Annotated in this window: 44 protein-coding genes (1 of these 44 running past the window's edge); 28 read left to right on the forward strand and 16 right to left on the reverse strand. The window is 49.7% G+C overall.

What is annotated here, in order from left to right; genetic code table 11:
* From JMW05_RS10410 to JMW05_RS10425, 4 genes are all read right to left on the reverse strand, one after another.
* Nucleotides 1-1,625, reverse strand: the 5' portion of a protein-coding gene (locus tag JMW05_RS10410) for an esterase/lipase family protein (RefSeq protein WP_227691509.1). 820 nt of this gene lie to the left of the window's left edge; the window shows 1,625 of its 2,445 coding nt (coding positions 1-1,625); its start codon is at nucleotides 1,623-1,625; the stop codon falls past the left edge of the window.
* A gap of 214 nt (nucleotides 1,626-1,839) precedes the next feature.
* Nucleotides 1,840-2,979 carry a tetratricopeptide repeat protein gene (locus JMW05_RS10415; protein WP_201505187.1) on the reverse strand — a complete coding sequence of 380 codons (1,140 nt, stop codon included), beginning with the start codon at nucleotides 2,977-2,979 and terminating at the stop codon, nucleotides 1,840-1,842.
* A gap of 262 nt (nucleotides 2,980-3,241) precedes the next feature.
* Nucleotides 3,242-3,883: a 2-polyprenyl-3-methyl-6-methoxy-1,4-benzoquinone monooxygenase gene (coq7, locus tag JMW05_RS10420; RefSeq protein WP_201505188.1), complete on the reverse strand. Its 642-nt coding sequence runs from the start codon at nucleotides 3,881-3,883 to the stop codon at nucleotides 3,242-3,244.
* Nucleotides 3,884-3,998: 115 nt separating this feature from the next.
* Entirely contained in the window at nucleotides 3,999-5,333 is a 1,335-nt protein-coding gene (locus tag JMW05_RS10425; protein ID WP_201505189.1) for an MFS transporter, read from the reverse strand.
* Nucleotides 5,334-5,655: 322 nt separating this feature from the next.
* Between JMW05_RS10425 and JMW05_RS10430 the strand changes: the two genes are divergently transcribed.
* Nucleotides 5,656-8,763, forward strand: coding sequence for an autotransporter assembly complex protein TamA (locus tag JMW05_RS10430; RefSeq protein ID WP_201505190.1), 3,108 nt, complete (start codon nucleotides 5,656-5,658; stop codon nucleotides 8,761-8,763).
* A gap of 117 nt (nucleotides 8,764-8,880) precedes the next feature.
* Nucleotides 8,881-13,875: a translocation/assembly module TamB domain-containing protein gene (locus tag JMW05_RS10435; protein WP_201505191.1), complete on the forward strand. Its 4,995-nt coding sequence runs from the start codon at nucleotides 8,881-8,883 to the stop codon at nucleotides 13,873-13,875.
* A gap of 100 nt (nucleotides 13,876-13,975) precedes the next feature.
* On the opposite strand, the gene hemP is transcribed toward JMW05_RS10435, so the two are convergent.
* The gene (gene hemP / locus JMW05_RS10440) at nucleotides 13,976-14,134 is read right to left on the reverse strand and encodes a hemin uptake protein HemP (RefSeq protein ID WP_227672156.1); all 159 of its coding nucleotides are present in this window, start codon (nucleotides 14,132-14,134) and stop codon (nucleotides 13,976-13,978) included.
* A 326-nt stretch (nucleotides 14,135-14,460) separates the two neighbouring features.
* Here hemP and JMW05_RS10445 point away from each other — a divergent pair, with 326 nt between their 5' ends.
* The 19 genes from JMW05_RS10445 (at nucleotide 14,461) to JMW05_RS10535 (ending at nucleotide 36,879) form a co-directional block, all read left to right on the forward strand.
* Entirely contained in the window at nucleotides 14,461-15,501 is a 1,041-nt protein-coding gene (locus JMW05_RS10445; protein WP_201505192.1) for an NUDIX domain-containing protein, read from the forward strand.
* A gap of 671 nt (nucleotides 15,502-16,172) precedes the next feature.
* Complete coding sequence (locus JMW05_RS10450; protein ID WP_201505193.1) at nucleotides 16,173-17,285, forward strand: lipocalin family protein; 1,113 nt, start codon at nucleotides 16,173-16,175, stop codon at nucleotides 17,283-17,285.
* Between the two features lie 366 nt (nucleotides 17,286-17,651).
* On the forward strand, nucleotides 17,652-19,094 hold the full coding sequence (locus JMW05_RS10455) for a glyceraldehyde-3-phosphate dehydrogenase (protein WP_201505194.1): 1,443 nt from the start codon (nucleotides 17,652-17,654) through the stop codon (nucleotides 19,092-19,094).
* 148 nt (nucleotides 19,095-19,242) lie between these two features.
* Nucleotides 19,243-20,451, forward strand: coding sequence for an Obg family GTPase CgtA (gene cgtA, locus JMW05_RS10460; protein WP_201505195.1), 1,209 nt, complete (start codon nucleotides 19,243-19,245; stop codon nucleotides 20,449-20,451).
* A 183-nt stretch (nucleotides 20,452-20,634) separates the two neighbouring features.
* Nucleotides 20,635-21,819: a glutamate 5-kinase gene (gene proB / locus JMW05_RS10465; protein ID WP_201505196.1), complete on the forward strand. Its 1,185-nt coding sequence runs from the start codon at nucleotides 20,635-20,637 to the stop codon at nucleotides 21,817-21,819.
* A gap of 80 nt (nucleotides 21,820-21,899) precedes the next feature.
* Complete coding sequence (gene hemE, locus JMW05_RS10470) at nucleotides 21,900-23,036, forward strand: uroporphyrinogen decarboxylase (protein WP_201505197.1); 1,137 nt, start codon at nucleotides 21,900-21,902, stop codon at nucleotides 23,034-23,036.
* A gap of 53 nt (nucleotides 23,037-23,089) precedes the next feature.
* On the forward strand, nucleotides 23,090-24,157 hold the full coding sequence (argC, locus tag JMW05_RS10475; RefSeq protein ID WP_201505198.1) for an N-acetyl-gamma-glutamyl-phosphate reductase: 1,068 nt from the start codon (nucleotides 23,090-23,092) through the stop codon (nucleotides 24,155-24,157).
* A 139-nt stretch (nucleotides 24,158-24,296) separates the two neighbouring features.
* Entirely contained in the window at nucleotides 24,297-25,124 is an 828-nt protein-coding gene (locus tag JMW05_RS10480) for a hypothetical protein (protein WP_201505199.1), read from the forward strand.
* A gap of 128 nt (nucleotides 25,125-25,252) precedes the next feature.
* A complete protein-coding gene (locus JMW05_RS10485) occupies nucleotides 25,253-25,636 on the forward strand; it encodes an ATP-dependent Clp protease adaptor ClpS (RefSeq protein WP_227691510.1) in 384 nt (127 codons plus the stop codon).
* A gap of 434 nt (nucleotides 25,637-26,070) precedes the next feature.
* The gene (clpA, locus tag JMW05_RS10490; protein ID WP_201505201.1) at nucleotides 26,071-28,548 is read left to right on the forward strand and encodes an ATP-dependent Clp protease ATP-binding subunit ClpA; all 2,478 of its coding nucleotides are present in this window, start codon (nucleotides 26,071-26,073) and stop codon (nucleotides 28,546-28,548) included.
* A gap of 290 nt (nucleotides 28,549-28,838) precedes the next feature.
* Complete coding sequence (locus tag JMW05_RS10495; protein WP_201505202.1) at nucleotides 28,839-29,579, forward strand: uracil-DNA glycosylase; 741 nt, start codon at nucleotides 28,839-28,841, stop codon at nucleotides 29,577-29,579.
* 9 nt (nucleotides 29,580-29,588) lie between these two features.
* Entirely contained in the window at nucleotides 29,589-30,158 is a 570-nt protein-coding gene (gene tadA, locus JMW05_RS10500; RefSeq protein ID WP_201505203.1) for a tRNA adenosine(34) deaminase TadA, read from the forward strand.
* A 188-nt stretch (nucleotides 30,159-30,346) separates the two neighbouring features.
* On the forward strand, nucleotides 30,347-31,075 hold the full coding sequence (cmk, locus tag JMW05_RS10505; RefSeq protein ID WP_201505204.1) for a (d)CMP kinase: 729 nt from the start codon (nucleotides 30,347-30,349) through the stop codon (nucleotides 31,073-31,075).
* A 239-nt stretch (nucleotides 31,076-31,314) separates the two neighbouring features.
* Nucleotides 31,315-32,997 (forward strand): 30S ribosomal protein S1, encoded by a 1,683-nt coding sequence (rpsA, locus tag JMW05_RS10510; RefSeq protein ID WP_201505630.1) that lies wholly within the window; start codon nucleotides 31,315-31,317, stop codon nucleotides 32,995-32,997.
* Nucleotides 32,998-33,455: 458 nt separating this feature from the next.
* A complete protein-coding gene (locus JMW05_RS10515; protein ID WP_201505205.1) occupies nucleotides 33,456-33,764 on the forward strand; it encodes an integration host factor subunit beta in 309 nt (102 codons plus the stop codon).
* 58 nt (nucleotides 33,765-33,822) lie between these two features.
* Complete coding sequence (locus JMW05_RS10520; RefSeq protein ID WP_201505206.1) at nucleotides 33,823-34,194, forward strand: lipopolysaccharide assembly protein LapA domain-containing protein; 372 nt, start codon at nucleotides 33,823-33,825, stop codon at nucleotides 34,192-34,194.
* 50 nt (nucleotides 34,195-34,244) lie between these two features.
* Nucleotides 34,245-34,955 carry an orotidine-5'-phosphate decarboxylase gene (gene pyrF / locus JMW05_RS10525; RefSeq protein ID WP_201505207.1) on the forward strand — a complete coding sequence of 237 codons (711 nt, stop codon included), beginning with the start codon at nucleotides 34,245-34,247 and terminating at the stop codon, nucleotides 34,953-34,955.
* Between the two features lie 147 nt (nucleotides 34,956-35,102).
* Nucleotides 35,103-35,900: a metallophosphoesterase gene (locus JMW05_RS10530; RefSeq protein ID WP_320158761.1), complete on the forward strand. Its 798-nt coding sequence runs from the start codon at nucleotides 35,103-35,105 to the stop codon at nucleotides 35,898-35,900.
* 154 nt (nucleotides 35,901-36,054) lie between these two features.
* Nucleotides 36,055-36,879 carry a histidine phosphatase family protein gene (locus tag JMW05_RS10535; RefSeq protein ID WP_406947462.1) on the forward strand — a complete coding sequence of 275 codons (825 nt, stop codon included), beginning with the start codon at nucleotides 36,055-36,057 and terminating at the stop codon, nucleotides 36,877-36,879.
* A gap of 199 nt (nucleotides 36,880-37,078) precedes the next feature.
* On the opposite strand, the gene rpsT is transcribed toward JMW05_RS10535, so the two are convergent.
* A complete protein-coding gene (gene rpsT / locus JMW05_RS10540; RefSeq protein WP_201505208.1) occupies nucleotides 37,079-37,345 on the reverse strand; it encodes a 30S ribosomal protein S20 in 267 nt (88 codons plus the stop codon).
* 399 nt (nucleotides 37,346-37,744) lie between these two features.
* On the opposite strand from rpsT, the gene JMW05_RS10545 reads away from it, so the two are divergent.
* From JMW05_RS10545 to JMW05_RS10565, 5 genes are all read left to right on the forward strand, one after another.
* Nucleotides 37,745-38,446 (forward strand): NAD-dependent epimerase/dehydratase family protein, encoded by a 702-nt coding sequence (locus tag JMW05_RS10545; RefSeq protein WP_201505209.1) that lies wholly within the window; start codon nucleotides 37,745-37,747, stop codon nucleotides 38,444-38,446.
* Between the two features lie 72 nt (nucleotides 38,447-38,518).
* Nucleotides 38,519-39,052, forward strand: coding sequence for a ribonuclease E activity regulator RraA (gene rraA / locus JMW05_RS10550; protein WP_201505210.1), 534 nt, complete (start codon nucleotides 38,519-38,521; stop codon nucleotides 39,050-39,052).
* Between the two features lie 218 nt (nucleotides 39,053-39,270).
* Nucleotides 39,271-42,918: a transcription-repair coupling factor gene (mfd, locus tag JMW05_RS10555; RefSeq protein ID WP_201505211.1), complete on the forward strand. Its 3,648-nt coding sequence runs from the start codon at nucleotides 39,271-39,273 to the stop codon at nucleotides 42,916-42,918.
* A 123-nt stretch (nucleotides 42,919-43,041) separates the two neighbouring features.
* Nucleotides 43,042-43,473: an HIT domain-containing protein gene (locus tag JMW05_RS10560; protein WP_201505212.1), complete on the forward strand. Its 432-nt coding sequence runs from the start codon at nucleotides 43,042-43,044 to the stop codon at nucleotides 43,471-43,473.
* 310 nt (nucleotides 43,474-43,783) lie between these two features.
* Nucleotides 43,784-45,151: an adenylate/guanylate cyclase domain-containing protein gene (locus JMW05_RS10565; RefSeq protein WP_227691511.1), complete on the forward strand. Its 1,368-nt coding sequence runs from the start codon at nucleotides 43,784-43,786 to the stop codon at nucleotides 45,149-45,151.
* Nucleotides 45,152-45,267: 116 nt separating this feature from the next.
* On the opposite strand, the gene fdx is transcribed toward JMW05_RS10565, so the two are convergent.
* The 8 genes from fdx to JMW05_RS10605 form a co-directional block, all read right to left on the reverse strand.
* Complete coding sequence (gene fdx, locus JMW05_RS10570) at nucleotides 45,268-45,606, reverse strand: ISC system 2Fe-2S type ferredoxin (RefSeq protein ID WP_199507092.1); 339 nt, start codon at nucleotides 45,604-45,606, stop codon at nucleotides 45,268-45,270.
* Between the two features lie 60 nt (nucleotides 45,607-45,666).
* Entirely contained in the window at nucleotides 45,667-47,541 is a 1,875-nt protein-coding gene (hscA, locus tag JMW05_RS10575; RefSeq protein WP_201505214.1) for a Fe-S protein assembly chaperone HscA, read from the reverse strand.
* Between the two features lie 165 nt (nucleotides 47,542-47,706).
* Complete coding sequence (gene hscB, locus JMW05_RS10580; RefSeq protein WP_201505215.1) at nucleotides 47,707-48,279, reverse strand: Fe-S protein assembly co-chaperone HscB; 573 nt, start codon at nucleotides 48,277-48,279, stop codon at nucleotides 47,707-47,709.
* An 82-nt stretch (nucleotides 48,280-48,361) separates the two neighbouring features.
* On the reverse strand, nucleotides 48,362-48,682 hold the full coding sequence (gene iscA / locus JMW05_RS10585) for an iron-sulfur cluster assembly protein IscA (RefSeq protein ID WP_201505216.1): 321 nt from the start codon (nucleotides 48,680-48,682) through the stop codon (nucleotides 48,362-48,364).
* A gap of 224 nt (nucleotides 48,683-48,906) precedes the next feature.
* Entirely contained in the window at nucleotides 48,907-49,305 is a 399-nt protein-coding gene (iscU, locus tag JMW05_RS10590) for a Fe-S cluster assembly scaffold IscU (RefSeq protein ID WP_201505217.1), read from the reverse strand.
* Between the two features lie 119 nt (nucleotides 49,306-49,424).
* Nucleotides 49,425-50,651: an IscS subfamily cysteine desulfurase gene (locus JMW05_RS10595; protein ID WP_201505218.1), complete on the reverse strand. Its 1,227-nt coding sequence runs from the start codon at nucleotides 50,649-50,651 to the stop codon at nucleotides 49,425-49,427.
* Complete coding sequence (locus JMW05_RS10600; protein WP_201505219.1) at nucleotides 50,648-51,145, reverse strand: Rrf2 family transcriptional regulator; 498 nt, start codon at nucleotides 51,143-51,145, stop codon at nucleotides 50,648-50,650. The genes JMW05_RS10595 and JMW05_RS10600 overlap by 4 nt, the downstream gene beginning before the upstream one ends.
* Before the next feature lie 412 nt (nucleotides 51,146-51,557).
* Nucleotides 51,558-52,202 carry a hypothetical protein gene (locus tag JMW05_RS10605; RefSeq protein WP_201505220.1) on the reverse strand — a complete coding sequence of 215 codons (645 nt, stop codon included), beginning with the start codon at nucleotides 52,200-52,202 and terminating at the stop codon, nucleotides 51,558-51,560.
* Between the two features lie 519 nt (nucleotides 52,203-52,721).
* Between JMW05_RS10605 and JMW05_RS10610 the strand changes: the two genes are divergently transcribed.
* Nucleotides 52,722-52,994: an HU family DNA-binding protein gene (locus JMW05_RS10610; RefSeq protein WP_201505221.1), complete on the forward strand. Its 273-nt coding sequence runs from the start codon at nucleotides 52,722-52,724 to the stop codon at nucleotides 52,992-52,994.
* Between the two features lie 340 nt (nucleotides 52,995-53,334).
* On the forward strand, nucleotides 53,335-55,209 hold the full coding sequence (locus tag JMW05_RS10615; RefSeq protein ID WP_201505222.1) for a SurA N-terminal domain-containing protein: 1,875 nt from the start codon (nucleotides 53,335-53,337) through the stop codon (nucleotides 55,207-55,209).
* Nucleotides 55,210-55,408: 199 nt separating this feature from the next.
* Here JMW05_RS10615 and purH read toward each other — a convergent pair whose 3' ends face one another.
* Complete coding sequence (purH, locus tag JMW05_RS10620) at nucleotides 55,409-56,989, reverse strand: bifunctional phosphoribosylaminoimidazolecarboxamide formyltransferase/IMP cyclohydrolase (protein ID WP_201505223.1); 1,581 nt, start codon at nucleotides 56,987-56,989, stop codon at nucleotides 55,409-55,411.
* A gap of 161 nt (nucleotides 56,990-57,150) precedes the next feature.
* On the reverse strand, nucleotides 57,151-57,444 hold the full coding sequence (gene fis, locus JMW05_RS12070) for a DNA-binding transcriptional regulator Fis (protein WP_320158765.1): 294 nt from the start codon (nucleotides 57,442-57,444) through the stop codon (nucleotides 57,151-57,153).
* Between the last annotated feature and the right edge of the window lie 227 nt (nucleotides 57,445-57,671).

The raw sequence follows: 57,671 nt of genomic DNA on the forward strand, positions 1-57,671 counted from the left end.
TTGCGACTCGCACGGTGGCTGCCTGTGGGGTCGGTCTGCTGATAGGTGGCGGCCAGCAGCTTTTGGATTTGATAGCGGTTTTCTAAGATGGGTAAGTTGGTGGGATAAAACACCTGCCACACCTGATAGTTTTCGCGCAGCTTGTCATCATTAAAAATATCGTTGGTGAGATTGACCCACGTGGCAGGGCTGGATGCCAGTCCATGTATCATGATGATGACCCGCTTATCAGGGTCGTAAGGCTCTAGCATAAACAGCTTGGGCAAAGCGGCTTCTTTTTGATGGGCAAGCAAGTTTAAATAACCGACGCCGCTCAGCTGGTTTTCAGCCAGCCACAGACCGTACCCTGCCGAAAAGTTGGCGGCAAGTGGGTATTGATTGCCAAGGATATTGACCGTCTCGCTGCGATAGGGGTTGTATAAGTGAATGTCCAACTGCTCGCTGGCAAGCACGTCAAGCACGCTGTTGCCTTGCGGTCGAATCAGCCCCGTCATGAGCAGATGCCCTGTCGGATAGATGCGACTGGTGGGGTCGGTCTGGTCACTGCTGCTTTGTGACAGCCTGCCTGATAACGACGACATGAGCAGCGAGCGAATGGTGGTGGTATAGCGGTCATCTAAGGACGCAACAAAACTCACCCCAAGCCCTGGACGTTTACTGATAGAGTTCAGACCCGATAGGCGCAGCTCGTAGGTGGACATCAAATCGGCAAGGGCGCTGGTCTGATTGCGCGCGTTTTGCAGATAGCTGCTTTCATTGGGCAGATAGGTGTCGAGGCGGTAGTTGTCAATCTGGGTCTGCATGACGTGTACCTGCGCGGTGGCAGGTCCTTGGCGCGGGGTTTTATTGGCGATGACTTCACTGGTGTCATCGCTTAGGGTGTCTAGCGTAGGCGACAGATAGGTGGTTTGATTGTTTTGAATCACCCCTGTGCGCTTGATGCTCTCGGTATCGTACAGCTGAGTGATGATGTCACTGCTGGCGGCATTGTAGATATCTTGGGTTTGGATATCCATATCGGTTGGGATACGGGTCATCGGCTTATCAGGTACCGCCGCCGCGCCATCATAGTCGTGCTCTAGGCGGTCAAAAAACAAATAGGCGTAGCTGTATTTGAGCGCATCGAACAGGCGGTGCTGGTAATCGAGTAAGCAGGCGCGCGTCTCCGCTTCTTGCTGGCGTGCTTGCTCAGGCGGCGGTTCAGCATTGGCATAATAGGGGTCTAGCGGTGGACGTGCGAGCGCGTCGCGGCATGTTGAGGACGTGGCAAGGCTACGCGCCTTGGCATAATGCAGCTCAGAAAAAATCGCCAGTTCTGGACGGGCAGGCTGATTGAGTAAACTGTCGGTCAGCTGCGTCAAGCAAATATCAAACTGCTGCAAACAGGCCGTATCGTTTAAGCCTGCTGAGAGCAGGGCAGAAGCAGTGTCGGTGCTGAGGGTGTTTTCTGAGACGATGTTGCCGCGCTGGGCCGCGATGGTCTTGGATGAAGACTGCGTTTTGACCGAGACGACGCTACAAGCGGACAATACACTGGTCATCAAAATACCCAAACAAACAGGACGTAAGCGCAGGCGAAACTGTCGGTAAAAGGTGGTCGGTGCAGAGCGCGGGCGTGTACGCATAGATTTTCCTTATCATGGGTCGTGATTGTCAGCGTACCAGCCGCCGTAATGTGAGTGTAGCGCACCTTGCAAAAGCTGACCATAGTCATAAAGCTGTGATTTATTTAGGTACGTGACAAATAAGGGCTGCGCAATAAGCCCATAGCCAAAAAAAGTCCGTTGATAAAAAAAGACCGCTTATCATTAAGCGGTCTTTTTTTGGTATATCGAGCAATTAGGTCGTTGGTTTGACATTGACGTTTGGCGCTGGAATGTCCCAGATATAGTATTTGCCATCTTCAACGATTTGGATTTGTTTACGGATGATGTCGTTGTTCGGGTATTGTGCCTCTAGGCGGCGCAAACGCTCAAGCGCTTCGCTACGGCGGTCGCTTAATAAGTCAGACTGCGCAAGGCTTTGCTCAGCTTCGACATAGCCGAGTGACACTGCACGGTCGAGGTATTTTTTGCCTTCTTTAAAGCCGCCGCCTTCAGCGAGCATCATACCGTATAAGAAGTTCGCCTCGCCGCTGTCAGGTTTGAGTTTAATCGCGCGGTCGATGTAGTTGCCACCGCGAACAGCGTATTCCGAACCCAAATCAAGGTTACGACCCATACCGTTTAGCTTGGCGGCGCGCAGTAGCACGTCATACGAAGCATTTGGCGCACTGGCGTACTCATCAATCCATGTGGCCATGGCTTTGATTTTTTCGCGGGTATAGTGACGCTGTGAGCGGTTTGGGAAGTTGGGCGGATAGTGGCGAGCGTTTGGCGAGACGTCATTGATAAAGTCGTCCAGCAAGCTGACATCCAGCTTGTCGGTACCTAAGCCTTGTTTTTGCGCAATCATCACGGTCGGCACAAAGCTGACATCCGCGATGCTGATTTGCGGGGTAGGTACGTTTGCCAACTGAACGCTTGGTTGCGTGCTGGTACGTGGGGTGCTACGCGTCTGCACAGGCGGCGCACTCGGTCTTGGGGCGTCCATGTAGACACGACCTGGTACAGGGTTTGGCTCAGCGACGATGCCCCAAGGCGCAGTGCCATTGCTGGCTGCGGGCAGGACGTTTGCGCCAGCATCCATCGTGGCGCTGTCGTCAGTCATCATATCGGGTGCCGCGCTGGCGGTGGCTGTCGCTTCACTGGTCGCAGCAGGGGTTTGGCTGCTGTTACTTAGGCGAATGATACGGCGGCTTGAGTCAATGGCGCTTGGGGCACTCATTTCTTGCGCGCCAGAGGCGGTGCTTTGTGTAGGTGCGGCCAAGGCTGGCGCAGACAGCAATACAGTACAGGCAGCAGCCAGTGCAGTGAGCGTGGTGCGTTTGCGCAAAGGCGCTGCGGTGTTGCGAGCGTGTGACGGGGTCATGGCATTCATAAAACAAGTTACCTTAATTATCAATTATCTATCATCAATGATATCTCAATATACAGCAGCGAAGGCTTGATAATAAAATATACGAATATCGCGTTCGACGCCATAAGCTGCGCCTAAAAACTGTACAAATTTTTTATACCCTAGCAAACAATATCCAAAGCGCACAGTAGCAGGATTGTTACCAGCGCTTATTTTAATGGCGCAAACAGGCGGTTATTCACCACAACCAGCCATATGCGCCAGTACCTGCGTCATTAGCGTATTACAAATGATAGGCGGTGTCTTTCATGCGGTTGGCCAGCCAGCGCATGGTACGGCGGACGGTCGGCGACAGTGCCGCGCCGCCACTCGCCAAAGCCAACTCGCGGTGATGCAGCTCTTCAACGTCCATTTGTGCAAGGATTTCTTTTGAGCGCGTGTCTTGCTCAGGCAAGCGGGCGATATGCTCTTGCAGATGCTCGCTGACCTGCGCTTCGGTTTCGGCGACAAAGCCCAAGCTAAATTCGTTCGAAATCGCGCCTGCCACCGCGCCCAAGCCAAACGACAGCGCGTACCACAGCGGCGTAAAAATACTCGGATGGCTGCCAAGCTCATCCAGACGCGTCTCGCACCAGACCAGATGGTCAACCTCTTCATCCGCCGAGTGCTGCATCGACTGCCTGACCGCATCGTTTTTGGCACTGAACGCCTGCCCGTGATACAGCCCTTGAGCGCACACCTCACCAGTATGGTTGATGCGCATCAGACCCGCCACGTGCCGCGCCTCAGTGATGCTAAGTTTAGGCAGCACATCGCTGGTGACGGGCAGCGGGCGCGTACTGGGGTTCGAGTGTGGCACAATCGCCCGTAGCGCCTTATCAACACCGACTAATAGCTGATCTGTTTTTGATAACCGCAGTTGCATAACCCTGCTCCCAATTGTAAATAAAAAATAAAGACCAAAAGCAGCGCCCTTAATTGCCCATGCGCTGCCAATGAGCGTCTTTTGCATTATCAGACAAACCCTATCCAGATGCAATCTAAGCCATCGGGGCAGCGTCGTCTTTGTTTTGTAAAGTAGCGTTTTTGATGTGCTTGTTCAATTTAACGTACAAAAATGCGCCAAAGACCACGTTTAAAATACCCGTCACCAAAAACAGCTGCGGCAAAGACAGACCAAGCGCATTAAGCAGTACAATCGCGAATATCGCCGAGCCGACCATAAAGATGGCATTAAAAATATTGTTCGCGCCGACGATACGCGCGCGGTGACTGGTCGGTGCGTACGCCTGCATCGCGGCATACAAAGGCACGATATACAGCCCGCCACTAAAGCCCAAAAAGAACAAATCAACAAACACGCGCCAGCTGCCCGCTATCGCCCACAGCTCACCAATACCAAAAAGCGCGCCTGTCTGATTGATGTCCATCTGTGACAGCGACCAATACAAATCAATGGCAAACAAGCTAAGCCCCGCGATACCAAACGGTAATAGGCGCAGGCTCACTTGATTTTTGGTCAATGATTTACACAATAAAGAGCCAATCGACACGCCCACCGAAAACAGCGTCAATAAGAAAATCACCACCGACTCATTGCCCTGCAAAATCACCTTGCTAAACTCAGGCGTCTGCGTCAAAAAGGTCGCGCCATAAAACCAAAACCAGCTGTTGCCCAAAATAACAAAGAACAAAAACGGTAAGGAATACAAATAGCGTATGGTGGCCATACTGGTGGTAAAAATATTCCAGTTGACCTTTAAGTCAGGCTGCATTGCAGGGGTTGTAGGAATAAAGCGCGCCGCAAAATACCCGAACACCGCCACCAGCATCACCATCGCGCTGACCCAGTACAGGGCATTGGTCAGCTGGGTTAAAATGCCTGCGACAATCATACCGAGCAAAATCGCAAGCGAGGTGCCCATCTGAAACAGCCCATTTGCGCCGACCAGCTCGTCATCACGCATCGCTTGCGGCAAATAGGCGTATTTAATCGGACCAAAAAAGGTAGAGTGCGTGCCCATCAAAAACAGCGCCACAAACAACAGCGCGTACCACTCGAACACAAAGCCGACCGCAGCCAGCGTCATGATGACAATCTCTAACACTTTAATAAGGCGTGTCAGCTTAGACTTTTCGTATTTGTCCGCCAGCTGACCTGCCAAAGCGGAAAATAAAAAATACGGCAAAATAAACAGCATCGCCGCCAGATTGTTCAGCACGCTAATCGGCGCGCCAAGCTTGGATGCGCCCATATAGGTCAGCAGTAATATCAGTGCCTGCTTAAACACATTGTCGTTAAAAGCGCCCAAAAACTGGGTAAAAAACATGGCACTAAAGCGCCGCCGCTTAAAGAGTTGAAACTGACTTGCCATGAGTGCTCCTACCCAAAAAAATCGCCCATACCGTCTGTGTCCACCACAGACAAGGCGCAAAAGTATATACCGACTGACGTGTCTTGTGCGTTGCGGGTATGATAGCAAGACGCGGGTACAAATACAGTCACCAGATACTATGATTTAACAATCAACTAAGTTATGCTTTAGCCTTGGTGGCGCAGAATGACCCCCTTGCCGCCATCTGCCCCCAAAGATAAACCACCGATATTTTTGGCCGCATCTGCTACCCATGAACCGTATGGCGCACTATAGCAGTATGGATTACGCGCCACCGCAAAAGTGATAGGAACCTGCCATCATGAGTTGTCAGCCATCTCGCATCGAAGACACATACCGCCACCACGCCGCCCGCACCGCTTTATTTACCGCGCTTGCAGGTTGCATCGCAGGCTTTGGCGTATCGAGCGCTCAGGCAGCCCCCGCCAGTGCTTATAATGACAATACGGGTGTCGATGCCCAGTTGGACGCAGCGTTGCGTGCGCTTGAGCCAAAAATCCCGACCACCAATACCGCACCAAATACCAACACCACCACGCGACCCGTCAGCCGCCAAAACTCGCGCCTGCCGCGCAATACCGATGACTATCAGATGCGCTCGCCAAGAGAGATTGAAGCGGCGCTTGCGCAGGCGCGTCTTGAGCGTACCACCAGCAGCGCCCCTGTCGCCACCTTAAATGACAATCGCACACCGATTGGTTTTGATGCCAGCCTTGATGCGGCAAACTTGCCCATGCCGACCAATCTAGAAACCTTAGGCGTCGATGAAGACAATATCGGCGATGTGCCAAACGTGCCTGAGCTGCCCAGCCGCGCTGCAACCAGCACCGACAGCCGTATCAGTACTCGTCCTATCAATGTCAGTGACAGCGTCAGCAGCCAAGGACAGCCGAGCCGCAGCGGTCAGTCTATCGATGATATCAGAGACAATTTAGACACCACCGTTCAAGATGGCGAGCGCGCCGCAGGTATCAATCCTGATGACTACCTGCCTGACTATCAAGCAGACAGCGCCGCCGATACGGTCAGCAACAGCATCGAAGACAGCGCTGAGAGTAGTGAGCGCAGCAGTGGCGGCAACATCTTTAAACGCACCTATAACCGCCTGTTTAATGGCGGCGCGATTGCTTTGCCGCATGTAGAGAGCACCGTTTATTTGCAGCAGACCAGTGCCGATGGCAGCAGCCGTTTGGTCAAAGCGGACAAAGACAGCCAGCCGATTAACAACATCAAGGCCGCGCTGGATGACACGACGGTGCAGTCGGTCGTTGACTTTACCGCCGCGTTGCCGCGCCTGCGCCAGACGGCGCTCGATGCCGCGCGTGCGGTGGGCTACTACGATGTCGCGCTGCGTTTGCGCCAGCCAAGCAATGACCGTATCGATGTGATTATTGAGTCCTTGGGCGAGCCTGTCCGCGTTGACAGTCAGCTGATTGACATTCGCGGTGAGGGCAGCGAGCAAAAAGAATACCAAGTGCTCGAAGAGAATCTGCCACCAAAAGAAGGCGATATCTTTAACCACCGCGTGTACAAAAACAGCAAAGCGGCGTTAGAGTCCTTAAGCCGCACTTATGGCTACTTTGATGAGCGCTGGCTTAACAAGTCTGTAGACATCATCTTGCCAGACAATACCGCTGACGTCTCATTAATCTATGACACGGGCGTGCGCTATGATTTTGACGACGTGGTATTTTTTACTTATGACAGCGATACGGGCACACTGACCACCGACCCAGACAAGCTGCCCGTTGAGCCAAAGCTGCTGCGTCAGCTCTTGGGCTTTAACGCAGGGGACCCGTTTTACCAGCCCGATATCACCAAGCTGAGCAATGACTTGTCCGCGACGCGCTATTTTAATTTGGTCAACGTCGAGAGCATCTTGCCGCCTGATGAGCAGACCGAAGGCAGTACGCTCGCGTTTGACAATACCGCGAACCCAAACAGCGACCCTGACAATGCAGTGATGGCAGCAGGCATCGGCGACGGCAATGTCACCACATCGAGCGCTGCAAGAGCGGGCATAGCAGACTCAAAGAGCAGCTTGCGCTTTGACAATCAGTCAAGCGACACCCTCAGCGACGCTGACCGCGTGGCGCCTGAGGACATCGCGCCCATTAACTTTGAAGTGGATGAAAAGACCACCGAAAAGCTACAAGCCATTAAACAAAAAGCCGAGCGCCTAAGCCGCCTGCCTGACGACCGCGTACTCGATGAAAAACCACTCGAAGCGCAAAATCTTTTGGGCAAAATCAGCGACACCATCAGCAACGTGGCTCAAAAGGTCTTCCCTGATGACAAAGTCATTATCGATGAAGACTTTGAGCCGCCGACATTGGCAGGGCGCAAAACGCCAGAAGAGGTCTACGCGCAGAAAAAAGTCCCGTTATACGTCTTTGTATCGGCAGAAGAGCCACGTGATGCACAAGTGGGTATCGGTTATGGTACGGACACAGGCGTGCGTGCGACCGCCAAGATTGACTACAACTTAATCAATCGTAAAGGCTATCAAGCAGGGGCAGAGGTCGCCGTCTCGCGCATCAATAAGAACGCCACCGTCTATGCCAGCCGTCCGTGGAATCACCCATTAAATGATAAAATCGACGGGCGCTTGACCTATGAAGAAGAGCTGATTGACCAAGGCGAGGGCAACTTTGACTTGTCCACCAAGACCTTACGAGCCAGATTGGCGCGTAATATTCGTAACGAAGAAGGCTGGAACCGCAGCTACTTTGTGCGTTATCGCTCCGATGAGCTCGAAACGGGCGTCGATATGGCAAATTTGCAAGATTTGCCCGTGCGCTTTACCTCATCGAACCCCACACAGCAAGCACTGTTGCTCGGTTATGGTGTTAGCAAAACCAAAGCCGACAGCACCACCAACCCCACGCGCGGCTACCGTCAGTATTACAGCATTGAGGCAGGCTCTGAGAGTGCGCTCAGCGATACCGATATGGCGATTATCAACGCGGGCGTCAGCGGGGTGTACAGCTTTGGCGAAGAGAACAAGCACCAGCTTATCGGTCAGTTAAATGGCGGCTATATCTGGGCGGATGATTTTTATGATGTGCCATACAAGCTGCGCTTTTTTGCAGGCGGTGACCAAAGTATCCGCGGTTATGATTACAACAGTCTATCCCCGATTGAAAAAGGCTATTTGACGGGCGGACAGATACTGGCGGTCGGCAGTGCAGAGTACAACTACGCCTTTAAGCCAGGTCTACGCGGCGCTATCTTTACCGATGTCGGTAACGCTTATGATAAAGACTTTGACGCTGATACCAAGGTCGGCGTGGGTGTGGGCGTGCGCTGGGCGTCACCTGTGGGTATCGTGCGCGTCGATGTGGCGGCAGGCGTGACTGAAGAGGAAATACCTGTAAGATTGCATTTCTTTATTGGCTCACCGCTATAGAGGTGTGCTATGTTAGCGAGAATGTTAACAAAGCGTTTATAGTGTTTTCTTGTATTGGTAAGGTATATTGCCTGCGCTGAATAAGTACACATTTTTTCATCATTGCAGTTGAGCGTCATGTCGAGTCAAAATTCTCCACCACCAGAGCCGATACAAGAAGACCCCGCCCAAAGCGACGCGCGGGTCATGCGTCGTTGGTATCCGCTGTCGTTTTTGCTCAAGCTGCTGATACTGATGATTGTCGTGTTGGCGCTGATGTTTGCCATCTTCTTTTATATGGCAGGCACAGAGTCGGGTACCGCCTTTATTTTAAATAAAGTGGCTATCGAGACGGGTGCCAAGTTCAAATACGGTGAAGGCAATCTGCGCGACGGCGTGATGCTGACCGATATCGACATTCAAGCCACCAAAGACATCGAAGTCATCATTGATAAAGCCTATGTAAAAATAGGCTGGCGGGCAGTCTTTGCCAAAGAAGTGCATCTGCGCGAGGCGGATATCGGGCGTATTGAGATTATCAATACCAAACCGCCAACAGGCGAGCCGTTTGACTATAAGACGCTCAAGCTGCCTGTCAATCTGCGCCTTGATGATGCCAAAGTCAATACCGTCGTCTATAAGCAAGTCACCAAAAAACCCTTTATACTCAAAGACATCGCTGGGCGCGACCTGACGTGGGTCGGTACAGAAGTGACCGTCGGCACAGGTCGCCTAGAGTATGCCGATATCGTCAAAGTCCGTAGCCTACAAGGTACGATTGATTTTCAAGGCGACTATCCGCTTGATGCCAGCGCCATCGCAGAAGTCAGCGCACTTGAAAAGGTCTACATTGACCCTTTAAACATCACCGCTACAGGCAGTCTCAAACGTACTGTGGGTACGCTTGAGAGTCGCTATAACGACAGCGACGTGACGGGCAATTTTGTCGTACAGGGTCTTGATGAAAACGCACCTTTTGATGCCAAGCTGTCATGGGACAAGGTGCGCCTGCCGTATCTGGAAGACCAAGACATTGAGCTGAGCGACGGCGTGGCAACCGCATCGGGTGTGGTGTCTGATATTCGCCTGCGTATCAATTCTGAACTGTCTGCCAAAGACATTCCCTCGGGGCGCTATAAAGGGCGTGCGCGGATTGCTGACAGTCGCCTAAATATCGAGCGTTTGGATGCACGTACTCCAGCGGGTAACCTTGCGCTTACGGGGGCAGTGGACTGGAATAATGAGGTTGATGTCAATGTCGATATCAGCAGCCGCAAGTTTGACTTACGTACTGTCTTGCCCAATGAATACCGCGATTATCAAGCCTATGTGCCGCAGACCCTAAACGGTACATTGGGCATTCGCTATTTGGGCAAAAACGCCAACGGCAGAATGCAAATCAATGCCGACTTAGACCAGCGTGATGGCGAGCGCATCAATGCTAAGATTATCCGTGGCAGCAATCCTGCAAAATCGAGTCAAAACGCGCCGCTGTATATCGATGCCACATGGCGCAATCTTGTCCGCCGTAACGTGCCCAATGTCGGCAATATCAACAGTCCTGTGGGCAGTGCCAAAGTCACTGTCCAAGGCTCGCGCGTGTCTGCTGATGTCACTGCCACCATCAATGAGCTGAACGCCGCGCCGCAAGGCGATTATGATGTGCGCCTGCAAAAAGTTGGCGAGCGTATCGACATCAACCGCTTGCGTTATGATGGCGTGGTGGGTGACTTGACAGGCACAGGGCAGATTCAGCTGGCGACGAAGCGCCGTCCGCTCACATGGCAAATCGACGCCCAAACCAAGGGTCTGCGTCCCAAGCAGTACCGCAGTGACCTACCTGTTGAGCAGCTGGTTGGCAGTATTCGCGCCTCAGGCAGAATGCTTGGCATCCAAAAAAATGGCACGCAAGGTCAGCGCCATATCTTTACGATCAACAGTGCCGACCTACGTGCGAGCTTGGATGATACTCAAGACAGTCGTCAGATTGGCATCGTCGGTCGCGGTGATGGCTCCGTCGATGTGGTAGGCGGTCAGCTGTCGGTGTTTGACGTGCGCTTTGATGGCGATGTCGATACCCAAGATGTACCCAAAGGTCGCTTTACCATTGACGCGGCGGGTACGCCTGAGCGCATCAGCTTTCGCAAACTTGCTTATGCAGGCGAGGCGGGCGCACTGGATGCGAAGGGTGCGCTTGATTTGCGTGATGATATTCGCTGGGATGTGTCAGGGCGCTTTAATGAGTTTAATGTGGGTTACTTCTTGCCCAACACGCCTGCCATCATCAGCGGTGCGCTGGACACCAGTGGTACTTGGCAAATGGCTGCCAAAGGCGCACCCGCCAGCAGTGGCGTGCTGAAGCAATTTGCCGTAGATTTTGACGGGGCTTTAGATACCGACAGCTTGCCATCAGGCAAACTGGTGCTCAAAGCGCGTGGCAATGACCAACAAATTGCCATTGAGCGTTTGCAGCATACGGGCGCGGCGGGCAGCATTGACGCCAGCGGTACGGTCAATATGCAGCAAGGCATCTCGTGGGACATTCGCGCGCAAATGCAGCGCTTTAACCTCGGCTATTTTGTCACAGACCTGCCAAGCAACATCACTGGCAGCTTGCAGAGCAATGGGCGCTGGGGCGAGGGCGAGCAGGTCATCAACCTTGAACAAATCGACTTACAAGGCACACTAAAAGGGCAGGCTATCAGTGCCTCAGGCAGCCTTGAAACCACATTGCACCTGCCAAAAGACGTGGCGGGCTACCTAAATACCCTAAAAGCCAAAGACGCTACCAGCCAGTATCAAGAGGCGAGCAGCTTAATCGAGCGTCTAAACGCCAACAACCTGACCCTCAGCTGGGGCGATAACTTTATCCGCGCCAATGGCAACGCTCAGCAGCTTGAGACCGAGATTAGTATCACCAGCTTAGATGAGCTGTCAGACAAGCTGGCGGGCAAGGTGGTGGGCGGCGCAACCTTGATTCAGCCTGCCAATCAGCCTTTACCGACCATATACATCGACGTCATCGGCGAGCGCATTGCCGTGCCTGGGCTGATACTGCGCGAAGGGCACATTACAGGTAAATTGGTCAATCTGGCACAAAGCGATAGCCAGCTGTTGATTGATGCCAAAGGGTTAACCGCCGCAGGCTACGAGTTTAAAGACATTCATGCCGACTTTATCGGTACACAAGACGCGCACAGCCTCACGGTCGAGGCCGCCAATGAGCAAATCGAAGCGCGTGCAGAGCTAAACGGTAGCTTTAATAATAAAGCCATGACGTGGGCAGGCACGCTCGGGCAAGGTCAGCTCAAGTCCAGATACGCGACCTTAAACCAAATGCAGCCTGCGCAGCTGAATGTCAGATTGCCCACGCAAAATGCTGGCGGCAACAGCGGCTATAAAGTGCAACTGGCAGCGCATTGCTGGGAAGCGGCAGAGCAAAGCGGCAAGCTGTGCCTGCGTGAAGACCTCATAGCGTCAGAAAATGGCGGGCAAGTGAATGTGGCAGTACAAAAACTGGACACCTCACTGTTTGCCATCGTCCTGCCCAACGATATCGACTGGCAAGGCACCATCAATGGTCGCGCCATTGTCGATTGGCAGCGCGGCAAAAAACCGAACATCAATGCCACCTTGTATTCTGACAATGGCAAAATCGGTCTGATGCAAGATGGCGACAGCGCCCCCGTTAGTCTCCCTTATCAGCGTGTCTCACTCATTGCCCTCTCTGTTGATGAAGGGCTAAAACTGCGCACCGACATCAACACTGGCACAGGCGCACGTGGCTATGCTGAAGTGATTGTCGATCCATATCAAAAGGATAAGCCCATCTCAGGCGCACTGGTATTGAACGAGCTAAACCTCGCTGTGTTCAAGCCGTTCTTCCCTGGTATGCGCGTGCTTGAAGGCGATGTGACTTTGGCGGGCGGTCTGGGTGGTACTTTAACGCAGCCGCAGTTTTATGGCGATGCCAAGCTGACGGATGGTCGTATCGCCATGCTTGATTTGCCAGTCAATCTGAGCAAGGTCAATGCCACTGCCAAAATCCGTGGCACCGAAGCGGTGATTGACGGTCAGTTTAATAGCGGGCCAGGCAATGGCACCATCAGTGGCAACATCAACTGGCAACAAAAGCTGCAAGCCAAGCTCAGTATTGAAGGGGAGCGTCTGGTCGTCACGCAGCCGCCGCTACTGGTCGCTGAAATCAATCCTGATGTCGACATTATCATCAGACCGACCGACCGCTATATCAATATCGAAGGCGCTATCAGCGTACCGCGTGCGACCATTCGTCCGCCAGAGGCGAGCGAAGACATCATTACCCAAACCGAAGATGCTGTGGTCATTGACCGCCGCTTGATGGGCAACATCGATGAGGTCTTGGCGGTATCCAAGCCATGGTCAATCAATGCCGACATTGGTATCGACTTGGGCGATGACATCAACTTCCGCGGCTTTGGTGCTGTCATTCCGCTGGCAGGCGCACTCAACGTCACCCAGCAAGGACAAGGCATCATGCGTGCCCGTGGTGTGGTGCAGGTTTCACGGCGTAGCGATATCAATGTCTTTGGTCAAAGCCTTGAGCTGAACTATGGACAAGTGCGCTTTAATGGTGATGTCATGAAGCCTGATTTGAGCATAGAAGCCATCAAGAGTATCAATGGCAGAACGGTGGGTCTGCGTGTGACAGGCGATACAGAAAGCCCCAATATCGTCGTCTTTAATGACGCGGGTCTGACGCAGCAGCAGGCGATGAATGCACTGGTCACAGGACGTATCAACAACACCAGCGCCACGCAAATCAGTGAGCAAGGTTTTAAATCTGAGGTCACCAACAACCTAGCGGCGGCAGGCTTGAGCTTTGGTCTGAGCGGCACGCGCAGCATCACCAACCAGATTGGTCAAGCTTTTGGTCTACAGAGCCTGACCGTGGATGCCTCAGGCACCAGCGAGGACACCAATGTCAATGTCACAGGCTACGTCACCCCTGACTTGTACATTCGTTATGGCGTGGGGGTGTTTAATGCCCAAAACAGCCTATCGATACGTTATCAGCTCACGCGGCGCATCTATATTGAGGCGGCATCAGCGGCTGAAAACACAGTCGATGTGGTGTACAGCTGGCAGTTCTAATGGCTCATAACCAAAAAAACGCCTTGTATCGACAAGGCGTTTTTTATGGATAGCTTTTTATTGATAAAAGAGACCGTATCGTATCTTTTATAAGCGGCGGCTATTTGGTCAAAATCAAACGGTTATTGCGGGTCAAACGTAAGCGATACTCTTCGCCTTCATGTTCAATGCGCACCTCTTTGGTGAGTGCAAACAAGTGCTGTGATTGCAGGGTAGGTAGACGATTTTCACGGCAGTTTAGATAACGAGAAATAACCATGCTCATAATAAGAATCCTTTTGTCTCATGGCTGGGTGCGATAGCGCCAAGCTGATGGGGTCGTGTTGTTATTAACGATAATAATTATCATTTAGATTCATTATATTTGCAAGTCTTTGTTGACTCAAATTATCCTTTGTTCTGTAATTTTGTGTAAACCGCAGTATGAGGCAAGGACAGGGTAGCGCTGATGCGCTGGCGCGCAGACACTCAGCCCACTTTGATTTTTGCCCCGCAGTTCTTTATCATCAGCGCACCTTACGCCGCTTATTATCCTTGCTGTTTTATTAAATTCTTCATTTAACTTTTTATAAAGGGTTTTGCCTTATGCCTGCATCCTCTGCCGCTCAGCCATCGACAGTACACGTTGCCGTTGCCGTGATTTGTCATCAAGCGCGCTACTTGCTTGGGTTTCGCGCCGCGCATCAGCATCAGGGCAATCGCTATGAGTTTGTTGGTGGCAAGATAGAAGCCAACGAGACGCCCATCCGTGCTTTGTGCCGCGAAGTGCATGAAGAGACAGGTATTGTTATTGACAACAGTCCAAAGCGCAAACTGGGGCGTTTACAGCATGACTATGGGGATAAGCGAGTGTGCCTGCACGTCTACGAGGTACGCTTAGATGCCGTACAATACGCCGAGCATCAACATCAAGCGCAAGGGTTAGAGGGGCAGACGCTGACATGGGTGGACAAAGAAGCGCTTATCGCGGGGCGCTACCCATTACCTGCGGCAAATGCCACCATTTTGGCGTGGCTTGAGTTGCCGAGCGTGATTACCATCAGCTATCCGCTAAGCGCGTTTGCCACTGCACGCGACCCGATGCAGGCATGGCTTGCGCACCATGAGCGGCTTGCGCCAAAGACGGCGGTCTACCTGCGTTTGCAGACCGATGTTGCTGCGGCGACCACCGCCATTGATACCCTGTTGCACCTGCGTCCTGATATCTATGCCATCGTCCCGCATACAGTACATGCCGCCACCAGAGAGATAACGCATCTGAATCAGCGCACGCTTTTGGCATGGCAAGCTGCGCCTGACTCAGTGGATATAGACAGCGAGCGTCCCTTGCTGCTCAGCTGCCATGACGAAGCGAGCATTGACGCGGCGAATCAATTGGCGCAGCAGCGCTTGAATAACGGTTTATCCCCTGTCGTGGGGTTACTGCTATCGCCTGTGTGCGCCACGCAGACGCACCCTGACGCGTCGCCACTGGGCTGGGCAGCATGGTCGGCATTGGCAGCGCGCGCTGATGTGCCCGTCATTGCCTTGGGCGGTTTGCATCCTGATATGGCAGAGCAGGCAGCAGACTATGGCGCTTATGGCGTGGCGGGCATCCGTGAGTTTCAGCCCGCGCTTATAATCTAAGCGTCGTTTTTATGCTGTGTGTGAATCGCGATACTTGATTTTAACTGTCATTACTCAGTTTATAAGGATAATGGCAGCTGCTTTTTATAGCTTACGTAAGCGTGGGTAAGTGAAGATTTATTAATTGATAAAAATACAAGTATTTGATTTAAAAGGATAAATAGAAATAATTATTTAGAATAATTTACATAGAGCGCACAATAAATTAGATAAGCTAAAACTCAGCAGCGTCATTTACAAAGCGTTGCGTTTCCCTACATTGACACACTGTTTTCATGCCAACCTTCGCCTTATCATAGCTGTAAATAAACAAAGTAAAGCACAGCACTGCATATCTGAATAACCGCCGATATTTATGGACTTGTCACGCTACTGGCTGTTTTTAAGCGCTATAAGTTTCAGATAACGATATAAATTATGGGCGAGCCACGACACGTTATCCATATACAGTTAATAAGACATAATGAGTGAAAGACACCACGTCAGCCATAAATACAGGCAGGCACGTCAATCCATTGCACAGACCCCCATTACTTTTGATGCCATATCTATTGGTATCGTAATTCGTTAAAATGAGGGCGGATAAGAACAATTAAAACCATTAGCACTGATGTTTGCTGTGATTACTTTGTTGCTGATACACACTGAACACAATTGATAATGGTACTCCTATGAAAACCAATAAGTTACCTCAGTCAGACGATACTGACTTACAGGCAGCAGGTTCTCACATACAGCGCAGTTATATTGGCGCCCAAACCTCTGTCGCTTACGAGCTTGCCAGTAATGACAATGCTTACCAACCAGACACGCATACTGATGGCGACGCCATACATACGCCGCACATGACCTCAGAGCGCCTAGGCTACAAAAAACCCAGAAACAAGACGATGTACGCCAGCAGCGCCTCAAGTATGCCGTCATCATCGGCAGCTTCTCAATCAAAAACGACGCAATCGCCCCGCGCTCAGCCGTCACTTACCAAAACCAAAGCAACGCCTGCAAAGACCAGTGCCGATATCCGTCAATCGTTGGTGGACAGCACCGTATTGCCGCAGCAGCCATCCACGACTGACAGCGCCTATATCCCAGAACGTATGTTTATGAATGGGCTAATCAAGCACACGGCGATTGCGCTGGCGATTATCATTCCGCTCGCTGCGTTTTCAGCGTATGCTGCGACACCAGAAGCGTATGCGGGCATGCACAGTGGCTTTGCGCCTGCAAATCAACACACCAGTGCCGCGACGCAAGCGGTACGTCCAGCAGCGATTATGTATAACGACAGCAGCCGTCCGATGGCTGTTGATAGTGTAGATATTGAGCAGTATGCAGGCACATGGTATGAGATTGGTCGCTTGCCCATGTACTTTCAGCGCAAATGCGCAGGCAACGTCACCGCCACTTATACGATAAACAATGACAGCAGTATCGGCGTGTTGAACAAGTGCCTTGGTGAAGATGGCAGCCTTATCAGTGCTGACGGCGTCGCGCGTGCAGTGGATGACTCGGGCAGCAAACTCAAAGTGACGTTTTTACCATCATGGCTGCGTTGGTTGCCTGTTGGTCGCGCCGATTATTGGGTGCTGGCACGGGATGCTGACTACAATACCGCACTGGTCGGTACACCTGATAATAAGTACTTATGGCTATTGGCGCGTACGCCTGACATCAGCGCGGACACTTATGCCAAATACCGCCAAATTGCCCAACAACAAGGCTATGATTTGAACTCGTTTAAGCTAACCACCCAAAGTGAACAGACGGTTGACCTGACGCCATAAGTGCAATGCAGCGCTAGAATGCCATTTTGACAATAATATTAACAGGGTATGTTAAGTCACATTACCATGCATGATTGTATCGTCTCCCGCCTTTTAAACAACGCCGCTTATCCCTAAAAGCTTGCTGACACCCAAGTCGCGCTTTTATGCCGTTTTTTTATTTCACCCTTGTCATTATCGTATCGATATTACCCCGTAAATGGGGTTATGACTGGCAAAATAGTATGTTTTAGGCTAGAATCTAAAACGATTTTGCGGCATAGGGTGAGCGATAAGGCTCGCAGATACCAAGTGCTTGCAAACCATCATTTTTGTTTACGCTTCGTTTGATTGTTTTTATCGACGCCCATTTTATTGACCATAAGGATGTTTCTCGTGAGCCAAGCTGAAACCTTACGCAAACTACATCAAGACCACCTCACTGACTATAACCGTCAAGAGCAACAAGCGATTGAATTGATTGCTTTGCTCAACAAGCTATATAACGAAAAAGATGTACAAGTAACCTTGTTTGGCGAACCTCTAGACACCACGTCAGTAGACAACGTATTGGCCCTGCATCAAAAATCAGCAGCGCGCGACGCTGACGCAAAAGCGGTAACTATCGAAGACACGCTTGCGATTGCAAAAGTATTGGCTGAGTCAGATGTGACCGCACTGCGCGTAGACGCAGGTCAACTGACCGTCAATGAAGGCGACCTAAACGCTGCGCTACAAAACGTAGCTAGCGACGCATCTGCGCAAAACGAAGCCACGGACATCGTATTGTACGGCTTTGGTCGTATCGGTCGTATCCTAACCCGTTTGCTATTGTCACAAGCATCAAGCAGCAAAGGTCTACAGCTAAAAGCCATCGTCGTACGCCCAGCAGCGGCAGGCGATTTGGCAAAGCGTGCTTCACTGCTTGAGCGTGATTCAATCCACGGCAGCTTTAGCGGCGGTATCCGTGTTGATGAAGAAAACAACGGCATCATCATCAATGGTCGTTTTGTGCAAGTGATTTATGCCAATGACCCAAGTGAAATCGACTACACCGCTTATGGCATCGATAATGCGGTTGTGATTGACAACACAGGTAAGTGGAAAGACGAAGCAGGTCTTGGCAAGCATTTGCAGTCAAAAGGCGTGCAAAAAGTATTGCTAACTGCGCCTGCTGGCGGCGAGATTAAAAACGTGGTGTACGGCGTGAATAATGACACCATCGGTGACGACACCATCGTCAGTGCGGCAAGCTGCACCACCAACGCCATCACACCAACGCTAAAAGTATTGAACGATGAGTTTGGTATTGAAAACGGTCACGTTGAGACCATCCACTCATTCACCAATGACCAAAACTTGATTGACAATTACCATAAAGCTGACCGCCGTGGTCGCAGTGCGGTATTGAACATGGTCATCACCAGCACTGGCGCAGCCAAAGCGGTTGGCAAAGCATTGCCTGAGCTTGGCGGCAAACTGACAGGCAATGCGATTCGCGTACCAACGCCAAACGTCAGCCTTGCAATTTTGAACCTAAACCTAAATACCGCGCCTGAGAGTGCAGATGCCCTAAACGCCTTCTTGCGTAAAATGGCAAACAGCAGCGCATGGCAATCACAAATCGCCTATACCGACTCAACTGAAGCGGTATCGACCGATTTTGTTGGTACCAAGCACGTGGGTATCGTCGATGCACAAGCCACCATCGTGACCGACAACCATGCGACCGTATATATCTGGTATGATAATGAAGTGGGCTACAGCACGCAAGTACTTCGCGTGGCCACACAAATGGCGGGCATCCGTTATACGCAAGTACCAGCCTAACTGGTATAATGCGCTGGTCGCAACCATATATCGTGATAAGCTAGTAATAGCATGAGTATGGCGTACAGCACCCGATAGTCTGTGTGGTTATCGGGTGCTGTTGTCGTGATAGGATTCGTAATTTAGACAGTAACCCGAGGAACGTAATATGCGATTTATTGATGAAGCCGTCGTAACGGTAAAAGCAGGTGACGGGGGTAATGGTATCGTCAGTTTTCGCCGAGAAAAATACGTCCCACGTGGTGGGCCTGATGGTGGTGACGGTGGTAGTGGCGGCGATGTGTATGTGATTGCCGATGACAACACCAATACCTTGGTCGACTACCGTTATACCCGCCGTTATGATGCCAAGCGCGGTGAAAATGGTCAGAGCAAAAACTGTTCTGGCAAAGGCGCGGCAGACATCTTGTTGCCTGTACCCATCGGTACTACCGTCATCGATACCGAAACCGATGAGGTTATCGGTGACATGACAGAGATTGGTCAAAAGCTATTGGTCGCTAAAGGCGGCGATGGCGGACTGGGCAACACCCATTTTAAAAGCTCTACCAACCAAGCGCCTAGAAAGGCGACCTCAGGTTTTGAAGGTGAGCTAAAAGTATTAAAACTTGAGCTTAAAGTCGTGGCAGATGTGGGCTTGATTGGCTTGCCAAATGCGGGCAAATCGACATTCATCCGTCAAGTATCGGCTGCCAAGCCTAAAGTTGCCGACTATCCATTCACTACCATCGTCCCCAACCTTGGCGTGGTGGATATCGGTCGTCACCGCTCGTTTGTGATGGCGGATATTCCAGGTTTGATTGAAGGCGCATCGGACGGCGCAGGTCTTGGCATTCGCTTTTTAAAGCACGTGGCGCGTACCCGCCGCCTGTTGCACGTGGTTGATGTGCAGCCGATTGATGGCAGCAATCCTGTGGATAATGCTCGCGTGATTTTGAACGAGCTGGCGCGTTTTTCACCAGAGCTTGCCAACTTGCCGCAGATTTTGGTATTGAACAAAATCGACCAGCTGCTTGATGAAGAAGTCGATGAGGTGTGTGAGCGCATTGTCGCTGAGCTTGAATGGACAGGCGAAGTGTTCCGCACTTCTACCTTAACAGGGGACGGGGTTGATGCGGTCAAGTACTATCTGATGAACGAGATTGAGCTTGAGCGTGAGCGCGAAGAAGAAGACCCTGATTTTGCCGCCGCGCAAAAAGCCCGCTTTGAGCGTTTGGAAGCTGAAGTGCGCCACAATACCGAAGCACAAAAAGAAGCCTACCGTGCTGCACGCCGCGCACAGCGTGAAGGCACTGACGACGATGATTTTGATGACGATGATGACAGTGATGTCGAAGTGGTTTACGCCCCTTACTAATCGTACATTAACGTAAGACATACAACAGTAATAATAAACCGCAGCCAACGCTTGCTATAGTGAGGTCTTCTTCTATAGCGGGTCGTTGTTTGTAATGACCCTAAATAGGGCATCAGCGCTTGTGTGCTGATATTTGTTTTATTTTTTTTCTTAGAACGTTCGACATAATATACAGGAGTTTTTATGGCAGATGATACGGAACAGTCCATTGATGAGATTCATGATGATGCACGCTTTGTAAAGCAAAAGCGCAATTTTGATATCAAACGCGTCATTGTTAAGATAGGCTCGTCATTGTTGACCAACAATGGACGCGGTCTTGACCGTACCGCAATCTATGAATGGGCAAAACAAATTGCCAAGCTGCACAACCAAGGTATGGAAGTGCTCTTGGTGTCCTCAGGCGCGGTTGCCGAAGGCGTGGTACGCATGAATCTAGAAGAGCGTCCCAAAAAATTGCAAGCGCTGCAAGCCTGTGCCTCTATCGGGCAGATGGGTTTGATTGAGACGTGGTGGTCAGCATTGATACAGCATGGTGTGCACAGCGCCCAGCTGCTACTGACGCACGATGACTTATCGAACCGCCGCCGTTATTTGAACACCACAGGTGCGTTGACCCAATTGCTTGATTGGCATGTATTGCCAGTCATCAATGAAAACGATACTATTACTATTGATGAAATTAAGTTCGGTGATAATGACACCTTGGGCGCGATGGCAGCGGCCATGGTACATGCAGATTTATATATTATTTTGACCGACCAAGAAGGGGTGTTTACCGACAACCCGCGCAACAACCCTGATGCCAAAATGATTCGTCAAGAGCGTGCGATGGCCGACTATCTGTTTGATATTGCAGGCGATGGCGGCAAGTTAGGACGCGGCGGCATGCTGACCAAAATCCGTGCAGGTCGTCTGGCGGCGATGGGCGGCTGTCCAACCGTAATTGTCAGCGGCGCTATTGATGATGTGATTACACGCGTGGTCGATGGCGAGGCGGTCGGCACACTACTGACCACCAATGACACGGACAAAATCATTGCCCGTAAACAGTGGCTTGCTGCCCATTTGCGTATGGCAGGCACTTTGATTATTGATGCAGGTGCGGCACGCGCGGTGATTGAGCACAATAAGAGCCTCCTGCCTGTGGGTGTGGTCGAAGTGCGTGGCGACTTTGACGAAGGTGATGTGGTTGAGATGGTTCATCAAGACACAGGCGAGCGTTTGGCCGTCGGTCAGGTGAACTTTTCTGCGCCCGAAGCCCGCCGCGTGGCGCGTGAGCGTACTGAGCAGTTTGATCGTATTTTAGGCGGTAGCGAAGAGCGTGTGGTGATGGTACACCGCGACAACTTAGCACTGTCTATTTAAGCCCGTTATCCTTGGTGGTGGTGTGATGATGATTGTCAGATGCCACCGCCTTTGTTTTTTCTTTATTCGGAGATTTGAGCATGAGCGTCTCAGGTACCACTCAGGCCCCGCAGCATAAGTTTGCCCCACTCAAAAATGACAGATTGCTTCGGGCACTGCGTTTTGAACCAGTGGACACCACCCCTGTGTGGATGATGCGCCAAGCAGGGCGCTATTTACCTGAATATAAGGCGACCCGCGCTGAAGCAGGCGACTTTATGAGTCTGTGCCGCGATACCGCCCGCGCGACCGAAGTGACGCTGCAGCCATTACGCCGTTATGACTTAGATGCCGCGATTTTGTTCAGCGACATCTTGACCATTCCAGATGCGATGGGTTTGGGTCTGTACTTTGAGACAGGCGAGGGGCCAAAGTTTAAGTACACGGTACGTCGCCAGTCAGACCTTGAGCAGTTGCCGACACTCGATGTGAATGATTCACTCGATTATGTTATGCGCGCTGTGACCAGCATTCGTAAAGAGCTGAATGGTCAAGTGCCGCTGTTTGGGTTTTCAGGCAGTCCTTGGACGCTGGCGACCTATATGGTCGAGGGTGGCAGCTCAAAAGATTATCGCTATACCAAAGAGATGTTGTACAACAAGCCTGAATTTTTGCATCAATTGCTTGAAAAACTGACCGTTGCAGTAACCGATTACTTGGATGCGCAGATTGTTGCAGGCGCGCAAGTGGTACAGATTTTTGACAGCTGGGGCGGGGCGCTCGGTCATCGTCAGTTTATTGAGTTTTCACATGCGTATAACCAGCGCATTGTCAGTGCGTTGAAGCTGCGTCATCCGACAGTACCTGTGGTATTATTTACCAAAGGTGGCGGTTTGTGGCTGGACGTACAGGCGGAGAGCGATGCCGATGCTTTGGGCTTAGATTGGACCATGCCGCTTGACCGCGCGCGCAAGATTCTAACCGAGCGCCAGCGTCAGCTGACCAAGCAGCACAAAAAGATTCAGCGCAGCAAGGCGATTCAGGGCAATTTGGATCCTGCAACCCTGTACGGCTCACCTGAGACCATTCGCGCTGAGGTTAAATCTATGTTAGACAGTGCTTATGCTTTGGGTGATAAGACAGGCTACGTGGCAAACCTTGGACACGGTATCACGCAGTGGGTCAACCCTGAGCATGCCAAAGTCTTTATTGATGCGGTACATGAGTACGCGCTGTAATACAGACGCGTATTGACGTTTTATATCACGATAATTTTTATAAAGGATACCTTATGATTTCAGTTGCTATTGTTGGTGGAACGGGCTACACCGGTGTTGAGCTTATTCGCCTATTGTCGTCACATCCTAAGGTATCTGTTGATTTATTGACCTCACGCAGTCACGCAGGCACCCGCGCTGACCAGATTTTTCCGAGTCTGCGCGGTATCTCAGACATCGTGTTCAGCGACCTTGGCGATGACACACTAAATGCGCTGCAAAAGTGCGATGTGGTGTTTTTTGCGACTCCGCACGGCGTGGCGATGCAGCAGGCAGAAGCCTTGACTCAAGCTGGCGTTAAAGTGATTGATTTGGCGGCGGATTTTCGTCTGCAATCGCTTGTAGAGTTTGAGCAGTGGTATCAGCAGCAGCACGCCTGTCCTGAGCTGCTAAAATCAGCCGTATATGGCATCCCTGAAGTGAGCCGTGACAAGCTGCGTAATGCCAACTTGGTCGGTAACCCTGGCTGTTATCCCACCACTGCAATTTTGGGCTTAAAGCCTATCATTGAGGCACAAAACGCAAAAAATACCCGTCTTATTGATGAGCGTATCATTGTCGATGCCAAGTCTGGCGTATCAGGTGCAGGCAGACAAGCAAAGCTGGCATTGAACTATGCTGAGACGTCAGACAACTTTGAAGCCTACGGGGTAACTGGTCACAGACACTTGCCTGAGATTGAGCAGGGCATCAATATTTTGCTTGAGAGTCAGTTTACGCAGCGTGTGCGCTTTTTGCCGCATTTGGTACCGATGATTCGTGGTATGTACAGCTCAATTCACTTAGAGCTGACCGATGCTGGTAAAGCAGTGGACTGGCAGCAAGCATTTGAAGACAGCTATGCAGACGAAGTATTCCTTGATGTCTTGCCAACAGGCATTTATCCTGATACCCGTAGCGTGCGCGCCAGCAACCGTTTGCGTATTGCGGTGTATCAAAACAACGACCGCGCTGAGTTGACGGTTTTGGTCGTACAAGACAACCTTGTCAAGGGTGCTGCAGGTCAAGCGGTACAAAATATGAACGTGATGCTCGGCTTTGATGAGACGCTGGGTCTGAACTTTGCGCCCATCGTGCCTTAGACTGTATACACCCAATACTGGCGGTGCCAAGCTTACACAAGCGTTACGGTCGGGCATGCTTGCTTACAGCGCGCCGCTAGGTATTGTCCTTGATTTCCGTTATAATGCCTCGCCTTTTTTGTTAAGAGATACTGCCTTCATGCGTGTTAAGACTGCCCCTTGCTTGCTTTTGCAGCCAGCACGATTGCCACGCCCAGCCGATACGTCTGTGCGCGCCATTCAGACCCCTCATGCCCGCCAGCGCGGTGCAAGTACAGGAGTATTGTTACTGTTCGTCATTGCGATATTGACCAGCGCCTTGGTTGCAGCCTTTATCGGACACAAGATTGGCTATCAGCGCGGCTACTACGTGCTGCAATCAGAGGCAGAACAGGCGCTAAAAAGCAGTAAGGTGGCGAGTAATGAGTTAGAGGAGTTGCGCCGCAGCAATAAAACCATGACTGAACAAACCAAAGCTGCCAAGCAAGAGCTGGAAATCAGTCTGAACAATATCCAAGCAGTACAAAAAAGCGAGCAACAGACGCGCATTGAGAGCCGCAAAGTGGCGCAGCTAAACAGCGTGTATCAAGACTTCATCATTGAGGCAGGCGGCATGCCGCTACAAGTGGTGGGCGCTAAAATCAGTCCACTGCCTGAAAATGCCTTTGAATATGGTTTTGATGTGGCGATGCTGGGCGATGATAACAAAGCCAAGCCATTATCAGTCAGTTTAAGTTTGCAAAACCGCGATGAGTTTATCGATGTGCCGCTTGAGACGTCACGCTATCTGATACAAGGTATTGAGCGCATTCGCGGGCGTTTTATGATGCCAAAAGGCTTTAAGCCATTACAAGTCAAACTGGTACTAAAATCGGGCGATGATACCGTCACGCAGCTGTACGATTGGAAGCTGGGCGGTATGGTCGATAATATGCCGCTGTCGTTGATTGATTTGCCAGAGGTGAGCGACGACCCTGTGACGCCGTAAGGCAGTAGGGCGCTGCGCTACATATGGCGTCCGTACTCAGTATAATGAGGCGCCCAAGCTTCTACGATTTTTCATTCACTTTTAATGATTGATGTTTTGTTATGACACAGCCGATACGAACCGACATAGTGCCGATCACCTGTGACTGGCATATTCCCCACATTCCCGCTGGGCATCGGGCGCAAGAGGACGATCACGATACCAAAGCCACACCGCAAACGGATGTGATGGTCGCTGAGCCTGAACTGGCAAAACCGCCGATGTATGCGGTGGTGATGTACAATGACAACTATACGCCAATGGAGTTTGTGGTGTATGTGCTACAGTCAGAGTTCCGTCATGATATGGATACCGCCGTTCAAATTATGCTGAATATTCACAATTCTGGCAAAGGCACTGCGGGTATTTATCCCAAAGACATCGCCGAGACCAAGGCCAAAAAGGTCAACAGCCTAGCGCACCGCGAAGGTTATCCGCTATTGACGCAAATCGAGCCGCATCAAGGCGAATAAATTCTTTTTTTCTACCTCATACTTTTATATTCAGATTTTTTGGCATCAGCAGATGACTGGTGCCAGCCTGCCTGTACTTCTCTTAAGCCCTTATCTTATTTTTTAATCCTCATATCACTGTAGCCCGTGCTGATTGAGCTGCTTATCCCTGTATTATCTTTTGTCATACGCGCCCTGCGTGCTTATATTTTCTCGTTATCTGTCAGTGCGCTTGGGTTGTCAGATGCGCATCAGATACATTTTGGTACGTGTTGGTAGATTGACTATCGTTATGGTTCATGTTGATATGAAGGTATCAGCAGTTTATCTATTTTGTTGGGTGATGTGATAAAGCGCGTTTTGCTCTTGAACAATGCATGGATTGCCCTGATTTAGTGAATAATGATTTAAAAAATTATCAAAAGATAAAACAGGTCTAACCGTAGGAATTTGTTATGTTAAGTCGTCATCTTGAAGTCTCCTTGCGTTTGGCAATGACACTTGCGCGTCAAAAGTCGCATGAATATTTGACTGTCGAGCATTTGCTATTGGCACTCCTTGAAAATACGCACGCCGCCAATACTTTGACGGCTTGCAACGCCAATATTTCAAGCTTGCGTACCGAACTTGAGGATTATATTACCAAGCATACCCCAACCATTGATGAAGATATGGAGCAGTCGCCACAACCGACGCAAAGCTTTGACCGTATCTTGCAGCGCGCGATTTTTCACGTACAGTCTATTGGTGGTGGGCGTTTGGTCGAAGGCTCAGACATCTTAGTGTCTATGTTTTCAGAGCATGACACCTATGCGGTGTATTTGCTTAAAAAGCAAGGCATCAGCCGTCTTGAGCTGACACAATACTTGTCACACGGTCAGGACAAAGCCGAATCGGTCGAGCCGCGTGCTTCAATGACAGGGGAGCGCCGCGCCGCTGGCTCAGAAAAGACAGGTAAAGACCCATTGGTGGAATACGCGACCAATCTTAACCAGCGCGCCGCTGAAGGGAAAACGGATCCACTTATCGGGCGCGGGTCTGAGATTGAGCGTACCGCCCAAGTCTTATGCCGTCGCCGTAAAAACAATCCGTTGCTGGTGGGCGAGCCTGGTGTGGGTAAAACCTCTATTGCCGAAGGTCTGGCATGGCTGATTATCAATGACAAAGCGCCAAAGCCACTCAGCGGCTGCGTGATTTATAGCCTTGATATCGGGGCATTGATTGCAGGCACCAAATATCGCGGCGACTTTGAAAAGCGTATGAAATCCTTGCTGGATGCGCTAAAAGACAAGCCCAATGCGATTTTATTTATTGATGAGATTCACATGATTATCGGTGCGGGCTCGTCTATGAGCAGCAGCATGGATGTGTCGAACCTAATCAAACCTGCGCTTGCAAACGGTGAGCTGCGCTGTGTTGGCTCAACGACCTTTACTGAATACCGTCAGGTGTTTGAAAAAGACCATGCGTTGTCACGTCGCTTCCAAAAAATTGACATCAAAGAACCGAGCATCGAAGACAGTATCGACATTTTGCGCGGACTTAAATCACGCTATGAAGACTTTCATAATGTGGAATACACCGATGAGGCCTTGGTCAGCGCAGTTGAACTGTCGGTCAAATATGTACACGAGCGCTTCTTGCCCGATAAGGCGATTGATGTGATTGACGAAGCAGGCGCGTACAAGCGATTGGGCGTCATACCTGATGCCGATGACATTAAGGCAGAAGACACCTTTATTGAAGAGCTGGAGACCGATTTTGAGAGCGACGATGACGCTGATCACGTGGATGAGCAAAGCATACAGACGCCAATACTCAATAAAAATGGCAAAGACGAAGGCAAAAAACAGCCTGCAGTGACCATTGGTGTCGGCGATATCGAAGCCATCGTGGCAAAGCTTGCACGCATTCCGCCAAAATCTGTATCGACTGATGATAAGAGCATCCTTGAGCATCTAGACCGTGACCTAAAACGTCTGGTCTTTGGTCAAGACGAAGCGATTGATACGCTTGCCGACGCGATTAAATTGTCACGCGCGGGTCTAAAAGCACCTGATAAACCTATTGGTTCGTTTATGTTTGCAGGACCAACGGGTGTGGGTAAAACAGAAGTCTCACGTCAACTGGCCAAACTGCTCGGCGTCGAGCTGGTGCGTTTTGATATGTCAGAGTATATGGAAGCGCACACCGCCTCACGCTTGATTGGTGCGCCTCCAGGCTATGTGGGCTTTGACCAAGGTGGCCTGTTGACCGAAAAAATCAATCAGCATCCGCATTGCGTATTGTTGCTCGATGAGATTGAAAAGGCGCATCCTGATGTGTTCAACTTGTTGCTACAAGTTATGGATCACGGTACGCTCACGGACAATAACGGACGTATTGCCAGCTTTAAGCAGGTCATTTTAATCATGACTACCAACGTGGGCGCGGAGAATATCAGCCGCTCATCGATGGGCTTTACGCAGCAAGACCACAGCCGCGACAATACCGATGCGCTCAAACGCGTCTTTACTCCTGAGTTCCGTAACCGTCTGGATGCGACCATCCACTTTAACCCGCTAGATACTACGGTGGTAGTGTCTGTGGTCGACAAGTTCTTGGTTGAGTTACAAGCGCAGCTTGATGACAAGCAGGTGACGCTAGAGATTGACGATGCGGTGCGTGATTACTTGGCAGACAAAGGCTACGACCGTCTGATGGGTGCGCGTCCGATGCAGCGCTTGATTCAAAACGAAATCAAAAAGCCGCTTGCGAACATGATTTTGTTCGGGGAGTTGGTCAATGGTGGCGTGGTTCACGTGACCTTGGCTGATGAAAATGACAATAGCGATGCTGCTAAAGAGACGAAAATAGATGATCCAAGCAAAATCATTCTGACTGTGGTTGAGACACACGAGCCGCGCTCAGATTCAGAGTCGCTTGCCAGCTAATCTTTTTTGAGCGATATGTGCTTATTGTTCAATCTGTTGTTCTAATAAATAAAACGATCACTACGGTGGTCGTTTTTTTGTGAGCAAGCATAAGTCTTTGATAGGCGCTGTGTATGGATTTGTAGAAGCAGATTTGTTGTTGCTGTGGTTTGCCAGCGATTATTGTTACAATATCAAAATAAACCGTGTGGCGTGAAATCTGTGTCGGTCTTACAGACCGACAACACATCTGCGCCCTGATACAGGACAAACGCTTGTCCCACATTTTATAATAATAAGGTAGCCAATTTATGCAGCTCTTTGACACTCAAGAGACATCACAAAAAACCGACGCACAAAAACAAGCCATTCTAGACAACGTACGCTTGCCAGACGACTGGAAGCAGGCACTCGCCGATGAGCTGACCTCGGAGAATATGGACAATCTGCGCAACTTTTTAAAGGACGCGTATAAGTCCGAACACGCTGTATTCCCACCTGCACATCTGATGTTCAACGCTTTTAACTTGACCCCATTGTCCAAGGTAAAAGTGGTCATTTTGGGTCAAGACCCGTATCACGGTGCAGGACAAGCAATGGGTTTGTCATTTTCTGTGCCTAAAGCCATCCCAAAGCCGCCATCACTCAACAACATTCTAAAGGAAATGGCGGACGATATCGGTACGCAATATCCAAAACATGGCGACTTAACCCATTGGGCGGAGCAGGGCGTACTGCTGCTTAACAGCTCGCTCACTGTACAAGAAGGCATGCCGAACAGCCACCAAAACCAAGGCTGGGAAGTGTTTACCGATGCCGTTATTGACGTGATTAATGAGCAGACGGAGCATACGGTATTTATTTTGTGGGGCAGTAAGGCGCAGAAAAAGGGCAAATATATCGACACAGACAAACATCTGATTTTAACTGCTGTGCACCCGTCACCACTTGCTGCCAATCGTGGCGGCTTCTTTGGCAGTAAGCCATTTTCAAAGACCAACGACTATTTGCAGCAGCACGGCAAAGCGCCGATTGATTGGCAACTGGTGTAACTGTCCACTATGAGATACTCGCCTTTATATGTGCCGTATTCTTTGGACAGTACTGATTGGTCTACCTTATCATTCTGGACGCTAGATGATGCTCGCTGGATGCAGCAAGCGCTAGAGCAAGCAAAACTTGGCGCAGGCAAAGAAGAAGTACCCGTAGGCGCGCTGCTGGTGCACGATGGCAAAGTGATTGGTCAGGGCTATAATGCACCAATCAGCCGCCATGACGCGACGGCGCACGCCGAAATCGTGGCAATCAGAAACGCCTGCCAGAATATACACAACTACCGCCTGCCTGAAAATACCACGCTGTATGTGACGCTTGAGCCATGTACCATGTGTATGGGTGCGCTGATTCATGCTCGGGTCAAAAGGGTGGTATACGCAACCCAAGAGCCGCGCGCAGGTATGCTGGGCAGTCAACTAAATCTTGCCAAGCAACCGTTTTATAATCATCGTATCGATGTCCAGCACGGTCTGTATCAAGCAAAAAGTGCCCATCTGTTGCAGTCGTTTTTTCGCTCTCGTCGTGCCAATAAAAAACGCATGGCAGAAGTAAGAGCGGGCAGCAACGGTGCGTAAACACAAGCATATAGCACATGATATCCTGTGGCGATACGCTTAAAGCCTATACAAAAATAGTTCTGGCAAAACTGGTGAAAGGTTGGTTTTTTTGCTATAATATTGCCCTATTTGACCGCGTCTGTGGTTGCTTTTTGTGCAAGCGATAGACGACAGTCATCAAGCTATTGATAACTATAGGATATCTCGTGTCATCAAGCGACCGTACACAGCCAAATACGCCTTACTATCCTGTCATTTGTATTGACGGGCCAAGTGGCGCAGGCAAGGGGACTGTGGCGTGGCGATTGGCACAAGATTTGGGATATCAGCTGCTTGACTCAGGTGCGCTGTATCGCATTGTTGGTCTAAAAGCAAAGCAAGCAGGCTTGCTTGATGATGTAGAAGCGCTTGACGAAGACGCTTTAGAGACTTTGACCAAGGGTTTGGACATTCGCTTTTCGCCCAGTGAATCTTTGGGACGCGTTGATATTGTTGTTAACGATACATTGATTGGTCAAGAAGTGCGCAATGAAACTGTAGGCGGTTATGCCTCACAAGTTGCTGTCTTTCCAAAGGTGCGCCAAGCGCTATTGGCACTACAGCAAGACATGGCGACCCGTTCAGGCTTGGTCGCAGATGGGCGCGATATGGGCACCGTGGTGTTCCCAGCAGCAGATGTCAAAGTGTTTTTGACAGCCAGTGCCGAGGCTCGTGCCGAGCGCCGTGTACTGCAGTTGCAATCATCAGGGCAAATAGCGGATATGGCGGAGATTTTAACCAATATCCAATCGCGTGACATCCGTGATGAAGAGCGCAGTACTGCGCCCTCAAAAGCAGCGGACGATGCGCTATTATTAGACAGCTCTGCATTGTCGGCAGATGAGGTCTATGCACAAATAAAAAGCTATTGCCAACAAAAAGGCATTTGCTTTTAGTGCATGACCTGTCAGACTAAGCTTTGGGCTTGGCTTTTTTAAGAAAGCCTATACACTCTGACGACGCAGTGAATAATTTCGTACAGACGCCTGCTATGAATGCGCTTAAGTGATAAGCTTATTGATAGCAAACGTTTTTTTTAAATGGGATGACAGATACAAAACCAGTATCACATCTGTCATCACCATGAATCTGATCCGTACTGTGCTGGACAGGATACGGCTATACAAAGGTAGACATAATGGAATCATTTGCTGAACTATTTGAAGCGAGCATTGAAGAACAGGGTTTAGATATCGAGCGTGGCTCGGTCATCACAGGTTCTGTTGTAGCCATCGATAGCGATTGGATTACAGTAGATACTGGTCTAAAATCTGAAGGCATCGTCGCTCGTGAAGAGTTTTTAAGCGACGAAGGCGAGCTTGAAGTAGAAGTTGGCGATAGTGTTGACGTTGTGGTTGAAGCGGTTGATAACGGTATGGGTCAAACCTTACTGTCACGCGAAAAAGCCAAGCGCGTTGAGACGTGGAATGTCCTTGAAAACATCTACGAAAATGATGAAATCGTTAAAGGTATCATTTCAAGCAAAGTAAAAGGCGGCTTCACTGTAGACGTGGGTTCAGTACGCGCGTTCCTACCAGGTTCATTGGTTGATGTTCGTCCTATCCGTGACACCACGCATCTAGAAGGTAAAGAGCTAGAATTCAAAGTTATCAAGCTTGACCAAAAACGTAACAACGTTGTGGTTAGCCGCCGCGCCGTTATGGAAGCTGAAAACTCAGCTGAGCGTGAAGAGCTATTGAACAAGCTTGAAGAAGGCATCGAAATCGAAGGTATCGTTAAGAACCTAACCGATTACGGCGCGTTCGTTGACCTAGGTGGCATCGATGGCTTGCTACACATCACTGATATGGCATGGCGCCGCATCAAGCACCCATCAGAAGTTGTTGAAGTGGGTCAAGACCTTAAAGTTAAAGTACTTAAGTTTGACCGTGAGCGCAACCGCGTAAGCCTAGGTCTAAAACAGCTAGGTACTGATCCTTGGGATAACGTTGGCGCAACTTACCCAGTTGGCAGCATCGTTAAAGCACGCGTAACCAATCTAACCGATTACGGCTGCTTTGCAGAAATCTCTGAAGGTATCGAAGGTCTAGTACACGTATCAGAGATGGATCACACCAACAAAAACATCCACCCATCAAAAGTTGTACAAGTGGGCGACGATGTTGACGTGATGATTCTTGATATTGACGAAGAGCGTCGTCGTATCAGCCTAGGTATCAAACAGACCCTAGCGAACCCATGGGATGAGTTTGACAAGAAGCATGAGCGCGGTGACAAAATCACTGGCACCATCAAGTCAATCACTGACTTTGGTATCTTTATCGGTCTAGACGGCGGTATTGATGGCCTAGTGCATCTATCAGACATCTCTTGGAATGAGTCTGGTGAAGACGCTATCCGCAACTACAACAAAGGCGACACCGTAGAAGCTATGGTATTGTCTGTAGATGCAGAAGCCAACCGTATCAGCCTAGGTATCAAGCAACTAAGCTCTGATCCTTTCAACGAATACCTAGTTACCAATGACCGCGGTGCGGTAGTAACTGGTAAAGTGAAAGAAGTAGACGCTAAAGGCGCTGTTATCGAACTTGCTGACGACGTAGAAGGCTACCTACGCGCTTCTGAAATCCAACGTGACCGCGTTGAAGATGCGACCAAGCATCTGTCTGTTGGTGACGACGTTGAAGCGAAAATCATCAGTGTTGATCGCAAATCACGCAACCTAAGCTTGTCTATCAAAGCAAAAGACGAAGCTGAAGAGCGTCAAGCGATTAAAGACTTGAGCAGCAACGCACCACAAGCTGCTGAAGCACAGCCAAAAACGATTGGTGATCTTATCAAAGAGCAAATGCAGTAAGTTTTGCTGAGATAAGATAAATAAAAAAAAGCGACTTCGGTCGCTTTTTTTTATTGTTTTTGATACCTGATAGCTATTCATAAGCGTAAAATGATAAGCAGGTCGTATAACACGGCTTAGTACACTTGGTTAACTTATGATTGTAAAGCAGCAGTTATGAATAGTACGACAGCTTATAGTAACCGCTTATGTGACAATAAGATGATATTCGATTAAGCGTTATATAATGCTTAAAAAAGCGTATAAACGCGAAGTTCTAAAAAATTTCATTTCTATTTATCTCAATTTGAGCTATCATTTGTCTATTGAGTAACGAAATGTAATGTTGCGCTAAGTATTTGAAGACTTATACATTTTTTATAAAATTAATGTATTTTTATTAAATAATAATGCTTATTTATTAACTTTAGATAAACATTATATTGTGGTAACCATCAATTAATAGGATCAGCGTAATAATGCAACAAGCGATTAACAAATCTGATTTTATCAGCAGTTTGAGTGCCAATTGTGAACACATCAACGATACCGTGGTTGATGATGCGGTGCGCGAAATTATCAATTTGATGATTGATACACTTGCCAGTGATGGTCGAGTCGAGGTACGCGGGTTCGGCAGTTTTTGTCTGCATCACCGCCGTGCACGTTTGGGACGCAATCCGAAAACGGGTGAAAGCGTGCCTGTACCTGCCAAAGCGATTCCCCATTTTAAACCTGGCAAAGCCTTACGTGAGGCGGTCAACGCACAAGCTGGGTTACAATCCTAAGTGGATTATATCCACGATTGGTTTATCATTTCTATAAACCATTGAGGATATAATAACTATGCGTGCCTTACTCTTTATTTTTCTATTCTTATGCTTTGCCTATGCGCTTGGCTTGGTATTGACCAACAATACAGAAGTTGGGGTGAACCTATTATTTTTGCAAGCACCTGCGATGAACTTGGGGCTGCTGTTGATTCTGTGTCTGATATTGGGCATTGTCATCGGCATACTTTTAGCATTGCTGTTGTTCCGTGTGCTTCAAAACAAATGGGAAGTCGCCCGTCTGCAAAAACTCAATACCAGTCTACAAACGCAGCTAGAGCAGGCGCATGAGACCTTAGATCGCCAAGCCCAAGCGGCGCAATTGGCGCAAGAAGGACATACCGACATCACCCCCGAACCAGTTTTGACCAAAGAAAAACGTCTGTAGATTATGCGTCAACAGAAATAAGTCAGAGCTGCACCCGTTATGAGGACATTATGAGCACCACAACTGTAACATCACCCATCATCGTCGCGCTGGACAATACCACTTATAATGACGCGCTGCGATTGGCGGACACGCTAGACCCTGCATTATGCCGCTTGAAAGTGGGTAAAGAGATGTTTACGCGCTGTGGTCCTCAAATTGTCAAAGAGCTGCACAGTCGTGGTTTTGAGGTATTTTTGGACTTAAAATTCCACGATATTCCCAACACAACCGCGCAGGCGGTATTGGCAGCAGCCGAGCTTGGGGTATGGATGGTCAACGTACATGCTACTGCTGGTGAGCAGGCAATGTCTCTTGCTAAGCAGCGTCTTGTCGATGGTGGCTATGATACGCTGCTGATTGCGGTGACGGTATTGACCTCGATGGGTGCAGACACTTTGCCCAGTATTGGTGTGCAGGGTACACTTGATGAGCATGTGCAGCGTTTGGCGTTGCTTACCAAGCAATCTGGATTAGATGGTGTGGTGTGCTCCGCCAAAGAAGCCAAGGCGCTTAAAACCTTGTGTGGTCAAGACTTTAAGCTTATCACGCCCGGTATCCGTTTGCCTGAAGACAGCAGCGATGACCAAAAGCGTATCTGTACCCCAGCCGATGCAATGCACGATGGCTCAGATTACCTAGTGATTGGTCGCTCGATTACCACGGCTGCCGACCCAGCGGCAAAACTACAGACCATTTTGGCGACATTAGATGGTCAGTAAGTGATAGCGGTGACGTAATTAAAATTCTGCTGTATTGATTAAAAGACAACCCGCGTGTTGTCTTTTTTATGGCCTGCGCTTTTGTACTGGACAATAGATGCTACACTAACGAATGACCATAACCGCCGTCAGCCAGAAGATTGAACGATGATGAAAATACAAGTATTAAGTGATTTGCATATTGACAGTTATGCCAAGCAGTCTCGTCCACTAGGACAGATTCCAAAGACCGATGCCGATGTGATATTGGTCGCAGGGGATACGGCCAATGGCGATACGGGCATGCTATGGCTACAAGAGCAGGCCGCGACACTTGGCAAGCCGATTGTTACGATTGCGGGCAATCATGAATATTTTGGCGAAGACATTCGGCAGTTTGATGCGCTACTTGGGCGCTGGGACAACTATCACGCTGATATGCAGCAAGGACTACGGGTGCTGCAATGCCAGCATGTGGATATCGGTGACGTGCGTATCCTAGGCTGCACGTTGTGGACCGACTATCAATACCAAGTCACTGAGGAGACGATGTTTCATGCCCAGCAGTTTATGCGCGATTACAAACAAATCTATGTCGGCGATACACTGTTTTCACCTGAGTATTCTGTAGCGCTGCACCAACAGCAGCGCTTGTGGCTACAAAACGCCTTGATAGAAGCAAAAGCCTTGAACAAAAAAGTGGTGGTCATGACCCATCACAGCATCAGTCCATTATCAGTATCAGAAAAATACGCTGAACTGCCGAGCAATGCTGCGTTTGTCAGTGATTTGTCTGAATGGATGTATGAGCCCTGGGCACCGAGTTTGTGGGTGCATGGGCATACGCATGAGGCGTTTGACTATCAGCTGCATCGTACGCGGGTGGTGGTCAATCCGCGCGCCTACCCAAAAGAGACCAGCAGTACCGACCTTGATTTTGCATGGCATAAAGTGGTCGAGGTATAAAAGTTAATAGCCATAATAATACCTAAGCCAAGCATCAGCAAAGCCACGAACTGTGAACCATATCGACAACAATCGACCATTCACGCCATCTATAAAATCTGTTAGGCTACTAAAACGTGGTTTTTACCCTATTTGCTGGCCTGCCTTTGAGAGAATGATGACAGAGATACCGAACACGCCTGCGCCTGCCCATTTGCCTGAGAGCATGATCGCATCGGTGAAACTGCTGCCACAAAACGAGCGTCTGATTTTATTCACCAGACACTCTTTACGTGAGCGCTCAGACGGGCAAGGGTTCGCCAGTGAGCAGTTGCCTTTGACCCCCAAAGGACGAGTACTGGCAAAGTCGTGGGGGCGCTGGCTGGCAACCCATTTGCCGTATTCGCTCGATGTGGACAGTATCTCAAGTCCCATCACGCGCTGTATCGATACCGCGCAGCTGATGCAAGAAGGGGCGGGGCTACGTCGCTCGGTCACGCATCAGTCGCTATTGGTCGAGCCTGGAAGCTTGGTCACTGAGCCGCGGGTCGCGGGTAAGATATTCAAGGAAATCGGCGTACTGAACTTTATCAATCGTTTTTTGCAAAACAATTTAGAGGGCACAAAAAACGCTTATCAAGGCGGGCTCGATATCCTGTCTTTGTTTTATCAGCATCAGCCGCAGCACGGGCATCTGATGCTGGCAGTCAGCCATGATACGTTGATATCGGCTTTTTTGGCGGTGATGTTCGAGGTCAATGAGATTGATTGGAACGATTGGCCTAAGATGATGGAAGGGGTGTTTTTGTGGTTTGATGACCAGCCTTTTGATAAGGCAGAAGCGCACTTTGTCTGGCGCGGCGCGGTCTATACCCGCCCTGTACGGACGCTGCTGGCGCACTATATGGCAGCAGGCTTTCATCCCGATGAGCTGCTGTTGCCGCCTGACGTGTCATGGGGAGAGGACAGCGCAAGTATCACGCGTCTGTTCGACTCATAAGAGCGACCATAACTGTTAATGTGCTATAGACCGCTGTTATTTTAAAAAGTAGTAGGTATAACGGGCAACAAGTATCAAGACAGATTTTAGGCATAAAAAAACCTTGCTGACTGAGCAAGGTTTTTGCGGTATGGACTGTATGCGCTACACTTAGGGTATGCAAACAGCCCATGCCTTGAGTTGTTTAAACAACAATCAATTAAGCTTGTAGGCCTTTGATTGCTTTGTTCAAACGGCTCTTGCGACGAGCGGCTTTATTTTTATGAATAATGCCTTTGTCCGCCATACGGTCAATAACAGGTACTGCTTTGTTGTAAGCTTCAGTCGCAGCAGCGTAGTCTTTTGACGCGATAGCCGCATCAACACGCTTTAGGTAAGTACGAACCATTGAGCGCTGTGATGCAGTGTGCTGGCGACGTTTGGTGTTTTGACGGGCGCGTTTACGAGCTTGTGCAGAGTTAGCCACGCGTATCTCCTTTATAAAAGACAGATAAAAATATGAATATTGATTGCAGTTATCAGACTTACAATCACCGGTGACGAGCAGCCGTCTCGTCTAGCATTATGCCGATGGAGGTCATCGTAAGTGTCAAGGTGGCTTGGAATATATGAAACCACCGCAACGTATAAAGCTGGCTATCTTAGCAAATTATTAGCACAAGGACAATATCTTTACCCACACTTCACCAAAGAAGTGCGCGATAGCTGCTGTTTTGGCGCAAAAAAGTCGCTATAACGTGGCTTTGATAAACTCTCTTACAATAAATGATAGATAATCGCATCCGTTATAGGGTAACTTAGGTCAAAGATTACGTTATGATACCCGCGCAAAGACAACACCAATAATGATAAAAGTGGATAAGGTATGCAGCAAAAAGCCATTGTGATTGGCGCAACAGGATTGGTGGGACAGCATTTGATTAAACAAATCAGTGAGCTGTATGACACCTTGATTGTGATTGCCAGACGCCCGCCTCGTTATATGAATTCGCGTATGCGTTTTTATCAGCTCCAAGATTTTGACAATTTATCAGAAATCTTTGGTAGCGTGGGTGTAGACAAGAGTACTGATGCGTTCAGCTGCCTTGGTACGACCAAAAAACAAGCGGGCAGTGATGAAGCCTTTCGCAAAGTCGACCACGAGTACAATGTGCGGTTTGCGACCTTGTGCCGTGAGCGCGGGGTACGGCATTTCTTTTTGTTGTCAGCGGTCAATGCCGACAGCGACAGCCGCTTTTTTTATAACCGCGTCAAAGCGCAAACCGAGCAGGCGATTGCCGCGCTAAAGTTTCCGCAGTTGGTTGTCTTTCGCCCCTCATTACTCCTTGGTAAGCACAAAGGTCGTCCGATTGAAAGCATCAGCCAAAAGGCGTTTCAGCTGATATCGCCGCTGTTGTCTGAGTCTTTACCGCTACACCCCATCTCTGCCAAGCGCGTGGCTATTGCGATGGCTATGAGCGCGCACGATGTCTATGAGCGCAGCAAGTACCGCGAGCCAAGCGGCTACAGCCACATTCAGTATGTGGAAAACAAACAGATGCTGGCCATGACGCGGGTCAAACCGTAATTGCAATAAACGGCGTGCTGTAAAAGGCACAATATATGCCAACAAGGATGATGCATTCGCAAGGAGCTTGCTATGTCAGATACTTTTTATCATCAAGAAGCCTTCGTCACCTGTGATTTGCTCGATGCAAACCCCAAGGCGCAGGTGTGTCTGCCGAATATTGAGGGCAAGTCTTTTCAGAGCTTTGGCGGCAAAGACCGTTTTTATGGTGAGATTGTCACGGTCAAGTGTTTTGAAGACAACAGCTGCGTCAAAGCACTCTTGAACGGTGACGGCAAAGACAAACAAGGTCGAGGTAAAGTGCTGGTCGTTGATGGTGGCGGCTCTATGCGCTGTGCCTTGCTGGGCGATATGATTGCTCAGTCGGCAATAGATAACGGCTGGGCAGGCGTGGTGATTTATGGCTGCGTGCGTGATGTCGATGACTTGGCAAAGATGGCTATTGGCGTAAAAGCGCTTGGCTGCATACCGCGCAAATCAACCCGCCGTGATGAGGGTCAGATCGATATTGAGATTTGTTTTGCTGATTTGACCTTGAATTCTGGGATGTTCTTGTATGCAGACAATAACGGCATCATCGCCAGCGATACCCCGCTGATAGATTGACATTATTTGAGATTCTCAACGATAACTACGCCAACAAGATAGACATGGTGTGCCCAGCAGTGATGCTGGGTTTTTTATGTTGACTGCATTTTTTTGCTTATTTATATCGTTCATCGCTGCTATATACTGAGTGACAAACCGTTACGGCATAAATTTTGGTCAATGCCAAAAATGTTCGTATAATGGTGCTCCGACCCATAACCTTGACTGCATTGACTATGCCTATCACTGCTTTGACTGACGCTTTTGACACCATCAATAAACAGCTGTTTCCTATTAAAGACGCTCAGCGTCGTATATTGGCGCCCACCCATGGCGCTGTAGGTAGCCTATGGCTGGCAAGTTTGGTCGAGACGACAGTCGGTGATGCCAAAGATAGGCTGACGGTGGTGGTCACGCGTGACCAAAGTCAGCTCAATCAGATTGAGACGGAGCTTGCCTTTTGCGGTGTCGATGCTTATGTGTTTCCTGATTGGGAGACTTTGACCTACGATGAGCTGTCGCCGCACCAAGACATCGTCAGCGAGCGTATTAATCTGCTGACACAGATGCCCACTACGGGCATTTTGCTGATATCCATACAGGCACTTATGCACCGCGTTGCGCCGCCCAGCTGGCTTATCGGGCAGCATTTTGATTTGAGCGTCGGTGATGTTTTTGACATTGCCAAACAGCGTGAACAGCTGGCAACGGCAGGTTACCGCGCAGTAGACAATGTCTTTGAGCCAGGCGAATTTGCAGTACGTGGCAGTATTGTCGATATCTTTGCGATGGGGCAGCCGTTTCCGCTGCGCTTAGATTTGTTCGATGACGAGATTGAGAGCATTCGCTTTTTTCATCCGCAGACCCAGCGCACTTTGAGTAATGAAGACTTGGCAGCGATGCTGTCTGGACAAGACAGCAGTATGGGGCAAGAGTCGTTATCGCTACTGCACAAGTTGCCTGACATCTCAAAGCCTATCAAGCAGTTCCAAATCCTGCCTGCCAAAGAATTTCCTTTAGAAGAAGGTCGTGAGACTTTTCGTACCAACTTTGCCGCCATGTTCCCGGATACCAGTAGCCGAAAACTGGAGCTGCACAAAGATGTGATGGCGGGAATTGCCAGTAGCGGTCTTGAGTATTATCAGCCGCTGTTTTTTGATCCTGAGGTATGGGCGAGCGAAAGCACGCTGTTTGATTATCTGCCGACCGACGCCTTGTTCGTCATTGATGAGGGCTATAGCGCGAAGCAAAGCGATTATTGGTCGCAAATTCAGCGCCGCTATGAAGAGCGCCGCCATGATATTGACAAGCCCATCGTCGCCCCTGAGCTGCTGTATTTGCCCAGCAACCGTCTGAATGAGTATTTAAAGCGCCATCCTCGCGTTTTATTAAGCGCCGACCCGCACATTGCTGCCAGCGCTGACGAGCGTGCCGAGGTGGTGCGCTTAACTTGTGATGTGCCGCCTGATTTGTTCATTAACCATCAGCAGGCAGAGCCGCTAAGCGCGCTGCTGGACTTTTTGCAGGTGCAGCAACAAAACGATACCCCTGTGCTGATTGTGGCAGAGACGGCGGGTCGCCGCGAGATATTAATCGAGTTGTTTAAAAGTAAAGTCGATACCAAGATGTATGCCGATTTTGCCGCCTTTTTGCATCGTGAAGAGTCGCTACAGTCTACAGACAAGCCTTATGTTGGGGTGACGGTCGCGCCGATTGAGCGCGGGGTTTATGTGCCTGAGCGTTTGGTGGTCATTAGTGAGACGCAGCTGTTTGGCAGACAAGTGCTGCAAACCCGCCGCCGCCGCCAAAGTGGGGTATCTGAGGAATTTTTGGTCAAGAGCGTGACCGAGATGACTGAAGGCAGTCCAGTGGTGCATTTAGAGCACGGTATCGGGCGCTATCAAGGTCTTATTACGCTGGATGTCGGTGATGGTGAGCAAGAGTTTATCCATCTAAAATACGCCGATGATGCCAGCATTTACGTGCCCGTTGCCAGTCTACAGATGATTAGCCGCTACAGTGGCGGCGACCCTGCCTTAGCGCCTTTGCACAAAATCGGCACAGGCAAGTGGGACAAAGCCAAGCAAAAAGCCTTGCAACAAATCCACGATGTCGCGGCTGAGCTGCTGAACATGCAGGCACGGCGCGAAGCGAAAGTCGGCATTCATTTTCAGATGGATATGAATCAGTACGAGCTGTTCGCCAGTCAGTTTGCCTTTGAAGAAACACCTGACCAAGCCAATGCCATCCATGCGGTGATGCATGACATGAAGCAGAACCAGCCAATGGACAGACTGATTTGTGGCGATGTGGGCTTTGGTAAAACTGAAGTCGCGATGCGTGCGGCATTTATCGCGGTCAATGCGGGTTATCAGGTGGCAGTGCTCGTGCCGACCACACTGCTGGCAGGACAGCACGAAGACAACTTTTTAGACCGTTTTGCCGATTGGCCTGTGCGTATTGAGTCGTTGTCCCGCTTTGGCGGTAAAAAACACCAAGAAACGGTGCTGGCAGACTTGGCAGCAGGAAAGGTCGATATCGTTATCGGTACGCATAAGCTGCTCCAGCCTGATGTGAAGTTTGCCAATTTGGGTCTGATGATTGTGGATGAAGAGCACCGCTTTGGGGTGCGTCATAAAGAGCGTATCAAAGCGATTCAGACCAATGTTGACAGCTTATCTATGACCGCCACGCCCATCCCGCGTACGCTGAATATGGCGCTTTCAGGCATGCGCGATATGTCGATTATTGCCACGCCGCCTGCGCGCCGCCTCGCCATTAAAACCTTTGTCATGGCAAAAACCGAAGCCTTGATGAAAGAGGCGATATTGCGCGAGCTGCTGCGTGGCGGGCAAGTGTATCTGCTGCACAATGATGTGGCGAGTATCGAGCGTATGGCAGAGACCATCCGCGAGCTGGTACCCGAAGCAAGAGTCGGCGTGGCACATGGGCAAATGCAAGAGCGTCAGCTTGAGCAAATCATGCAGCAGTTTTATCATAAAAAATTCAATGTCTTGATATGTACCACCATCATTGAGACGGGGATTGATGTGCCCAATGCCAACACCATCATCATTGAGCGCGCCGACAAGTTCGGTCTGGCGCAGCTGCATCAGCTGCGTGGACGGGTGGGGCGCAGTCACCACCAAGCGTACTGCTATCTGCTCGTGCCGTCTATCAAAGGCTTAAAAGGTGATGCCAAGCGCCGCTTGCACGCTATCGAACACGCCAATACGCTGGGCGCAGGCTTTATGCTGGCAAGTGAAGACTTGGAGATTCGCGGGGCAGGCGAGATACTGGGTAAGCAGCAAAGTGGCAACATGCAGGCGATTGGCTTTAGCCTCTATATGGACATGCTTGAACGCGCGACCAAAGCCATCAAAGCGGGCAAAGAGCCTGACTTGCACACGCCACTGTCTTTGACCAGCGATATCAATCTGCACAGCTCGGCCTTGATACCCGAAGACTATTTGCACGATGTGCATCAGCGCCTATTGTTTTATAAGCGCATCAGTAATGCTGACGACAAAGCGGCGCTGACGGACATCCGTACCGAGATGATTGATCGCTTTGGCAGTCTGCCTGAGCAAACGCAGCAGCTGTTTGCCATCCACCGTTTGCGCCTGCTCGCTGAGCCGTTGATGGTCAATAAAATTGATGCGAGTAGCAGCAGCGTGAGTATTGAGTTCGCCCCTGACACACCCGTCGACGCGCTGGCAATCATCAAACTGATTCAGTCCAATGGGCAGCACTACCGTATGAATGGCGCATCAGGTATCCGCTATACGCACCCAGACAAGCTGGCAGAGTCTGAAGCGCGGGTCGCGGTCGTGCAAGAGCTGCTGAGCTATTTTACGGAGCATACGGTCGCGCAGCCCGCGTAAAGGCTTAGGATAATGGACAGATGCCATAATCTGACTAGGTAATCTGTCCGATACCTGATAAAATACGCACATTGCTTGCACGTTTAACTTTATTGCTATTTGATAACAAGAGAAACTTTCATTATGTTCCAACTGCATCCCAAACTTGCCGCCGACAGTTTTTTGGTGGGTGATTTTCCTTTATCGACGTGTCGTTTGATCAATGATTGCCAGTTTCCTTGGTTAATTTTGGTACCGCGTGTCTCTGGTATCAAAGAGCTTTATGAGTTGTCTGAATCGGACCAAGCGCAGTTTTTGCGTGAGTCAAGCTGGCTGTCGAGTCAGCTCGCCAAGACCTTCCAAGCCGACAAAATGAACGTTGCTGCCCTTGGCAATCAAGTGCCGCAGTTGCATTTTCACCATATCGTGCGCTATCAAAATGACAGCCAATGGCCAAACCCCGTGTGGGGCACGCCAGCGGTACCTTATACCCAAGAGGTATTGACGCAAATGCAACAGCCGCTCATGATGGCGCTTCGTGGTCATCACCAAATGCCCTTTGATTGGAAAATGTAGTCGCCAGTATCCTTAGCGATTATTTATCCGTCCAAGCTTGTTATTCCTACTTAAGGCATCATTAATACAGATTAATGGTGCTTTTTTTGTTATTAGCGGCATAGGCGATGCCCAATATTGAATGTATAATTTGTGTTAATTTATTTTGATAGGTAAATCAACCGCATACACCGCGTTTTTATAGGGCCAGTAAAAGCTGATTTTCATCTAAGCAGATGGTTTATGGACCACACAGGTCTGTAGGTTGTTGTTAACTTTATCGCTAGAGTGAGCGTCCAGCATGTCTCTGATATCACAATTGAACACATTTGTGTCATCACGCAATAATGGCAGGCAAGGTTTTGATTACCCAGAACTCTTTGTGCTGCTGTTGACCGTATTTTTAATTGCTTGGAATTTTGACTTTGGTCACAGTGCGCTGGCATTGATGATTGTCATCGGCGTGCCTAGCGTGATGCTGCTCATCTACAACTATTCGCGCGATGTGAGTTTTTGGACGACGAGTATCGTGGTGGTGCTGCTGGCAGCGGTCATCGGCGCAATGCAGTTTTGTGCGGTGCTCTCTTTGAGCTTGATACTGATGATTGGCTATCGCATCATTATCAGCCATCCTGACAATCGCTTTAAATTGTCGATTGTAGCGCTGGTGAATGTGGGCATCTTTTATGCGGTCAGCTGGATTATGGTGCCAAGCCGCGTCAGCTGCGCCAATACCATCGTGCCTGACTTGGTACTGCTTGCCAGTATTGTGGTGATGCTCTGGCAGTTTGGTCGTGTTTATTATCAGTATGTGGCCTGCATAGAGTCCTCACAGCAGGCAAAAAGCCGCCTCGGGACGATGGTTTCAGTGATTAACAAGCTTACGCGCTTTATTCAGCCGCAAATCTGGCAACCGATTGTCAAAACCGACAGCCCCGTTGATGTGACCAACAAACGCGCACGCCTGACCATCATGTTCTCTGACATTGTCGGCTTTACTGAGCTGTCGGACAGCCTGAGTGCTGACAACCTTGCCGATATTTTAAACACCTATATGCATCATATGACAGGTATTGCCAACAAACATGGCGCGGTACTCGATAAGTTTATCGGCGACGGGATGGTGTGCTTTTTTGGTGAGCCAAACAGTCGCGGCGCCCGCCAAGATGCTTTAGATTGCGTGGCGATGGCGATTGATATGCGCCGCGAGATGCGCAGCTTGCGACAAAAGTGGCGGCTGATGGGCTTTGAGGGGCTGTATGTGCGTATCGGCATCACCACAGGCTATTGCCACGTTGGCAACTTCGGCAGCAAAAGCCGCCTAAGCTATACCTTGATTGGTAAAGAGGCCAATCTGGCATCGCGCCTAGAGTCTGCGGCAGGCAAGGGCGAGATTTTTATCAGTCAGACCACCTATGACTATATTTGTCATGACTATGAGTGTGAGTTCGCTGGGAATTTTAACCTAAAAGGTTTTGATGAGCCGATACAGGCGTGGCAGGTACTCGACCCTGATGTGCATAAAGGGCAATCATCAAAATGGGTGGATCATACCTTGCCTGGGTTTAATTTGCATTTAAACTTTAAAGACATGAAAAACTACGATTATCAAGAAATCAAAAGCCAATTAAGCTTCGCTTTAGAGCGTTTAGAAAAAGAAGAGCGCGTGATGATGATGGGCGAGGATGAGCCAAAATAAAGACAAGCATTAAACAGCGTGTGAACTGCCAATATATAACATAAAAAAGACCCAGCAAATATAGGTGGGTCTTTTTTTATAAAAAGGCTATTGTTTCGCCAATCAAAACGGGCGTATTAGTGGTTTTCTTTGGCATGATTGAGGGTGTACTTTGGAATCTCAATCGTCAAATCATCATCTTCGAGCATGACCTGACAAGACAGGCGAGAATCTGGCTCCAGCCCCCAAGCGCGGTCTAATAAGTCGGCTTCGATATCGTCCATTTCATCCAAGCTGTTAAAGCCCTTGCGCACCACCACATGACACGTGGTGCATGCTTTTGACATCTCGCAAGCGTGTTCGATTTTGATGCCCTTTTCTAGTAGCGCCTGACACAAGTTGCGACCTGATTCGAGCTCAACTTCAGCACCTTCAGGGCAGATTTCATGATGGGGGAGTACAGTAATTTTTGGCATAATAAGGATTCGCTTAATGGCTATGGGTGAATAAGTAAAATCGTTACGGTCAGCTGCAATCTATGACCAATCGGCGGCGCTGGTGCCTGCCATGCTTTGCTTGACGCTTTGGTTCATGATACGGGCAGCAAAGGCATCGCTGTGCGGCTTTAGGTTGGCTTGTAAGCGTTCAATGTCCGTCAGCTGCTCAGCGTCAATCGCTGCTTGTAAGGCGCTCATGTGCGTGCGTAGCGCTTGCTGCTCATCGTCATTAAGCAGTCCGCCAAAGTCATTGAGCGCAGAGCCAAGGGCTAATAGCTCGCGCTCAGCCTCAACTTTGGTCTCAATCAATGAGCGCGCGGTTTTGTCTTCTTGCGCGTACTTAAAGCCTGATACGAGCAGCTGCTCTTTTTGCTCATCAGACAGACCGTATGAGGGAATGATGTCAATCTCACTCATGGTTTTGGTGGTGGTCTCTTGCGCACTGACGGTCAGCTGACCATTGGCATCAATAGCAAAGGTCACCTCAATGCGGGCAAACCCTGCCTTCATCGGCGGGATACCGTACAGCTCAAAGCGACCGAGCGAACGGCAGTTGTCGACCGTATCACGCTCACCTTGTACCACATGGATGACCATGCCCGTTTGACCGTCTTGATAAGTGGTGAACACTTGGCGTTTTTTGACAGGAATCGGGGTGTTTCTAGGAATCAAAACTTCAACCAACCCGCCCATGGTCTCAAGTCCCAATGATAGCGGGGTAACGTCGAGCAGCAACAAGGCATTGTCGCGCTTATGTATCAGCTGGTCGGCTGTCTGCGCGGCACCCAGAGCCACCACTTCATCAGGGTTGATGCTGCATAGCGGCGTGGTGTTAAAGAACGTCTCTACCGTTTGCTGAATGGCAGGCATGCGCGTTGAGCCGCCCACCAAAACCACCTCGTCCAAATCATCAATAGATAAATCGGCATCGCGGAGTACCTGCTCGCAAACGCTAAGCGTACGGCGGGTTACAGGGGCGATGATGGACAACAGCGTATCTCGGCTAAGCGTGCCTGCAAAATGAGCGCCTTGCAATGTCACATCGACGGTGACCTGTTCTTGCTCGGTCAGGGCTTGTTTATAAGCTTTGGCGGTTTGTGCCAATACGGACTTATCGTGCAAGCTGACTTCAGCTGCCTGAAGTCCAAGCTGACCAATCAGCCAGTTGCTAAGCAAACGATCGATATCATCGCCGCCAAGAGCACTGTTGCCCCCTGTAGCGAGCACTTCAAACACGCCATCGGTAAGCTTTAAAATAGACACATCAAACGTGCCGCCGCCCAAATCATAAATCAAATAATGGCGCTCGGTTGCGTCTGCGCGCTTGTCCAAGCCATAAGCCACCGCCGCCGCAGTAGGCTCATTGAGCAAGCGCAGTACCGTAATACCAGCCGCTTCAGCTGCGTCTTTGGTCGCTTGACGCTGGGCTTCATCAAAGTAGGCAGGCACAGTAATCACTGCACCTTCAATGCTGTCGTCGGGCAGGGCTTGCTCCGCGCGGGCACTTAGGGCACTTAGAATACGTGCAGACACTGCAACAGGGGAGATGTCCCCTTGCGCGGTGACAAACGCAGGCATGGTGTCATCTGCACCGCTTAGCGTATAAGGATGAGAGAATTTAATATCCGCCTTGCTGCGACCCATAAAGCGCTTGGCAGAAATTATGGTATTTTGTGAGTCGTCGGTCTGATGACGCAGTGCTGCCTGTCCCACAACGGCTGTGCCTTCACTTGGGTAATACACGACGGAGGGCAGCAAGGTGTCTTCTGGGCCAGCGGCCTCTATCACCTGCGCCTTACCAGAGCGTACGACCGCCACCAGTGAACGGGTCGTACCAAGGTCAATGCCCAGTCCGAAACGGTGCTGATGTGGCTGGGTACTCTGATTGGGTTCGGCAATTTGCAGTAAAGACATAAGACCACTCAAATAATCAATAGATAAAATAAAAAAAAGGGCAGTACCAGAGTCTACCGTGAGGTATCTTAGTATTGCCGCTTAGCATAGCGTCATCGAAACGATACTTAGGTATCATAACACGGCAGACTTGCTTGGTATTTTAGTACAGCAGGTCGTATTGTGCTACATATACAAGTCATCGTCGCCATCATCATGCGCCGCTTGCATGACATCATCCAGCCCTGCGCGAATATCGGCATCTAACTTGACCAAGAATTTTAGCTTTTGGGTGGCATCGATAGCATCTTCCCACGCTTTTTCGTCATAAGCGGTCACAAAGCGGGCAGACTGGGTTTGTAGTCTGTCCGAAACTTTTGGGTGCAGGGTGCGAAGCGTGGTTTGGTCGTGCTGCGCGAGCGCGTCGTCCAAATCCATGCGCATCTCCATGGCATCATCCAAAAAGTCCAAATCGGCAATCGACTGCTCAAGATTGTGCGCATGCCCTGACATCTCAAGCAAATAGCTGGCGCGGGTATCAGGATGACTTAAGGTTTGATAGGCGTGATTAATGACGGCAGAGGTCTGCTCAGCTTGTCGCTGGGCGTGGGTATCGCGCGCATTGTCAGGGTGGTGCTGCTTTTGCAGTACCCGCAGCTGCGTGTCCAGCTGGCTTTGATTCACCTCAAAGCCTACGGGCTGCTCGAAGAGTGCAAAAAAATTGCTGCTCATAGAGGAAGCATCGGTCTGATTGGTCATAACAAGCGCCTTATATCATCAATCAAGTATCATCAATAAAGGGTGGAGAGTCGCGCAGAGCCATTCACGGCAGCTGCTTTACTTATACAGTAAACGACTCACCGCAGCCGCATTCGCCTTTTTGATTGGGATTGGTAAATCGAAACCCTTCGTTCAGCCCTTCTGCCACGTAATCCATCAGCAGACCGTCTAAATAGACCAAGCTTTTGGGATCGACAAAAATAGCCACATCATGGCTCTCAAAACGTGTGTCATTGTCATCTGGTGTGTCCACAAACTCTAGGACATACGCCAGACCAGAACAACCTGCTGTGCGAATACCCACACGAATGCCCTCACCCTTACCACGATTTTGTAAAAAATCACGGACGTGCTGAGCGGCGCGTTCTGTCATCTCAATCATGCCAACCCCTTTGACTTATTCGTTTGATGTACCAGTGTGTACCCGTTGGGGCACAAGGCGCTGGTAATAGATAAAACGGATGATATATCAATATAAAACAGTAACAACTGTCAGTATGTGGTCATTGCCACAAAAAATATCAGGTAGCGAATCTATCGCTACCCAATCGGCACTACGCTATGGCAGGTGCGCTTAGCATACTGCCATAAGCAATCAATGTGCGATTACTCAGCAGCGGCAGCTTCGCCGTGCTTGTTTTTGTAGTCGCTGATAGCCGCTTTAATAGCGTCTTCTGCCAATACAGAGCAGTGGACTTTTACAGGTGGCAATGCCAACTCTTGAGCGATATCGTTGTTTTTGATTTCGCTGGCTTGATCTAGGCTTTTGCCTTTTAGCCATTCGGTTACCAATGAGCTTGAGGCAATCGCTGAGCCGCAGCCATAAGTTTTAAAGCGAGCGTCTTCGATGATGCCATCATCACCCACTTGAATTTGCAAGCGCATGACGTCGCCACAAGCGGGCGCGCCTACCATGCCAGTACCAACATTCTTAGCATTTTTGTCTAAGTTGCCGACGTTGCGTGGGTTCTCATAATGGTCGATTACTTGGTCACTATAAGCCATGAGTTTTCTCCTAGTTGGGTGATGCGCGCGAGGCACGCATCGATAATTGGGGTCAAACGCTGTATGTTATTAATATCTGGTTATTGATATCGAGCGCAGTCAGACGGTATCGGTAAGGCTTAGTGCTCCGCCCATTCTACTGAGTTCAAATCGATACCTTCTTGATACATGTCCCAAAGGGGTGACAATGCGCGTAGTTTTTCTACCGCTTCATGCATTTGTTTGATGACGGTATCAACGTCTTCTTCGGTGGTGTAGCGACCAAAGCTAAAGCGGATAGAGCTGTGTGCCAACTCATCAGAGCGTCCAATAGCGCGCAGGACGTACGATGGCTCTAGCGTCGCTGAAGTACAGGCTGAACCTGATGATACCGCCAAGTCTTTTAGCGACATCATGAGCGACTCACCTTCAACAAAGTTAAAGCTGATGTTCACAATGTTCGGTACGCTGTTGTCAAGACTGCCGTTGAGATAAATCTCTTCGATGTCTTGTAAGCCGTCCCACAGCTTTTGGCGTAGGGCGCTGGCGTGCTTATGGTCTTCTTCAAAACGCTCATGTGCCAGACTAAAGGCTTCACCCATACCCACGATTTGGTGCGTCGGCAATGTGCCTGAACGCATACCGCGCTCATGACCACCGCCATGCTGCTCCGCTTTTAGGCGTACGCGTGGCTTACGACGGACGAATAGGGCACCGATGCCTTTTGGGCCATAGGCTTTGTGACCTGAAAAGCTCATCAAGTCAATTTTGGTGTTTTCAAGGTCAACACGTACTTTACCTACCGCTTGCGCGCCATCAACATGGAAAATCACGCCCGCTTCACGGGTAAGCTCACCAATCGCTGCCACATCAGTAATCGTGCCCAGCTCATTGTTCACCATCATCAGTGATACCAAGATGGTGTCATCACGTAGCGCTTCTTTAACTTGCTCTGGCAAAATAAGACCAGTGCCTGGCTGCGGCTCAAGATAAGTAATCTCAAAGCCTTCTTGCTCAAGCTCACGGCAGGTATCGAGTACCGCTTTGTGTTCGATTTTGCTGGTAATGATGTGTTTGCCGCGACCTTGATAAAAATGCGCCGCGCCTTTAATCGCTAGGTTGTCTGACTCAGTGGCACCTGAGGTGAATACAATCTCACGTGGGTCAGCATTGATCACTTCAGCGATTTGCTGACGCGCCGTTTCTACCGCCTCTTCTGCCTGCCAGCCGTAACCGTGTGAACGTGACGCTGGGTTACCAAACACGCCATCTACGGTCAGGTATTTGGTCATCTTCGCCGCTACCGATTCGGCAACTGGCGTTGTGGCGGCATAATCTAGGTATATAAGGTGGTTATGTTGGCTCATGCTGGGGATGCCTCGCTGGTCGATAGAGTAATGGTAGAGATGTCTTTTGCGACACTTAAATGCTGACGATCAGAGATCGATTGTACATTTTCCATGTCCAATAATTGTGCTAATGTAATATTTTTCAAGTACTGTTCTATATGATTTGACAGTGCGCACCACAAATCGTGGGTCAAACACATCGTGCCGCCTTGGCAATCGCCGCGTCCTTCGCACTGCATCGCGTTTACAGACTCATCAACGGCAGAGATGATACTCATGACATCGATTTCATCAAGCGGCTTTGCTAAATGATAGCCACCTGCGGCGCCGCGAATACTGGTCACCAGACCGCGCTTACGAAGTTTGGAAAACAATTGCTCTAAATAAGAGATAGAAATAGACTGCCGTTTGGCAATGTCAGACAACGATACGGCACTGTCTTGCTGGCTGGTCTGTAATGCCAAATCAAGCAGTGCAGTCACTGCATATCGACCTCGGGTGGTTAAGCGCATAATATATCTCCAAACTGATCAGTAATAAGCCAAATGCATTGCTGGCCTGATGCTTCCTTGTCATAGCCAACCAATGGGCAACATGCCTAAGTCTAGTATCATCGCTAAAAACAGCAGCCAATTAAGCCTGATGTGTGACGAGATGAGTTATTATACGTAATCCTGAGTAATTTAGTCAAGATTGAAATGTCACTCAATCGTTAATCGAATCAATCATTACGATAGGTACAATCAATACAGAGCGTGTCGCTATAAAGATGCGCCATCAAAGCGAGTCAAAACCCGCGCTGATATAAAGCAGACCTGTAGCATAAAAAAACACCTGTCAAGCCAATGGCTACAGGTGTCGCAACGTATCAAATAAGATGGCTGGAATATAACGCCAACGTGTCATGCACAACGATGGCGCGGCTTACATCGCTACCGCAGCAATAATGGCAGCAATTGCAATGACAGTCATGACCGCCGAGATAATCATAAAAGTCTTTTGCTTGCTGTGCAGCTCTTTGACGGTGGTTTCCAGCTCGCGGTTCTTGGTGGTTAAGGTATTGATTTGTGTCTGCTGCTCGCTGATGCGGCGTTTATAATTGTTTTGCTTTTCTTGCAACTCGGTTTGGCTTGGACGTACCGCATTGTCATCGTTTTTAAGCTTTCTGATAATCCCTTGAATCAGGCTGCCGATGCCCAGCTGGGTAATGAACTGCTTGACCAGCTGCACCTGTACCGACTCACCGCGAATCTGTAGCTTTTCTGTGCTTTCACTGTCGTGGGTGGCGATAGCGCTCAGCACCTGCAAACTGTAGGCGTTGATAATCACATCAGGCTCACTGCGACCGATGGGCAAGTCTGCATCGAGCAGCACGCCTTTGTAACTGAACGTGGCGTACACTTGGACATGGGGCAAATACAGACGCAAGCAAACCACCGTGCCTTGCTTAGCAAGTGGGTAGGCGGACTTACGCAGTTCGCCATCGAGGCGCAGTAGCAGCGTCAGTGCTGACTCAATGAAGACCAAAACTATATTAAGAAGAGAGTGAGACAACGTGGCACGCTTCATGTGAATAATCCGTTTTTTATGTAATAAAAAAATGCTGATGAACAAACCTATCAAAAACAACCGACAGCTGGGGCAGCGTATCCATTATCCACCCTATACGGTCATTAAAAAATATAACGTCCTATAAAAATACAAATAACCCAGACAACCTAGCGCACATCAATACATGTGCTATAGACAGAGGCTATGATAACGCCTTCATCATAAAAAGTAACGCCTGCTTGTGTCAGTTTGCAATTTGTTGTTGTATTGACCAGCAGGCAAGAGCGCACCAAAATTGAGCGCTAAAAGCGTATTTCTTGGTGTTTTACGTAACTATCTATGTCAGATAGGTAGTCTTAGACCCGAAAATATGTAAAATCACTTGCGCGACCGCTGTACCCTTGATATAAAGGCGGTTGATGACGCGGCGTCTGTGAGGACCGAAGCAAATATTGTGCGTGTTGCCTAAACTCTAGCAGAGCGATACAATGTTTAGCCTTAGCGTTTATTTTAGTCCTAAAACTTGAAGGAATTTTTATGAATAAGTCAGAATTGATTGATAGCATCGCAGAAAAAAGCGGCCTGAATAAGACCCAAGCAGGCGATGCCCTAAATGCAGTTATGGACAGCATCGGTGACGCACTAGAAGCTGGCGAGAGCATCTCTTTGGTTGGCTTTGGTACGTTCAGTGTAAAAGACCGCAAAGCACGCACTGGTCGCAATCCTAAGACTGGCGAAGAGCTAAGCATTCCAGCAAGTAAAGTACCAAGCTTTAAAGCAGGTAAAAACCTAAAAGAACGCTTGAACTAATTTGCCACGCTGATACGCCCCACTCGAGCAGTATTCAGCAAAAAGCACCTTTATGGGTGCTTTTTTTTGTATATTCGTGGCAGCGGCGCTCAACACGCCAAGCATTCACCCAGCACGCTTCGCAAAACGCTTTGTCTGAATGCTTGAGAATACGCAGGTTTATTGTGTGAATATTTTGAGTCTGGGCAAAATTTCACGTATCATAGAGCCCGCCGTTTATTAACCCTGCAAGCAGGCGTGTGTCATCGAATCACGCTGCCGTATGCGGGGTCAAGCAGATTTTTTGCCATTGCTATAGGCACTGGTTTTCATTTATTAGGTTAATAGAGCAGAAATAACTATGGATAACTTGCGCGATTTTTTAAAAAGTTGGCCAGGTCGCATTTTATTGATTGTATGCTTATCGCCGCTTGCCTTATTGGGTATTGAAAGCTATTTTCAAAGTGGCGTCGACCCCAACCAAGTCGCCAAAGTGGGTGATGACAGCGTCAGCCTGTCTGAGTATCAAAACGCAGTCAATAGCCGCCGTACTGAACTATTACAAGACCTAAAAGATGCCAGTTTGCTCAATGAAGATGTGCTGCATGAGCAGGTGTTGCGCGGTTTGGTTGACCGTGCGCTGCTCCAGCAGCAGGCAGGCAAGCTCGGTATGACGGTTTCTGATGAGACCATCAACCGTTTGCTGCGTCAAGAAGAAGGCTTTCAAGATGCCGATGGCAACTTTTCAAACGATAAGTTTGCTTTGTTCTTGCGTCAGCGCGGTATGAATAAAAATCAGCTGTTTGCTGAATTTCGTAACCAGTTGAGCCTTGAGCAGTTAAATGCCAGCATCGTAGGCACGGCTATTTATCCGATGAAGTCCATCAACCAATTGATTGATTTGCAGCTTGAAGCGCGTACGCTATGGCTACACCGCTTTAACTGGCAAGATTATGCCGATAAGGTGACGGTCAGCCAGCAGCAAGTACAAAGCTATTATGATGGCAATAAAGACGCGTTAAAAAGCGCCGCGATGCTCGATTTGGCGTATATTCAGCTGCGCCCTGAAGACATCACGGTAGAGAGCGTGAGCGAAGAGGACATCAAGCAGCAATATGCCGCTTATAAGCAGTCACTGGCGCTAGAAGATGAGCGTCAAATCAGTCAGATTTTGCTGTCAGGCGACAATGCCAAAGCGCGCGCGCAAGCGGTTAAAGCGCGTCTTGATAAAGGCGAGTCGTTTGCTACTCTTGCCAAAACAGAATCTGATGACCCATCAGGCGAGACAGGCGGCGCTATTGGCACGTTCAATGCGTCAGTATTCGGTAGTGATGCTGAAAAAGTTGCCAGCGCTCTGGATGGTCTACAAGTGGGCGAGACCACCGCACCGATTCAGACCAGCTTTGGTTATCAAATCTTTACAGTCACCGAAGACAATGGCGAGCAAGTACCAAGCATGGAGAGCATGCGCAAGCAGTTGACAGCCAAGGCGGTAGAATATAAGCGTCAAGCTGCCTATGCCGACAAAGTAACGGCCATTAATGACTTGGCCGCAGATGGCCTTAGCATCAATGACATCGCGCAGCAAGAAAATGTCGCGCTAAAAACCATCAAAGACTACCGCAAGACCAACAACACCTCAGCACTGTCACAGCCTGTGGTGGTTAAGCAAGCCTTTGATGAGTTTAGTATTCAAGACCAAGCGGTAAGCGCGGGCATTGATGTTGCTGATGCGACCGTTTGGGTGCAGTCGAGCAACTATCGTCCAACCAAAACCCTAACGTTACAAGAAGCCACACCGCGCATCACTCAGCTGCTACGCAAAAAAGCGGCCAGTGAGCTGGCATTAAAAGATGCCAAACAGGTCGCTGCGGGCATCAAAACAGTGGCCGATATCCAAAAAGCGGGCGTCAAGCTACAATCTTTGGGTGAAGTCAGCCGTCAGACCACGCTACTGACAGAAAAAGAGCGCAGTCTGGCATTTAGCAAACAAGCACCAGAAAATGGCGTGACCGCGTTTGCCACCGCAACCGATATGGGCGCGAGTGTCATGGTCGGCGACCGCATTAAGATTGAACAGCAAGCACAGCTCTCAGATGAACAAAAAGCGGAGACCGCACGTATCGTGCGTGACAATATGGGGCAAAACCATCTGCAAGATTACCTAGAGTATCTGCGTATGGTGTACGAAGTAGACGTGAATGAGGCGAATATAGCCAGCACACAAGGACGATAAGCGCTAAGGTGGACGGCGGTCATGCTGTCCACCCACTCAGCATCAGCGTTGTCTGCTCGTGCTAAACGTTACTTATCAATTCTGTATTGTCAGACAAAAAAAGCCCCGAGATAATCGGGGCTTTTTTTATCGTAAGTTTTTGTCGTGACAGAACCAACAACGATACGTATCAAGTCAGCCTTGTACGTATCATCAGCAGTTAGTGACGGAAATGGCGCATGCCAGTGAATACCATCGCGATGCCGTGCTCATTGGCGGCGGCAATGGTTTCGTCATCACGCATAGAGCCACCAGGCTGGATGATGGCTGAGATGCCTACGGCTGCCGCGTTGTCAATGCCGTCACGGAACGGGAAGAACGCGTCTGAGGCCATAACCGCACCTTCAGTTACCAAGCCTGCGTGCTCCGCCTTGATGGCTGCAATACGTGCAGAGTTCACACGGCTCATCTGACCTGCACCGATACCGATGGTACGTTGGTTGCGGCCATAGACGATGGCGTTAGATTTGACGTATTTGGCAACGTTCCAAGAGAACAGCAAGTCTGCAATCTGTGCTTCGGTAGGCTGTACGTCTGTGACGATTTTTAGGTCGCTGGCATGGATAAAGCCCAAGTCTTGCTCTTGTACCAATAGACCACCGTTTACGCGCTTGTAATCCATCTGTGCGGCGCGCGCTTCTGGTGTTGGCAAATCGCCACAAACAAGCACGCGAACGTTTTTCTTACTGCCAGTAATCTCAAGCACGCCGTCTTCTATACTTGGGGCAATAATCACTTCAACGAACTGATTGTCGATGATGGCTTTGGCCGTGACTGCGGTCAATGGACGGTTAAAAGCAATGATGCCACCAAATGAGGATTCAGGGTCGGTGCTAAAAGCCGTACGATACGCGTTGGTCTGGTCGCTGTCTACTGCCACGCCGCAAGGGTTGGCATGTTTTACGATAACGCATGCAGGCATGCTAAACGCTTTGACGCACTCAAGCGCGGCGTCGGTATCCGCAATATTATTGTATGACAAGGCTTTACCTTGTAATTGCTGCGCGGTTGCAATCGAGGCTTGGGTTTCGCTTGTGCCTTGAGGCTCAACGTAAAACGCGGCTTTTTGATGGGGGTTTTCACCATAGCGCAGGTCTTCTGCCTTGGCAAAATGCAAGTTTAGCGTACGTGCAAAGGTTTCAGGCTGTTTGGTTTCGTTGACACGGCTGCCCAAGAAATTGGCAATCATGCCATCATACTGTGCGGTATGTTCAAAGGCTTTTACCGCCAAATCGTAGCGTAAGCCTTCGCTCAAGGTCGTGCCGTTGCCCAGTGCGTCCAGAACGCGCGCATAATCGGCAGGGTCAGTGACGATACCGACGTGGGCATGGTTTTTGGCTGCTGAGCGTACCATCGTCGGACCACCGATATCGATGTTTTCAATCGCATCGTTCATGGTCACATCCGCACGGGCGATGGTTTGCGCGAATGGATAGAGGTTGACCACCACCAAGTCGATACGCTCAATCGCGTGCTCGCTCATGACCGCATCATCAATGCCGCGGCGACCCAAAATACCGCCATGGATTTTTGGGTGTAAGGTTTTGACGCGGCCGTCCATCATCTCAGGAAAACCAGTATAGTCCGAAACTTCGGTAACCGCGACGTTGTTTTCTTTGAGTAGGCGATAGGTGCCGCCTGTAGACAGTAAGCCGAATCCTGATTGAACCAAGCCTTGAGCAAACTCGACAATGCCTGATTTATCAGAGACCGAAAGCAGTGCAAGAGGTTGTGTAGCCATAAAGAAAATCCCATAAAAAAAGCCTGACATGACTGTCTGGCAAATCGCAAAGACGAATGTCTTCATCACAATACATAATGCAGCAGTGAGCCACCTGCATCATACAGTAGGCAGTATCATAAAACATCTGCGCCTGTTATACAAAAAAATGACAGCAAGCGCTAATCCATTAAGTCATACATTTTGAGCTTTTTGCGTAGGGTGCCGCGATTGAGCCCCAGCACTTTAGCGCATTTGCTCTGGTTGCCGCGTGTCTGCTCAAGCACCACTTGTAATAACGGCGCTTCAACCTCTTTTAAAATCAAGGCATACAAGTCTGTTGGCAGCTCATCGCCTAAAGCAGCAAAATAAGCCCGCACCACCTGCTCGACGTGTGTACGCAGGGGCGCTTGCGTGCCGTGCATAGGTGCCTGCGTCGCATCGTCATCATGGTGCGCTGCGGTTTGCTCGTTGATGCGGGTGAGCGTCTCTTCTAAAGCTAAGGCAGATTCTGCAGCGTCGTAGCTGCCCGCGTTGTAGCTGTGGGTACTGCTGGTATACGTGTGCTGCGCGGGGGTGTCTGTAGGGCTTGGGTAATGGGTCATTGTACAATGTCCTAAGGCGTTAGGGTGACAGCAAGTGATGAAACCAATCACAAAAAAATGTTGCGATAACAAAGTGATAGGGACAACAAGAATAGCTC

It is taken from the genome of Psychrobacter aestuarii (assembly GCF_904846035.1).
In the GTDB taxonomy this organism is placed as follows: Bacteria; Pseudomonadota; Gammaproteobacteria; order Pseudomonadales; family Moraxellaceae; genus Psychrobacter; species Psychrobacter aestuarii.

Coding starts and splice junctions, on each gene's coding strand:
- JMW05_RS10515 (WP_201505205.1), top strand. CDS start 33,456: ATGCAACAAGCGATTAACAAATCTGATTTTATCAGCAGTTTGAGTGCC.
- pyrF (WP_201505207.1), top strand. CDS start 34,245: ATGAGCACCACAACTGTAACATCACCCATCATCGTCGCGCTGGACAAT.
- tadA (WP_201505203.1), top strand. CDS start 29,589: ATGAGATACTCGCCTTTATATGTGCCGTATTCTTTGGACAGTACTGAT.
- JMW05_RS10530 (WP_320158761.1), top strand. CDS start 35,103: ATGATGAAAATACAAGTATTAAGTGATTTGCATATTGACAGTTATGCC.
- JMW05_RS10615 (WP_201505222.1), top strand. CDS start 53,335: ATGGATAACTTGCGCGATTTTTTAAAAAGTTGGCCAGGTCGCATTTTA.
- JMW05_RS10545 (WP_201505209.1), top strand. CDS start 37,745: ATGCAGCAAAAAGCCATTGTGATTGGCGCAACAGGATTGGTGGGACAG.
- JMW05_RS10605 (WP_201505220.1), bottom strand. CDS start 52,202: ATGAAGCGTGCCACGTTGTCTCACTCTCTTCTTAATATAGTTTTGGTC.
- JMW05_RS10445 (WP_201505192.1), top strand. CDS start 14,461: ATGCCTGCATCCTCTGCCGCTCAGCCATCGACAGTACACGTTGCCGTT.
- hemP (WP_227672156.1), bottom strand. CDS start 14,134: ATGGTTATTTCTCGTTATCTAAACTGCCGTGAAAATCGTCTACCTACC.
- purH (WP_201505223.1), bottom strand. CDS start 56,989: ATGGCTACACAACCTCTTGCACTGCTTTCGGTCTCTGATAAATCAGGC.
- JMW05_RS10595 (WP_201505218.1), bottom strand. CDS start 50,651: ATGAGCCAACATAACCACCTTATATACCTAGATTATGCCGCCACAACG.
- cgtA (WP_201505195.1), top strand. CDS start 19,243: ATGCGATTTATTGATGAAGCCGTCGTAACGGTAAAAGCAGGTGACGGG.
- iscA (WP_201505216.1), bottom strand. CDS start 48,682: ATGATTGAGATGACAGAACGCGCCGCTCAGCACGTCCGTGATTTTTTA.
- hemE (WP_201505197.1), top strand. CDS start 21,900: ATGAGCGTCTCAGGTACCACTCAGGCCCCGCAGCATAAGTTTGCCCCA.
- JMW05_RS10495 (WP_201505202.1), top strand. CDS start 28,839: ATGCAGCTCTTTGACACTCAAGAGACATCACAAAAAACCGACGCACAA.
- argC (WP_201505198.1), top strand. CDS start 23,090: ATGATTTCAGTTGCTATTGTTGGTGGAACGGGCTACACCGGTGTTGAG.
- JMW05_RS10560 (WP_201505212.1), top strand. CDS start 43,042: ATGTTCCAACTGCATCCCAAACTTGCCGCCGACAGTTTTTTGGTGGGT.
- JMW05_RS10435 (WP_201505191.1), top strand. CDS start 8,881: ATGTCGAGTCAAAATTCTCCACCACCAGAGCCGATACAAGAAGACCCC.
- coq7 (WP_201505188.1), bottom strand. CDS start 3,883: ATGCAACTGCGGTTATCAAAAACAGATCAGCTATTAGTCGGTGTTGAT.
- JMW05_RS10430 (WP_201505190.1), top strand. CDS start 5,656: ATGAGTTGTCAGCCATCTCGCATCGAAGACACATACCGCCACCACGCC.
- hscB (WP_201505215.1), bottom strand. CDS start 48,279: ATGACCAATCAGACCGATGCTTCCTCTATGAGCAGCAATTTTTTTGCA.
- JMW05_RS10610 (WP_201505221.1), top strand. CDS start 52,722: ATGAATAAGTCAGAATTGATTGATAGCATCGCAGAAAAAAGCGGCCTG.
- clpA (WP_201505201.1), top strand. CDS start 26,071: ATGTTAAGTCGTCATCTTGAAGTCTCCTTGCGTTTGGCAATGACACTT.
- JMW05_RS10535 (WP_406947462.1), top strand. CDS start 36,055: ATGATGACAGAGATACCGAACACGCCTGCGCCTGCCCATTTGCCTGAG.
- rraA (WP_201505210.1), top strand. CDS start 38,519: ATGTCAGATACTTTTTATCATCAAGAAGCCTTCGTCACCTGTGATTTG.
- proB (WP_201505196.1), top strand. CDS start 20,635: ATGGCAGATGATACGGAACAGTCCATTGATGAGATTCATGATGATGCA.
- JMW05_RS10415 (WP_201505187.1), bottom strand. CDS start 2,979: ATGAATGCCATGACCCCGTCACACGCTCGCAACACCGCAGCGCCTTTG.
- JMW05_RS10520 (WP_201505206.1), top strand. CDS start 33,823: ATGCGTGCCTTACTCTTTATTTTTCTATTCTTATGCTTTGCCTATGCG.
- hscA (WP_201505214.1), bottom strand. CDS start 47,541: ATGTCTTTACTGCAAATTGCCGAACCCAATCAGAGTACCCAGCCACAT.
- JMW05_RS10455 (WP_201505194.1), top strand. CDS start 17,652: ATGTTTCTCGTGAGCCAAGCTGAAACCTTACGCAAACTACATCAAGAC.
- fdx (WP_199507092.1), bottom strand. CDS start 45,606: ATGCCAAAAATTACTGTACTCCCCCATCATGAAATCTGCCCTGAAGGT.
- JMW05_RS10450 (WP_201505193.1), top strand. CDS start 16,173: ATGAAAACCAATAAGTTACCTCAGTCAGACGATACTGACTTACAGGCA.
- JMW05_RS10600 (WP_201505219.1), bottom strand. CDS start 51,145: ATGCGCTTAACCACCCGAGGTCGATATGCAGTGACTGCACTGCTTGAT.
- mfd (WP_201505211.1), top strand. CDS start 39,271: ATGCCTATCACTGCTTTGACTGACGCTTTTGACACCATCAATAAACAG.
- JMW05_RS10425 (WP_201505189.1), bottom strand. CDS start 5,333: ATGGCAAGTCAGTTTCAACTCTTTAAGCGGCGGCGCTTTAGTGCCATG.
- JMW05_RS10480 (WP_201505199.1), top strand. CDS start 24,297: ATGCGTGTTAAGACTGCCCCTTGCTTGCTTTTGCAGCCAGCACGATTG.
- iscU (WP_201505217.1), bottom strand. CDS start 49,305: ATGGCTTATAGTGACCAAGTAATCGACCATTATGAGAACCCACGCAAC.